This window comes from Bacillus cereus group sp. BfR-BA-01355, assembly GCF_022663675.1.
Taxonomy (GTDB): domain Bacteria; phylum Bacillota; class Bacilli; order Bacillales; family Bacillaceae_G; genus Bacillus_A; species Bacillus_A thuringiensis_S.
In genome coordinates this window covers 1-45625 of sequence record NZ_JAKUFY010000042.1, presented here as the reverse complement: position 1 = coordinate 45625, position 45625 = coordinate 1, and the positions used below count along the sequence as shown (strand labels likewise).

Here is a 45625-nt window from a genome sequence, read left to right as displayed (position 1 = left end):
AAAAGGAGCCGCTTTATTATGAGAGAACCATTTAAATATGTGGACGGTATACTGTATTTACAAGCGTGGAAAGAACTTGGAAACATTACTGCTGGATTTACGACAAAAGATGGTGGGATAAGTACGGGCTCCTTTCATGCGATGAATTTAGGATTACATGTGAATGATATCGTGGAGAACGTTCATGAAAACAGACGCATTTTAGCAAATAAGTTACAAAAACCATTAGAAAACTGGATTTGCTCTGAACAAGTTCATGCTCATCATGTTGAAAAAGTAGGGCAACAGGAAAAAGGAAGTGGCGTCTATTCATATGAGGACGGCATTTCAAAAACAGATGGCATTTATACGAGTAATGAAGATGTTCTGTTAACGTCTTGTTACGCGGATTGTGTTCCGCTCTATTTTTATGCACCATCACATGGTATGATAGGACTTGCGCATGCTGGATGGAAAGGCACTGTACAAGAGATTGCAAAGGAAATGATTCAAAAGTGGAATGCAGAAGGTATTTCAAGTGATGAAATTCATGTTGCAATTGGGCCGTCGATCGGATCTTGTTGTTATGTTGTGGATGATCGTGTATTAACAGCAGCACAGGAAGTAGTTAGCGGTGCTGTTCCTCATCAAAAAATTTCTGACGGGCAGTACGCAATTAATTTAAAAGAAATTAATCGTATATTATGTGTACAAGCAGGCATAAAAGAAGAGCATATTGTAATGTCATCTCTTTGTACAAGCTGTGAAGAGCAACTATTTTTCTCTCATCGTCGTGATCAAGGTAAGACAGGAAGAATGTTGAGTTTCATAGGTTTTAAGGAGGAAGGAAGCAAGTGACAGTACAAGAAAATTTAGTGATTGTAAACGAAGCTATTAAAGAATCTTGCGCTCGAGCTGGACGTTCGTTGCAAGATATTAAACTTGTTGCAGTGACAAAAACTGTAGGGATTGAAAAAACAAACGAAGTAATTGAAGCTGGAATTATCGATTTAGGTGAAAATAGAAATGAAGGTTTCTTACAGAAATACGAGCATTTCGGTTCAAAAGTTAATTGGCACTTTATTGGCTCATTACAAACGAGAAAAGTAAAAGAAATCATTAATGAAATTGATTATTTACATTCGTTAGATCGTCTTTCCCTGGCGAAAGAAATTCAGAAACGTGCTGATAAGAAAGTGAAATGCTTTATTCAAGTGAAAACCTCATCTGAAGAATCGAAGCAAGGATTGGCAATAGAAGAGGTTGTTTCTTTTATTCAAAGTTTGCAAGAATTCGATAAAATTGAAGTGGTTGGACTAATGACGATGGCTCCATTTACAGAAGAAGAGGAAGAAATCAGACGCTGTTTTAAGGAATTACGTATGCTACAAACAGAGGTGCAGGAGCTAGAGTTATTACATGCGCCATGTAAAGAATTATCAATGGGAATGTCCAACGATTACACGATTGCAATTGAAGAAGGGGCTACATATATTCGTTTGGGAACGATTTTAGTAGGAAAAGCGTAAAAGGAAGGAGAATCTTATTATGAGTTGGTCAAAAGTAAAATACTTCTTTTTTGATACACCGGAAGAAAAAGAAGCAGCTCAATATGGTTATGAAAAGGAGCAAACAGACATGAAAAAGCAGCAAGATCCACCAGAACAACAAGATGTTACGTTTCCGAAAGCGCAACCGAAGCAAAATGTTGTGAGTATTGAAACAGCAAAACAATCTTCAAAAGTTGTTTTATTAGAACCACGCACATATTCGGAAGCGCAAGGGATTGCGGACCACCTAAAAGGTAGACGAGCTGTTGTAATTAATTTGCAGAGAATGTCTACTGATCAAGCGGTACGTATCGTTGACTTTTTAAGTGGTACTGTATACGCTATAGGCGGGGACATTCAAAAAATAGGACCGAAAACATTTATGTGTACACCTGAAAATGTTGATATTGTTGGTGCAATTTCAGAGTTATTCGGTGAAGAAGAAGAAACAAATATAAAGAGGTGGTAATACGCCATGACAACAGTTTTAATGGTGTTAAGTTCTGCTATCGAGATTTACTCGTGGGCACTGATTATTTACATTCTCCTATCATGGTTTCCTGGTGCAAAGGAATCATCTTTTGGAGAGTTCTTGGCGCGAATTTGTGAACCGTATTTAGAACCATTCCGCAGATTTATTCCGCCGCTGGGTATGATTGATATTTCTCCACTCGTTGCGATTTTTGCGTTAAAACTTGCTAAAAGTGGTTTGTTCAGCTTGTTCGGCTATTTCTTATAGTAAGAGGTTAAATACATGAGCATTTACGAACATTTTAGGCCTGATGAAGAGGTCTTTGTAGATAAAGTGCTAGAGTGGAAGCGAACGGCGGAGTACCATCAAGTGAAATTAACAGATTTCCTTGATCCAAGACAGCAACAAATTGTTTCTATGGTAATTGGACAAGGAGATGTTGCTGTGCAATTTGGTGGTGCAACGCCTAATGCAGAGCGTAAAAGAGCACTCATTTATCCAGACTATCTAGAATTAAATGAAGAAGAATTTCAAGTAGAAGTATTAGAAATTGACTATCCTTCCAAGTTTTATACGCTAGAACATAGGCAAATATTAGGTACATTTATGTCTCTTGGTTTAACGAGAGAAAAATGTGGTGATATTTTGCTGCAAGAAAATCGTGCCCAAATTGTAGTTGCGAAAGAAATCGTATCGTACATTGAGATGAACTTACAAGCAATAGGAAAAGTAAAAGTCTCCTTATCAGCAGTACAAGGAGAACAAATTCTACAGATACATGAAACGTGGGGGGAGAAATCTGGAACGGTTTCTTCACTTCGTTTAGATGTTATGTTAGCTGAAATGTTACATTTATCTAGACAGAAAGTACAACCTTTCATTAAAAATGGTTTAGTAAAAGTTAATTGGAAAATAGTGGAACAAACTTCTTATGAATGTTATCCAGGAGACGTTTTCTCTGTTAGAGGATATGGCCGAAGTAAATTATTTTCTGTAGAAGGTAGAACAAAACGCGACAAATGGAGAATTTTGTATGGTATACTAAAATGATTGGTTTTTTAGAAGGAAATCCTCCTATTTTGTCGAAGAAAAGATATAATTGAAAGAGGAAATTTAGATAACTACTTGGAGGTGGCGTTGTGCCGTTAACACCATTAGATATTCATAACAAAGAATTTGGTCGCGGATTCCGTGGCTATGATGAAGATCAAGTAAATGAGTTTCTTGATCAAATTATCAAAGATTATGAATTGGTCATTCGTGAGAAAAAAGCTTTAGAAGAAAAAGTTGCGCAGTTAGAAGGGAAGTTAGATCATTTCTCTAATATTGAAGATACGTTAAACAAATCTATCGTTGTTGCGCAAGAAGCAGCGGAAGAAGTAAAACGTAATGCGCAAAAAGAAGCGAAATTAATTGTGCGTGAAGCTGAAAAGAATGCTGATCGTATTATTAACGAAGCATTAGTAAAATCAAGAAAAGTTGCTTTTGATATTGAAGAGTTAAAGAAACAAGCGAAAGTATTCCGAACTCGTTTCCGTATGTTATTAGAAACACAGCTTGAAATGTTAAACAACGATGATTGGGATAAACTAATTGAGTTAGAAGACGAAGTAGATGAACTGTTGAAAAAAGAAGAAACAGTGTAAGCTTGACGTTTTTCTCATTATTACATATAATTTTAAACAACATATTTATTAAGAAAAACGAAGATAGGGATAAGTACCTTTTCAAACCTTATATAGCGAACTGAGGACGGTGTAAGCTCAGGATAAGGAGATAGTGGGAATATCACCCTGGAGTTCCGCGCTGAACAAATAGAGTAAGCGTAGGCGTGTATTCGCGTTAAGAATATAAGAGGATTCTATACATATGTATATGATCTACTAGGGTGGTACCGCGGGAGACTTTCTCGTCCCTTTTTGGGATGAGAAAGTCTCTTTTTTATTCCGTTTTTTAAGTATTTCTTATATACATGTAAGGAGGAATTGAGCATGGAGTACAAAAATACATTACTGATGCCGAAAACAGAGTTCCCAATGCGTGGGAACTTACCAAAACGTGAGCCTGCAATGCAAGAAAAATGGGCTGAAATGAATATTTACGAAAAAGTACAAGAACATACAAAAGGTCGTCCTTTATTTGTATTGCATGATGGACCTCCATATGCGAATGGTGACATTCATATGGGACATGCATTAAATAAAGTATTAAAAGACTTTATTGTTCGTTATAAATCAATGACTGGTTTTAGTGCGCCATATGTTCCAGGATGGGATACGCACGGTTTACCAATTGAACAAGCTTTAACAAATAAAGGTGTAAAGCGTAAAGAAATGACAGTTGCTGAGTTCCGTAAGTTATGTGCAGAGTATGCATATGAACAAGTAGAACGTCAACGTGAACAATTTAAGCGTCTAGGTGTACGTGCAGATTGGGATAATCCATATATTACTTTAGAGCCCGCTTATGAAGCACAACAAATTAAAGTGTTTGGTGACATGGCGAAAAAAGGTTATATCTATAAAGGTCAAAAACCAGTTTACTGGTCTCCAACGAGTGAATCTGCTTTAGCAGAAGCTGAAATTGAATATCAAGATAAAAAATCAGCATCTATTTACGTAGCATTCCCTGTAAAAGATGGAAAGAACGTATTAGAAGGTGATGAAAAGTACATCATTTGGACAACAACACCTTGGACATTACCTGCAAACTTAGGTATTTCTGTTCACCCAGAGCTTGAATATAGCATTGTAAAAGTAAATGATGAGAAATATATCATTGCTTCTGAGCTGTTTGAGACAGTTGCAAAAACGTTAGAGTGGGAAAATGCTGAAGTTGTGAAAACAGTAAAAGGTAGCGAACTGGAGTACACAGTTGCAAAACATCCATTCTACGATCGTGATTCATTAGTAATGCTAGGAGATCACGTAACAACAGATGCAGGTACAGGTTGTGTTCATACAGCACCAGGACACGGGGAAGATGACTTCGTTGTTGGTAAAAAGTATGGATTAGAAGTACTTTGCCCAGTTGATGATAAAGGTGTATTAACAAATGAAGCACCTGGATTTGAAGGCTTATTCTATGATAAAGCTAACAAGCCAATTACAGAAAAATTAGAAGAAGTAGGCGCGTTACTGAAACTAACATTCATTACGCATTCATACCCACATGATTGGAGAACGAAAAAACCAATTATTTTCCGTGCGACAGCACAGTGGTTTGCATCTATTGAAGCATTCCGTAAAGAATTAATAGAAGCTGTAGCGGAAACAAAATGGGTACCAGCATGGGGAGAAACTCGTCTTCATAATATGGTTCGTGACCGTGGTGACTGGTGTATTTCTCGTCAGCGTGCATGGGGTGTGCCAATTCCGGTATTCTATGCTGAGAATGGCGATCCAATTATTACAGATGAAACAATTAACCATGTAGCAGATTTATTCCGTGAACACGGTTCTAACGTATGGTTTGAGCGTGAAGCGAAAGATCTATTACCAGAAGGATTTACACATCCAGGTAGCCCAAATGGCGAATTCCGTAAAGAAACAGACATCATGGATGTATGGTTCGATTCAGGTTCTTCTCACCAAGCTGTATTAGAAGAGCGCGAAGATTTACAGCGTCCAGCTGATTTATATTTAGAAGGATCTGACCAGTATCGTGGTTGGTTTAACTCTTCATTATCAACAGCAGTTGCTGTAACAGGTAAAGCTCCATATAAAGGCGTACTAAGCCACGGTTTCGTACTAGATGGTGAAGGACGTAAAATGAGTAAGTCGATTGGAAACATCGTCGTACCGAAGAAAATCATGGATCAATTAGGCGGAGACATCTTACGCTTATGGGTATCTTCTGTTGACTATCAATCTGACGTACGTATTTCAGATGATATTTTAAAACAAGTAGCAGAAGTGTATCGTAAAATCCGTAACACATTCCGTTTCTTATTAGGAAACTTAGACGACTTTAAGCCAAGTGAAAATGCAGTAGCTGTAGCTGAGCTTCGTGAAGTAGATCGTTACATGTTAGTGAAATTAAATGACTTAATTACAAAAGTTAAAGAAGCATATGAGACATACGATTTCGCTGCTGTGTATCATGCAATTCATAACTTCTGTACAATTGATTTAAGTTCATTCTACTTAGATTTTGCAAAAGATATTTTATACATTGAAGGTGCAAACCACGAAGATCGTCGTGCAATTCAAACTGTATTATATGATGTTCTTGTTGCGTTAACGAAACTTGTAACACCAATCTTACCGCATACAGCTGATGAAGTATGGCCATACATTCCAGGCGTAACAGAAGAAAGTGTACAATTAACTGATATGCCAGAAGCTGTACAATTAGATGACGCGGAAGCATTAAAAACAAAATGGGATGCATTTATGACATTACGTGATGACGTGTTAAAAGCACTAGAAGTAGCTCGTAATGAAAAAGTAATCGGTAAGTCATTAAATGCAAGCATTACGCTATATCCAACTGCAGAAATGAAAGCTATGTTAGAGTCTATTAGCGAAGACTTAAAGCAATTATTCATCGTTTCTGAGTATAAACTTGGTGGTATGATGGAAGAAGCGCCAGCAGATGCACCGAAGTATGAACATACAGCGGTTGTTGTTGCTCAAGCAACTGGTGAAACATGTGAACGTTGTTGGGTAGTTTCAGAAACAATTGGTAAAGATGCTGAACATGAAACATTATGTGAGCGTTGTGCAACAGTTGTGAAAGAAAACTATGTAAAATAATAAAAAACTGACTGCTATTTATGCAGTCAGTTTTTTATTTTGATGATATATCAAAATAACTTTCAGGCTCTTTCCTGTGAAGGAAAAATGTGTGTGAGGTAAGCAAATAAATTTCGGACACACTAACTGTACATTACAGCTAGGAGGAATGTACACGTGAATGAAATCTACATGGAAATAAAAGAAGAATTGCAATTGATGAGAAAAGAGTTGCAAGAGAGACTAGCTAAAGAAGTAATGCACAAATATGATGTCGAGTTCAGCCAAGAGCTTGGATATGAAATTAAGGAAGAGATAAAGAAAAAATTGCTATTACATGATATAAAAGAGGATTTAAAGGATGTAGAACGTGCATTATTTAAAATGGAAATAGACATGTACGGTATTTGTGAAGAGACCGGGAGATTAATTTCGACAAAGCAAATGAAAACAATGCCGACTGCCCGAACAATTCATGAATTTTTCTATGAAAAGGTAAATGTATGAATACGCACAACGATATTATATTACCTTTTTTTAATTTATTTTATTCTTCTATAAAGGTTCATTGTGAAAAGGTAGCAGCTATGCTAAAATTTTGAGGTACACTGTCTTTGTGGGGGAAATGAAAATGATATATTATGTAATAGCGTTATTTGTCATTGCTATCGATCAAATATCGAAGTGGTTAATTGTAAAGAACATGGAATTGGGTACGAGTATTCCAATTATCGACAATGTATTATACATAACATCACATCGAAATAGAGGCGCTGCCTGGGGTATTTTAGAAAATAAAATGTGGTTCTTCTACATTATTACAGTTGTTTTTGTAGTGTTTATCGTATTTTATATGAAAAAGTATGCGAAAACAGACAAGCTTCTAGGTATTTCGTTAGGCCTAATTTTAGGCGGGGCAATTGGTAACTTTATTGATCGTGTATTTAGACAAGAAGTAGTGGATTTCATTCACGTGTATATTTTCTCGTACAACTATCCAGTATTCAATATAGCTGATTCAGCGTTATGTATTGGTGTTGTATTAATTATTATTCAAACATTATTAGAAGGCAAGAAAGCGAAGGAGTAATTGAATGAGTGAAGTAGTACAAGTAACAGTTGTAGAAGAGCAAAAAAATGAGCGAATTGATAAATTCGTTGCAGGAATAAATAACGAATGGTCACGTTCACAAGTACAGCAATGGATTAAAGATGATGTTGTGACAGTAAACGGGAAAGCAGTAAAAGTGAATTATAAAGTAAAAGAAGAAGATGAAATTACAGTAACGATTCCTGATCCAGAAGCGTTAGATATTCAACCAGAAGATATGAATTTAGAAATTTATTATGAAGATGCAGATGTGCTTGTTGTAAATAAACCACGTGGTATGGTTGTACATCCAGCGCCAGGACATACAAGTGGTACGCTTGTAAACGGCCTTATGCACCATTGTACAGATTTATCAGGTATCAACGGTGTAATGCGTCCAGGTATTGTGCATCGTATTGATAAAGATACATCTGGATTATTAATGGTTGCTAAGAATGATATGGCGCATGAATCACTTGTAAATCAACTTGTAGCAAAAACAGTAACAAGACGTTACAAAGCAATTGTGCACGGTGTTATCCCGCATGATAAGGGGACTATCGATGCACCAATTGGTCGTGATAAGAAAGAGCGTCAAAGTATGACAGTTGATGAAAATGGTAAAAACGCTGTTACTCACTTCCAAGTGTTAGAACGCTTTAAAGACTTTACACTTGTAGAATGTCGCTTAGAAACGGGACGTACGCACCAAATTCGTGTTCATATGAAATATATTGGCTATCCACTTGCAGGAGATCCGAAGTATGGTCCCAAGAAAACGTTAGATATGAATGGACAAGCACTTCATGCAGGTATTTTAGGCTTTGATCATCCTCGTACTGGTGAATATATTCAGTTTGAGGCACCGATTCCAGAAGTATTTGAAGAAGCATTAAATATTTTACGGAAATAGTATTGACAAATCACAAGAAAACTGAGATACTGACAACAGTTAAATAATGATCCTTTAACACAGCCCCGTGAGGTTGAGAAGGTAACGGTTTGAAATACTGAGGGTATGCTGTACCCTTTTTTCAAAAGTCCTCTCGCACACGCTGAGAGGACTTTTTTTATACCATTACTCTCACGCAAGAAAAAAAGCTTGGAGGTGTAGAGCATGCAAGAGAAAGCTGTCGTTTTAGATGACCAAATGATTCGCCGTGCTTTAACACGAATTAGTCATGAAATCGTGGAACGAAATAAAGGTGTCGATAATTGTGTTCTTGTCGGAATTAAAACTCGTGGAATTTTTATTGCACAACGTTTGGCAGAACGAATTGGTCAAATTGAAGGAAAAGAAATGGAAGTTGGAGAGTTAGACATTACGTTATATCGTGATGATTTAACACTGCAATCCAAAAATAAAGAACCACTTGTAAAAGGTTCTGATATCCCTGTAGATATTACGAAGAAAAAAGTTATCCTTGTGGATGACGTGTTATATACAGGAAGAACAGTTCGAGCAGCAATGGATGCTCTTATGGATTTAGGTAGACCATCTCAAATCCAACTGGCGGTTCTTGTTGATAGAGGTCATCGTGAACTACCAATTCGCGCTGATTATGTAGGAAAGAACATCCCAACATCAAGTGAAGAGCGTATCGAAGTTGATTTGCAAGAGACAGATCAACAAGATCGAGTAAGCATATACGATAAGTAAAGCCCTTTTAAATGTAGTCCTGTGAGGCTGCCAAAGGGTCTTGGCTTTCATATGTCAAATTTGGCATACGAAAGTGTAGGACTCTTTGTGCACAGGCACAAAGAGTTTTTTTATTGCAAAGATTTAAACTGAAGGAGGATGTAACAATGGAACAAAAGCCAGTGTTAGACGTTAATGAAGTACCGAAACCGGGAAAATGGTTATTTTTGAGTATACAACATTTGTTCGCGATGTTTGGATCAACAGTGCTTGTTCCGTTTTTAACAGGATTGAATCCATCAGTAGCATTAATATCAAGTGGATTAGGAACGTTAGCGTTTCTTCTTATAACGAAAGGTCAAGTACCTGCCTATCTAGGATCATCATTCGCCTTTATCGCACCGATTATAACAGCGAAAACGGCAGGTGGACCGGGAGCAGCAATGCTTGGTGGTTTGCTAGCAGGGCTTGTGTACATCTTAATCTCACTCGGAATTAAGAAATCAGGATCAGAGTGGATTATGAAATTACTTCCGCCAATCGTAGTTGGACCGGTAGTAATGGTAATCGGTTTAGCGTTAGCACATACAGCAGTTAATATGGCGATGAACGGTGCGGATGGCAAATATAGCTTTATACACTTTTCAGTAGCATTAGTAACATTAGCAATTACAATTATATGCTCGATATTCGGAAGAGGATTTTTCAGTATCATACCAGTGTTACTTGGCATTATCGGCGGATATATCTTCGCTTACTTCCAAGGGCTAGTAGACTTAAAGCCGGTAGCTGAGGCAAAATGGTTTGTTGTACCAGATTTCACAGTACCATTTGTCACATACACACCAGAGTTTTCATGGAAGATTGTACTCTTGATGGTACCAGTTGCACTAGTAACAATATCAGAACATATCGGACATCAAATTGTACTTGGAAATGTTATTAAAAGAGATTTAATTGAAAAACCAGGTTTACACCGTTCGATCTTCGGTGACGGAGTAGCAACATTAATCGCATCACTAATCGGCGGGCCACCGAATACAACGTATGGTGAAAACATCGGTGTGCTAGCAATTACGAGAGCATACAGTGTATACTTATTCATCGGTTCAGCAGTATTCGCAATCATGTTCGGATTTATCGGTAAGATTTCTGCGCTGATTCATTCGATCCCAACACCAGTTATGGGTGGGGTATCAATCTTACTATTCGGTGTAATTGCATCAAGCGGATTACGCATGATGGTAGATGATAAAACAGATTTAAGTGACAAACGAAACTTAATGATTGCATCAGTAATACTAGTAATCGGTATTGGTGGAGCGGTACTTCACGTAGGAGAATCGTTCCAAGTAGAAGGAATGGCACTAGCAGCAATTGTAGGTGTACTGTTAAATCTACTACTACCGGAAACGAAACAAATAAAACAACCTAAGCAGATTGCTTCATAATAATAACCTTTTAATTCAGTCCTGTGAGACAGAAAAGGGTGGCTTCTTCCTTGCACCCTAGTCTTACATGACTAGGGTATTTTTATACAAATGTTGTTATAAAAATACAAAAGTGGTAACATAAAAATCAGAAAGATGAGGGATGACGATGAGCCATTTGTTAACGATGAGTGAATTATCGGAAGTAGAAATTTCAGAAATCCTAAAAGACGCAGAAGATTTCGCGAATGGAAAAGAGAGCAAAACGACAGAGCAAACTTTTGTTGCGAACTTGTTCTTTGAGAATAGTACGAGAACGAGATTTAGCTTTGAAGTTGCTGAGAAGAGATTAGGACTAGATGTTTTAAACTTTTCAGCGGATGCATCTAGCGTACAAAAAGGAGAAACTCTATACGATACGATAAGAACACTAGAATCAATCGGAACAAAAGCGGTGATCGTCCGCCATGAGCAAGATCGCTACTTCGATGAACTAAAAGATCAGGTAAATATCCCAATCTTAAACGCTGGAGATGGATGTGGAAACCACCCAACGCAGTGCCTACTCGATCTTCTTACAATTAAACAAGAGTTTGGAAGATTTGAAGGATTAAAGATTGCGATAGTAGGAGATGTTCGTCATAGCCGAGTAGCACGTTCTAATGCAGAAGCATTAACGAAACTGGGTGCAACAATTTACTTTGCAAGTCCAGAAGAGTGGAAAGATGAAGACAGCACATTTGGAACATACAAACCATTGGATGAACTTGTTCCAGAAGTGGATGTAATGATGTTACTTCGTGTACAACATGAGCGTCATGATCATTATGAAACAGACATTATGAAAGAGTATCATGAGAGACACGGATTAACAGTGGAAAGAGAAAAGCGTATGAAAGAAGGAAGCATTATTATGCATCCAGCTCCTGTAAACCGTGATGTTGAAGTTGCAAGTGAACTTGTTGAGTGTGAGCGTTCACGCATATTTAAACAAATGGAAAATGGAGTTTACGTAAGAATGGCTGTACTAAAACGCGCCTTACCAAATGTATTAGGAGGAATGAAACATGAATTACTTGTTTAAAAATGGTCGTTATATGAATGAAGAAGGAAAAATCGTAGCAACAGATCTTCTCGTACAAGACGGTAAAATCGCTAAGGTAGCAGAAAATATTACGGCAGATAATGCTGAAGTAATCGAAGTGAACGGAAATTTAATCGCACCTGGATTAGTAGATGTACACGTACATCTTCGTGAACCAGGTGGTGAACATAAAGAAACAATTGAAACAGGTACACTAGCAGCGGCAAAAGGTGGATTCACTACAATTTGCTCAATGCCAAATACACGCCCAGTACCAGATTGCAGAGAACATATGGAAGACCTGCAAAAACGTATTAAAGAAAAAGCGCATGTCAACGTACTACCATACGGAGCAATTACAGTACGTCAAGCTGGTTCTGAAATGACAGATTTCGAAACATTAAAAGAACTTGGAGCATTTGCTTTCACAGATGACGGCGTAGGCGTACAAGATGCTAGCATGATGTTAGCGGCTATGAAACGTGCAGCGAAATTAAATATGGCAGTAGTTGCGCACTGTGAAGAGAATACGCTTATTAATAAAGGTTGTGTACATGAAGGGAAGTTTTCTGAGAAACACGGATTAAACGGTATCCCATCAGTATGTGAATCTGTACATATTGCAAGGGATATACTGCTTGCTGAAGCAGCAGATTGTCACTATCACGTATGTCACGTAAGTACAAAAGGTTCTGTACGTGTAATCCGTGATGCGAAACGAGCTGGAATTAAAGTAACAGCAGAAGTAACACCACATCACCTAGTGTTATGTGAAGATGATATCCCATCAGTTGATCCTAACTTTAAAATGAACCCACCGCTTCGTGGAAAAGAAGACCATGCAGCATTAATTGAAGGATTACTAGATGGAACGATCGATATGATCGCAACTGACCATGCACCGCATACAGCGGAAGAGAAAGCACAAGGAATTGAAAGAGCGCCATTCGGAATTACTGGTTTTGAAACAGCATTCCCACTTCTATACACAAACCTTGTGAAAAAAGGAATTATTACATTAGAGCAGTTAATTCAATTCTTAACAGAAAAGCCAGCTGATACATTCGGCTTAGAAGCAGGTCGCCTGAAAGAAGGTAGAACAGCTGATATTACAATCATTGATTTAGAACAAGAAGAAGAGATTGACCCAACAACATTCTTATCAAAAGGAAAAAATACACCATTCGCAGGTTGGAAATGCCAAGGATGGCCGGTAATGACAATCGTTGGTGGTAAGATCGCATGGCAAAAGGAGAGTGCATTAGTATGAAAAGACAACTTATCTTAGAAGATGGAACAGTATTAATTGGAAAAGGTTTCGGAGGCGAAATTGAAAAGTCAGGTGAGGTTGTATTTACAACAGGAATGACTGGATATCAAGAAACATTATCTGATCCATCATATTGCGGTCAAATCGTAACATTCACGTACCCATTAATCGGAAACTACGGCATTAACCGTGACGATTTTGAATCGATTCACCCATCTGTAAATGGCTTAATCGTAAACGAAATTTGTGATCACCCATCAAACTTCCGTAATGAAATTTCGTTAAATGATTACTTAAAAGAAAGAAATATCCCAGGGTTAGCAGGAATTGATACAAGAAAATTAACGAGAAAAATTCGTCAATACGGTACATTACGTGGACGTCTATGTAACATGGATGCAGATGTAGAATACATCGTGAGCCAATTAAAAGCGACAGTATTTACAGATCACGTGAAACGCGTATCAACGAAAGATCCATACCCAAGCCCAGGCCGTGGACACCGAGTTGTACTTGTAGACTTCGGAATGAAACATGGTATTTTACGAGAATTAAACAAACGTGACTGTGATGTAATTGTAGTACCTTACAATACAACAGCAGAAGAAATTTTACGCCTTAGCCCAGATGGAATTATGTTAAGTAACGGACCTGGAGATCCGAAAGATGTACCAGAAGCAATTGAAATGTTAAAAGACATTATCGGTAAAGTTCCTTTATTCGGAATTTGCTTAGGACATCAACTATTCGCTCTAGCATCTGGTGCGAATACAAGTAAGTTAAAATTCGGTCACCGTGGTTTAAACCATCCAGTAAAACATCTTGCAACTGGAAAAGTAGCAATTACATCTCAAAATCATGGTTACGCAGTAGAAGAAGAATCAGTTAAAAATACAGAACTTGAAATTACACATGTCGCTTTAAATGATGGAACAGTAGAAGGTCTTCGTCATACGAAGTTCCCAGCATTTACAGTGCAATACCATCCAGAAGCTTCAGCAGGACCAGAAGATGCAAATGATTTATTCGAAGATTTCTTAGAAATGATTGAAAACTTCAAGAAAGAAGGGGAAGAGTTATGCCAAAACGCCTAGACATTAACACAATTTTAGTAATCGGATCAGGACCAATTGTAATTGGGCAAGCAGCAGAGTTTGACTACTCTGGTACACAAGCTTGTCAATCTCTTAGAGAAGAAGGTTACAAAGTAATCCTTGTTAACTCTAACCCAGCAACAATTATGACAGATACTGCAACAGCAGATAAAGTATATATAGAACCATTAACACTAGAATTCGTAAGCCGTATCATTCGTAAAGAACGTCCAGATGCAATCTTACCAACATTAGGTGGTCAAACAGGTTTAAACATGGCTGTTGAACTTGCGAAATCAGGCATACTTGAAGAGTGTGGAGTTGAAATTTTAGGAACGAAATTATCAGCAATTGAGCAAGCGGAGGATCGTGATTTATTCCGTACATTAATGCAGGAATTAAATGAACCAATTCCATCTAGTACCATCATTCATACGCTAGAAGAAGCACATGAATTTGTAAAAGAAATTGGATATCCAGTTATTGTTCGCCCAGCATTTACAATGGGGGGAACAGGTGGCGGAATCTGTAGTAATGAAGAAGAACTAATTGAAATCGTATCAGGTGGATTAAAACATAGTCCAGTAACACAATGTTTATTAGAAAAGAGCATTGCTGGTTGTAAGGAAATTGAATATGAAGTAATGCGTGATTCAAATGATAACGCGATTGTAGTATGTAATATGGAAAATATCGATCCAGTTGGAGTTCACACAGGTGATTCTATCGTAGTAGCACCGAGCCAAACATTAAGTGACCGTGAATATCAAATGTTACGAAACACTTCATTACGAATTATTCGTGCATTAGGAATTGAAGGTGGATGTAACGTTCAGCTTGCACTTGATCCACATAGCTTCCAATACTATGTAATCGAAGTAAACCCGCGTGTAAGTCGTTCATCTGCACTAGCATCTAAAGCAACTGGATATCCAATTGCGAAGCTAGCGGCAAAAATTGCAGTCGGTCTAACATTAGATGAAATTATAAATCCAGTAACACAAAAAACATACGCTTGCTTCGAGCCAGCATTAGACTATGTCGTTTCAAAAATTCCGCGCTGGCCATTTGATAAGTTTGAATCAGCAAACAGAACACTGGGTACACAAATGAAGGCAACTGGTGAAGTTATGTCAATCGGACGTAACTTAGAGCAATCATTATTAAAAGCGGTTCGTTCTTTAGAACTTGGCGTTTATCACTTAGAGTTAGAGCATTTAAAAGAACTTGATAAAGAAACAATGAAAAAACGCATTATAAAAGCTGATGATGAGCGACTGTTTATTGTAGCAGAAGCAATTCGTCAAGGTGTAACGAAAGAAGAAATCAACGAATGGTGTGAAATGGACTTCTTCTTCTTACAAAAAGTTGAAAACATCGTAAATATGGAACGTGAAGTAAAAGCGAATGTAGGAAATATGGAAGTACTACAAACTGCGAAAGAAATGGGCTTCAGCGATCACTACGTTGCAGCAGCTTGGAATAAAACAGAGCGTGAAATTTACGATATGCGTAAAGAAAGCAATATAACTCCTGTTTATAAAATGGTAGATACTTGTGCGGCAGAGTTTGAATCTGCAACACCATACTACTACAGCACATATGGTGACGAGAATGAATCGGTTAGAACAGATCGTAAGAGTGTAGTAGTTCTAGGATCTGGTCCAATCCGTATCGGTCAAGGTGTTGAGTTTGACTACGCAACTGTTCACTCTGTATGGGCAATTAAAGAAGCTGGATATGAGGCAATCATTGTTAATAACAATCCAGAAACAGTTTCAACAGACTTCAGTATTTCTGACAAATTATACTTTGAACCATTAACAATTGAAGATGTAATGCACATTATCGATTTAGAAAAGCCAGAAGGTGTTATCGTTCAGTTCGGTGGACAAACGGCAATTAACTTAGCGGCGAAATTAGAAGAACACGGTGTGAAAATTTTAGGAACATCACTTGAAGATTTAGACCGCGCAGAAGATCGTGATAAGTTTGAAGCAGCTCTAACACAGCTTGGTATCCCGCAACCAGTTGGTAAAACAGCAACAACTGTAGAACAAGCGGTAGCAATCGCTGAAGAAATTGGTTATCCAGTATTAGTAAGACCGTCTTACGTACTAGGTGGACGTGCGATGGAAATCGTATATCGGCAAGAAGAATTACTGCACTACATGAAAAATGCAGTTAAAGTTCATGCAGAGCATCCGGTATTAATTGACCGTTACATGGTTGGTAAAGAAATTGAAGTAGATGCAATTTCAGACGGTGAGAATGTATTCATTCCAGGTATTATGGAACATATTGAACGCGCTGGAGTTCACTCTGGTGACTCAATTGGAGTATACCCACCACAAAGCTTATCTGAAAAACTAAAAGAACAAATCATTGAACATACAATTGCACTTGGAAAAGGTTTAAACATTGTTGGATTACTAAATATCCAGTTCGTAGTATTCAAAGATCAAGTGTACGTAATTGAAGTAAACCCACGTGCGAGTCGTACAGTACCGTTCTTAAGTAAAATTACGGGCGTACCGATGGCGAATGTTGCAACGAAAGTTATTTTAGGTCAAGACTTAGTAGAGCAAGGATACGGAACTGGTTATCACCCAGAAGAGAAAGAAGTATATGTAAAAGCGCCGGTATTCTCGTTTGCGAAACTACGCTCAGTTGATACAACATTAGGACCTGAAATGAAGTCAACAGGGGAAGTAATGGGTAAAGACTTAACGCTTGAAAAAGCATTATACAAAGGATTAGTTGCTTCTGGAATTAACATCCCAACGCACGGATCAGTAATCATCACAGTAGCGGATAAAGATAAAGAAGAGGCAATGGAAATTGCAAAACGTTTCCACGAAATCGGTTATAACTTATTAGCAACAGCTGGAACAGCACAATCGTTAGCAGAGCAAAATATTCCAGTGCAAGTGGTAAACAAAATTGATTCTGAAGACTATAACTTACTTGATATTATCCGTCAAGGAAAAGCACAGTTTGTAATCAATACATTAACAAAAGGCAAACAACCAGCGCGTGATGGTTTCCGCATTCGCCGTGAATCAGTAGAAAATGGTGTGGCTTGCTTAACATCACTTGATACAACGAGAGCAATCTTACGAGTATTGGAATCTATGACATTCTCAGCTCATTCAATGAAAGAAATTACGCAAACAAAGCGTCACGAGGTGGTACATGCATGATGCAAAAGCAAAATATGATTGTCGTTAACCAAAAAGAAATCGCAAAAAACATTTACGAATTAGTGCTTCAAGGAACGTTAGTACAGCAAATGAACGAACCAGGGCAGTTTGTACACATTAAGGTAGCAGAGGGCATTGCGCCCCTTCTGCGCCGCCCAATTAGTATTTGTAATGTAGATCAAGAGAAGAACGAATTTACAATGCTATATCGTGCCGAAGGACAAGGGACAAAAACATTAGCAACTAGAAAACAAGGTGAAATGATAGATGTACTAGGACCATTAGGACACGGTTTTCCTGTAGAAGAAGCAGAAGCTGGTCAAACAGCTTTACTAGTAGGCGGGGGAATTGGTGTACCACCACTTTATGAATTATCACAGCGCCTCGTTGCAAAGGGTGTACGTGTGATTCACATCTTAGGTTTTCAAACGAAAGATGTTGTTTTCTATGAAGAAAAATTTGCAGAACTTGGTGATACGTACGTTGCGACAGTAGACGGTACACACGGTACAAAAGGATTTGTCACAGATGTAATTGATAATTACGGAATCGAATTTGACATTCTTTATTCATGTGGCCCGTTAGCGATGCTTCGTGCATTAGAAGGACGTTACAAAGAGAAAAAAGCATATATTTCATTAGAAGAGCGTATGGGCTGTGGTATTGGAGCTTGTTTCGCATGTGTATGCCACTTACAAGAAGATCCAAGTGGACATTCTTACAAGAAGGTGTGTAGCGACGGACCAGTATTTCCAATCGGGGAGGTTGTACTATGAACAGATTGCAAGTTGAATTACCAGGATTATCATTAAAAAATCCAATTATACCGGCATCTGGATGCTTTGGATTTGGTCGTGAATATGCACAGTTTTACGATTTAAGTGTACTAGGATCAATCATGATTAAAGCGACGACAGAACAACCACGTTATGGAAATCCAACGCCTCGTGTTGCTGAAACACCAGGCGGCATGTTAAATGCAATCGGACTTCAAAACCCGGGATTAGACAAAGTAATGAATTCGGAATTACCATGGTTAGAACAATTTGACCTTCCAATTATTGCGAACGTTGCAGGCTCACAGGCTGAGGATTACGTAGCGGTTGCGAAGGAAATTTCTAAAGCGCCTAATGTCCATGCACTAGAATTAAATATTTCTTGTCCAAACGTAAAAACAGGTGGTATCGCCTTTGGTACAAATCCTGAAATTGCTGCTGATTTAACGAAGCGAGTAAAAGAGGTTTCTGAAGTACCTGTATACGTGAAATTGTCACCGAACGTGGCAAACATAGTGGAAATTGCAAAAGCGATTGAAAATGCAGGTGCAGATGGTTTAACGATGATTAATACATTGCTTGGTATGCGTCTAGATTTAAAAACAGCTAAACCAATTTTAGCAAACCGTACAGGCGGATTATCAGGTCCTGCGATTAAGCCAGTAGCAATTCGCATGGTACATGAAGTAAGCCAAGCGGTTAACATTCCAATTATCGGAATGGGCGGTATTGAAACAGCGGAAGATGTAATTGAATTCTTCTACGCTGGCGCAAGCGCAGTTGCAGTAGGTACAGCGAACTTTATCGATCCGTTCGTATGTCCGACAATTATTGAAGAGTTACCAGCATTACTAGATGAATTAGGATTTGATCATATTTCGGAATGTCAAGGAAGGAGCTGGAAGCAAACATGTCACAGTCGTTAATCGTTGCACTAGATTTTCCAGGGAAACAAGAAGTAGAACAATTCTTACACCACTTTGAAGGGGAAGAGTTATTTGTCAAAGTAGGTATGGAGTTATTTTACAAAGAAGGCCCTGCAATTATTACGTACTTAAAAGAAAAAGGACATAAGATTTTCCTAGATTTAAAACTTCATGATATTCCGAATACAGTAAAAAGCGCTATGCGTAGCCTAGCTAGTCTAGATGTTGATATGGTAAATGTTCATGCTGCTGGGGGAAGTAGCATGATGAAAGCTGCGATTGAGGGATTAGAGGAAGGTAAGCAAGAAGGAAAAGAGAGACCGATTTGTATTGCAGTTACACAACTAACAAGCACTTCGGAAGCTATGATGAAAAAAGAGATTGGCATTGAGAAAACGTTAGAAGAAGCGGTTGCTCATTATGCAAAATTAACGAAAGACAGTGGACTTGATGGCGTTGTTTGTTCAACACTTGAAGTTCCAAAATTACGTGAAGTATGCGGAAATGAATTTGTAACAGTAACACCGGGGATTCGTCTTGCAAGTGATGATGTTAATGACCAAGTGCGCGTAGCAACACCGAAACGTGCAAGGGAACTTGGCTCAAGCTACATCGTAGTTGGACGCAGTATTACGAAAGCAGAAAATCCGCTTGAAGCGTATAAAACAGTAAAACAACAGTGGGAAGGTGTAACAGTATGAAAAAAGAAATCGCATCGCATTTATTAGAAATTGGAGCAGTATTTTTACAACCGAATGATCCATTCACTTGGTCTTCAGGTATGAAATCACCAATTTATTGTGATAACCGTTTAACTTTATCTTATCCAAAAGTACGTCAAGCGATTGCAGCTGGATTAGAAGAGTTAATTAAAGAGCACTTCTCAACTGTAGAAGTTATTGCAGGAACAGCAACTGCTGGTATTGCGCACGCTGCATGGGTAAGCGGTCGTATGGATTTACCAATGTGCTACGTACGTAGTAAAGCAAAAGGTCACGGTAAAGGGAACCAAATTGAAGGAAAAGCTGAAAAAGGTCAAAAAGTAGTAGTAGTAGAAGACTTAATTTCAACTGGTGGTAGTGCAATTACGTGTGTAGAAGCACTTCGCGAAGCTGGCTGTGAAGTATTAGGAATCGTATCAATCTTCACATACGAGCTAGAGTCAGGAAAAGAAAAATTAGAAGCAGCTAACGTAGCATCATATTCTTTAAGTGATTACAGTGCATTAACTGAAGTTGCAGCAGAAAAAGGTATGATCGGACAAGCTGAAACGAAAAAATTACAAGAGTGGCGTAAAAATCCAGCTGACGAAGCTTGGATCACAGCGTAACATAAAAAAAGACGACTGCGGGGGAACGCAGTCGTCTTTTTTATCATTGTTAAAAATTCAAGTAAAGTCCTATCGATATCAAAGAAAATTCATATTATAATCTTTCTACTAAAAACTACTTAGCGCTTTCTGCAAGCTCATATCCTCTTACAAACAATAGAGTCATATAAGAAACAATAAATGAGAAGATGCTGTACATGCCAACCCAAAAGAAGAATTTTGGAGTGAAGGCGATAACACCTATTATTAAAAAACTAGCAAACGTTACAATCGGCATTACGTAATACGTTTTCGTCTTGCGTGTTCCAATAACAGAAACGATAAAGATAAGTAATGGACAAATTAATAAGACGAAAATCAATTCATTCATAGTTATGTCCCCTTTTCTAATGGAAGTAATCTGTTCCTCGTAAACGTTTTTTAAATAAATATTCTCTTAATATAACTTCGCTAACATGTAGATAATCCCTTTAGAAAGTCACTGGATTTCATAATAAAAAGCGTAAGCAAGAGAAAACTTGCTTACGCTATAGAATAAACATCGCAACGATCGTGGTGACAATTAAGCCAATCACAACTGGTAAAAAGTTTCGGCGTGCGAGTTCAAATGGATCCACTTTACAAATGGCAGCGGCAGGAATAAGCGCCCAAGGAATTAAAGTCCCGCCTCCGGTCCATATGGCAGCAATTTGACCGAGTGCTGTTAATGTAGCTGTTCCATGCCCAAGTGCTGTTCCGAAAAGATTGGCAATTGAACCAGCAAGTGATATACCAGAAAAGCCAGATCCATCTAATCCTGTTATGACACCAACGATAGTTAATGTTCCCGCCGATACGTATTGATTTAAAGGAACAGTTTGAGATAAGGCAATCCCTAAGTCGTTAATGATTCCATGTGAACCTTTCGGTAAATAGTCTCCGATAATTTTCACAAAACCGCTATCTCCTAAATAAAAGAGTGCAGCAATTGGAATAACTGGACCAAAGATTTTAAATCCAAATTGGAGCCCTTCTATAAAATAATCGGTTGTTTTATTTAGTCCATTACCTTTGTAGGCGATGAGGGAAATGATGATAATCATAATAACAGTCGTTCCGCCGATAAGTGCTGTTGCATCGCTTCCTTGTAGTTTAAATTGAATCATGCAAAGGATATCGATGATATATACGATAGGGATACATATAGCGAGCCATTTCTTTATGCGAGGAGATAATAACATAGTAGTTTTAGATGGTTCCGTTGATGCAGGGGAGTCTTGCAACGATAATCCTGTATCAAATTCTTTTCGTAAGAAGAAAAAAGCGACAGAAGTTGTAACAACGCCCATCACGATAACGAGGGGAACACTGGCAGAAACGACGCTGGAAACAGGAAGACCAGCCGCGTCTGCAGTTAATTTCGGTGCACCTTGAATAACGAAGTCGCCAGATAAGGCGATGCCGTGTCCGAATAAGTTCATAGCAATGGCAACCCCAATTGGAGGAAGACCGACGCGTACAGCGACGGGGAATAAAATAGCTCCCATTAAGGCGACAGCTGGAGAAGGCCAAAAAAAGAAAGAAATTGTCATCATTAAAAGGCCGATGATCCAGTAGGCAAGTGCAGGGGTACGAATCATCTTTGTAAATGGTGAAATCATCGTATCATTTATGCCAGTATGAACGAGTAGATTGCTCATTGATACGATAATAGAGATAATTAATATAGTTGGTAATAGCTCAGTAATAGCGTAAATGAAACTTTGAAAAATACCGCTAACGGCAAGAGGGATAGAACTTGTAGCAGTTAATGCTAATAAAAAGATAAAAACGATACAAATAATCGTCGTATCTTTCCGGAGAATAAAAAAGGTAATAATAGTGAGTAAGCAAATAACATAGAGAGCGTGTAATAGCGTTAATTCAACTCCCATAACATTCACATCCTTAGGCATTCGTGTAGTTTATTGTATGAAAGCAGTGAAAGTATGTGAGTATAGGAAAAGAAAAAAAGTGAAATTTCATGTACTGTAATGGTAAGAATAAAAAATGGATGATGCAATACAATTAATCCTAAAAATGGAATTAGAGGAGGGCGTATGTGCAAAAAAATTGGTTTTTGGGGATTTATTATTTCTTGTAGTCTATTAATCATTTTAAATCTATTTACAAACAATGAATGGATAAGTATCACCCCTCTTTTTGAGTTTGTTTTTATACTGTTATACCGATGGGATGACATGAAACAACATAGTAAGAAAAGCATTGGAATTATGATAGGTATCATTGTTGTTTGCTCATTTTTCATAGGGTTTATTTTAATAGAAGGACAGAAACAGATGGAGAAAATGTCTATTTTTCAAGAATGGATGTTTTCTGCAAAAGGTCTTTATATTGTAATTGTAGTTGTTATTTTTCTTAGGTTCACGATAAGAATATGGAGTTACATATTAAAGAGAGGATAGAATGGAGGTAGTAAGAATGAGAGAAAAAATAGGATATTATGGTGTGCTCGTTTGTTTACTATTATCAGTTATTTCAGGGCAATTTTTAAAAAGTGAATGGGTACCAGTTATATTATGTATAGGAGTATTGATTTTTGCACCTATGTATCGCTGGAATGAATGGAAAGCATATAGTCGAAAAAAGAAAATGGTTTTCAGCATCGAATTTGTCATTATAATCAGCACAATTCCGTTTTTGTTATGGAAAGGAAATGAGATAATAGATGGAATTGTAATGTTTCAAGGGTGGTTGTTTATTGCGAAAATGCTATATTTAATATGCATTTTAATGTTGATAGTGGTAGTCACTAAAATAATAAACGAAAAGCTATTCGTTAATGAATAAAAGAAAATGCCACCTTATTCGGTGGCATTTCCTCATTTTACTGCATGAGCTTTTTGCATCTTTTTAATTAAACGAATTTGTCCACGATGATTGATTTCATCTTCAAAAACGTGAAACCACTTAAAATAGTTATTTGCTGGTTTGTCATACCAAAAGTCTGTCGTTTTAAATAACCATTCATCAGGTAACGATTGAAAAGTCTCGATTGTTTTGGAACGTACTTCTTGTAATGTATTTATGTAAAATTCTATAGCGTTTCCTTTTATTTTCTCACGTCCAAGATCGCCTAATTCAATGCCAGGTAACCAGCGTTCTAATTCAGCCTCCGTTGGTTCACGGTCTTCAAAAGTATGAATCTGGTAGTAAAATTCAATAGCAGCCATATGATACAATAACATGCCAATTGAATTTGCTTCCTTATCATATAAATAATCAAGTTCTTCAATTGTTAAACTTTCCACTGCTTGCATTGTTGTATAGCGAGCGTAATTCATCATGGAAACAAGCTTTGAAAATTCTACATGTAAACCCTCCAATTTATCAATTACAAAATTCAATTAAAATTCCCCCTCTTTAAATGAATACTCCAGAGAAGGAATTCTATGTGCAAAAAAAAGTTTTGTTTAAACCTTCATAATATTAACAAGGGATTACAATTAGTTCTCTATTTGATTTTGTAATAACGTCATAACCACCTTTGGTGATGACAATATCATCTTCAATTCTACAACCGCCCCAGTTCGGTATGTAAATGCCCGGCTCAACTGTAACAACCATACCTTCTTGTAAAGTTGTCTTGCTTTCTTAGGATAGGCGAAGTGGTTCATGTATTTCTAACCCAAGACCGTGCCCGGTAGAGTGTCCAAAGTATTGACCGTATCCATGTTCTGTAATGTAATTCCTCGTTATATCATCGATACTTTTCGCAGTTTCTCCAGGCTTAATTGCTTCAGTCCCACGCTTTAACGCTTCTCGTACAACATTGTATATTTTTTGGAATTCTTCCGATGGTTCCCCGATTGCTACGGTACGTGTTATATCGGAACAATATCCGTCGTAAAGTGCACCGAAGTCTAATGTAACGATATCGCCTCGTTCGATTATTTTATTTGATGCAACTCCACGGGGAAGTGAAGAACGAACGCCTGAGGCTACAATGATTTGGAATGAAGAAGATGTAGCCCCTTTTTTTCGCATGAAAAATTCTAACTCATCTCGAACGTCAGTCTCGCTTATTCCAGGCTTTAGAAATGTAACAATATGGTGAAATACTTCGTCAGCGATTGTAGCTGCGATTTTCATTGTTTCTATTTCAGATGTGTCTTTAATAAGTCGAATATCTTCAATGATCTCACACACTGGAACCATTTCTGTATGTATATATTTTTGTAGTTTCTTAAATTGTTGCAAAGTCATATTATTGTCTTCTATACCAAGTTTTTGAATGTTTAATTTTGATACTTGATTTGCAACTTCTTCTTCTAAATTTCCTTTATGCATAATAATTTCTGCTGCTTTTATTTCCGTTTTTGCTTGATCTACGTAACGGAAATCAGTAATGAAAATAGCTTTATGCGCAGCAATTAAGACAACGCCTGCGCTACCTGTAAAGTTTGTTGCGTATTGACGGTTTTCTTTTTTGTAATCAGTAATCCGTCAATTTCATAGTTTTGTAGTTGATTTTGGATTTTATTAATTTTTAAAGTCATGTTAATTCCCCCTATTCACAGTATTGAATAAAGCAAATAGCGTGCCAAAATGTATATTTGAAGAAAGGATAGTAGGGAAAACATATATTTTAGAGGAGATAAAAAAATAGCCCGCCATTTGCGGGAGACGGTTTATTCATAAAATCCAGATTGCTTCAATAAATAGCAGGGGGATGAAGAAATATTGATTGAAATTGCACTTGTACGTTATTTACATGCTGTAAAAAAATTTATACAAATGTGAAATGATACTGTCAATTTTTTTGACAATATGGAATGGATATAGCAACTAAATTGAAAATAAATAAAAAATGCGTTACTTATTAGCAACGCATTTTTGTATTTACGCTTTTAATTTCATTACAGTATCAGCGTCCGGTGTTACATATACGGTTTGCTGATTGTCGTACGTAACAAAACCAAGTTTTGCACCACTCGGTTTTTTGACATGGCGTATTTTGGTGAAATCAACAGGTACAGAGCTAGACTCTTTCGCTTTACTGTAATACGCAGCAATTTTGGCAGCTTCTAGTAAAGTTTCTTCAGCAGGCTCTAAAGAACGAATGACAACGTGAGAGCCAGGTATGTCTTTCGTATGTAACCAAATTTCATCACGGCGGGCAAACTTCGTTGTTAAATAATCATTTTGTTTATTGTTTTTACCAACGAAAATCTCTGTACCATCACTTGCTAAATATTTATCTAATACTGGTTTAGTAGGTTTTTTCTTTGTGTTTTTCGTTTTGCGATTGCGCACATAACCTTCTTCAGCTAATTCCTCACGAATTTCTTCAATATCTTTTGAAGAAGCAGCTTCCATTTGTTGAAGTAAGCTATCAAAATAAAGAATTTCTTCATTTGTTTTTTCGATTTGTTCTTCTACAATAACAACTGAATTTTTCGCTTTTTGGTACTTTTGGAAATAGCGTTGCGCATTGTCAGATGGTGTTTTTAAAGGATCTAATGTAATTTTTACAGTTCCGCTATTTTCGTCGTAATAGTTAACGACTTCAATATCTTTATCCCCTTTTTTCAAAGCGTACATATTGGCTGTAAGTAGTTCTCCAAATAGTTGATATTTATCTGCCTTTCCGGCATCTTGCAGTGTTTTTTCGAGTTTAATGAGTTTTTTCTCGTTTTTATTTTTTTCGTTTTGCATAAAGCGTTCTAAATCATGAGCTTGTTGTTTTACACGATCACGTTCTGCTTTGCCAAAGAAGAAACGATCTAACAATTCGCTCACTGATGAGAATGTTTTTTCTTCTCCTTGCAAGTGTGTAAGAGGGAAAAGATAAAAGAATTCTTTTCCATTTGCAGTAATCATTGCTGGTGTATATGCATGAGATAGTAATGGTGTTTGTATAGAGAAAAATGCTTCTGATAATGCTTTCTCGTTTACCATACCGGCTTTCTTTACTACTTCTTGTGCAAATAATGGGGATATTCCCATGAAAGCCCCGACGAGTTGTTTATCCATATTTCCAGATAGAAAGTCTAGCGGTCTAATAAAATCATCTGCGGTTTCAATTTGCAGAGGATTGATTTTATGTTGGGCTGGTGGCGCGACGTACTCAGCACCAGCATATACAGTTCGGTGACGGTTTACGGCTAATGAAACGTGTTTTAAGCTATCTAAAATCACGTTTGTTTTCGTATCTAATAAGATAATGTTGCTATGTCTTCCCATTATTTCAATTACTAATGTTTTTAATGATTCGTCTCCGATTTCATTACGACTGCGAACTGTAATTTGGATAATCCGTTCTAAGTCGATTTGTTCAATTTTTTCAATAAATCCACCTTCTAAATGTTTACGAAGAAGCATACAAAACATCGGCGGTATTGCTGGCGAATCGTAGTTTTGATTCGTTAAGTGCATACGCGCATATGTAGGATGAGATGAAAGAATTAGTTTTTGGTTCTTTCCATTCGCTCGAATATGTAATAAAATCTCGTATTTTGAAGGTTGGTATATTTTAGAAATCCTTCCCGTGTAAAGAGAATTTTCAATTTCATGTGTAATCGCTCTTGTAAATAATCCATCGAATGCCATTAATGAACACTCCTTTCTAACTAAAAGTTAATTATAGCATTTTTTTGGACGAGGCTGAATAAGCTTTCAATAGAGTATGTCTGGAATCAGGAGGTCGATGGCAGGATGAACTGGTATGGAATGCGAGCACATGAAGTGGAAGAAAGAACGAATACGAATGTAAAGGTTGGACTTACGGAGAAAGAAGTAGAAGGGCGAATTAAGAAATTTGGTACAAATGAATTAGAAGAAGCAAAAAGGCCTTCTGCACTAATGGTATTTTTAGCGCAATTTAAAGATTTCATGGTACTCGTTTTGTTTGGAGCAACAATTGTTTCTGCGTTTTTAGGTGAATACATTGATTCTATTGCTATTGTTGCCATTGTTATTATCAATGGTATTCTCGGCTTTTTTCAAGAAAGAAAAGCTGAAAAATCATTGGAAGCTTTAAAGGAACTAGCTGCTCCACAAGTTACTGTAATGCGGAATGGAAAGTGGGTAAAAGCACCATCTAAAGCACTTGTTTTAGGTGATATTATTAAGTTTTCCAGTGGTGATCGTATTGGGGCTGATGTGCGTCTTGTTGAGGCATCAAGTTTATATATTGAAGAGTCTGCTTTGACAGGGGAGTCCGTACCTGTGCAAAAGAAGGTAGAAGCATTGCAAGGGCAAGAGGTTGCAATTGGTGATCAAAAAAATATGGCTTTTATGGGGACAATGATTACGCGAGGATCTGGAACAGGTGTCGTTGTAGCAACTGGTATGAATACAGCGATGGGTCAAATTGCAAATATGTTACAAAATGCAGAGCAAATGGAAACACCACTGCAAAGAAGGTTAGAACAGCTCGGAAAAATATTAATTATTGTAGCTCTTATTTTGACAGCGCTCGTTGTATTGGCTGGTGTGTATCAAGGGAATGAAGTATATCATATGTTTTTAGCTGGCGTATCGCTAGCTGTTGCGGCTATTCCAGAAGGGTTGCCAGCAATTGTTACAGTAGCTTTATCACTTGGTGTACAGCGTATGATAAAAAAGAGAGCAATTGTACGAAAGTTACCAGCCGTAGAAACGTTAGGTTGTGCTTCCGTTATATGTTCTGATAAAACGGGGACAATGACGCAAAACAAAATGATGGTAACACATATGTGGTCAGGCGGAGAATTGTGGAAAGTGACAGGGCAAGGATATGAACCTAATGGCTCTTTTATGAAAGGTGAAATTGAAGTGAATCCAGCTAAGACAAAAGCACTTTATCAGCTACTTACATTTGGTTCACTATGTAACAATGCAAATATTATTCAAAAGAAAAAGGCGTACGTATTAGATGGAGATCCAACAGAGGGAGCGCTTGTAGCTGCAGCAATGAAAGCTGGGATTACACGTGAGGCATTGAAAGGGAAATTTGAAATTATTCGTGAATTTCCATTTGATTCAACTCGAAAAATGATGAGTGTTATTGTACGAGATCGAGAGGGGAAGAAGTTTATTGTTACGAAGGGAGCACCGGACGTTCTTTTGCAAATGAGTCAAACGATTTTATGGGGGGATAAGCAGCAGCCGTTAAGTGAGTTATATAGAAGAGAAGTACAGGCGGCTATTCATAGCTTAGGTAGTCAAGCGCTTCGAACAATTGCAGTTGCGTTTAAACCTTTAAAAGTCACGGATTCTATTGAACATGAAAGAGACGTTGAAAAAGATTTTATGTTGGTTGGGATACAAGGTATGATTGACCCGCCAAGGCCAGAAGTGGCGCAGGCGGTAAAAGAGTGTAAAGAAGCTGGTATTCGAACGGTAATGATTACAGGTGATCATAAAGTGACAGCAATGGCGATTGCTGAACAATTAGGAGTTTTGCCACCAGATGGACGCGTTGTTGAAGGCGTAGAACTCGCGAATATGGATGTGGAGGAATTAGAAAATGTTGTAGAAGATACGTATGTATTCGCTCGTGTATCACCTGAGCATAAATTAAAAATTGTTAAGGCACTGCAAAATCAAGGACATATAGTAGCCATGACAGGCGATGGAGTGAACGATGCTCCAGCTATAAAAACAGCGGATATTGGGATAGCAATGGGAATTACAGGGACAGATGTTGCGAAAGAGGCCTCTTCACTTGTTTTACTAGACGATAATTTTGCTACAATTAAATCAGCAATTAAAGAAGGAAGAAATATATACGAGAACATACGTAAGTTTATTCGCTACTTATTGGCGTCAAACGTTGGAGAAATTTTAGTCATGTTATTTGCGATGTTACTTGCATTACCACTGCCGATGGTTCCTATTCAAATTTTATGGGTGAACTTAGTTACTGATGGTTTACCAGCGATGGCATTAGGTTTGGATAAGGCTGAAGGAGATGTGATGAAGAGAACGCCGCGCCACCCGAAAGAAGGGGTATTCGCTAGAGGGCTTGCGTGGAAAATAATAAGTCGAGGGTTTTTAATTGGGGCAGTGACGTTAGTAGCGTTTATTATTGCGTATAACCAACATCCAAATGAACTGAAATATGCACAAACTGTAGCGTTCGCGACGTTGGTACTTGCTCAGCTTATTCATGTATTTGATTGTCGTAGTGAGCATTCTGTCTTTCACCGCAATCCATTTGGGAACGTGTATTTAGTAGGGGCGGTTATCATTTCGTTACTACTCATGCTAGTGGTTATATATTATCCACCGTTACAACCGATCTTTAGCACAATGCCGATACAAGCAAGAGATTGGTTATTAATTGGAGGTTTGTCATCAATTCCGACTTTCTTACTAGTAGGTTCTTTATTAACAGGGAAAAAGGCGAAAAAGAAAAAGCCAATGTTATATAAGAAGGGATTAAACTTGAAATAGTCAATGTTATGAAAATGTGATATAATTTACAGAAGGTAGTAGAGCCTTGTCTCTATTACCTTTTTCATTGAGTTATTTTATGGCTTGGATGTGATAAAAATGATTTCTAGTATGACAGGGTTTGGAAGATCGAAAGTAGAAAGTGATACTTTTCAAATTACAGTAGAAATGAAATCGGTGAACCACCGTTTTTTAGAGATGAGTATTCGACTTCCTAAGCAAATGATGGTATTTGAGGACAAAATTCGTAAAATAATTGCACAGCAAGTTCGACGTGGACGCATTGAGGTGTCTATTAGTATAGCAGGTGAAGGACTTGTTGAAAGAAAATTAAGTGTGAATTGGTCACTTCTTGAGCAGTACCAATCGATGATGGAAGATATAAAAGGAAAGTTTCAATTACAAGATTCTATTACACTCGAGCAATTAATGGCAATGCCAGAAGTAACAGCAATTGAAGAAATAGAAAATGTAAATGAACATTTTGAGAACAGTTTATATGAGGCTGTTCGTCAAGCTGCTCATATGTTGAAAACGATGAGAGATGGCGAAGGAGAACGATTACATAAAGATATAGCGTATCGTTTACAAGAGATTAGCAATTGTGTAAATGCAATTATTCCACATGCACCAATTGTTACACAAAAATATCGTGAACGATTAGAAAATCGCTTAAAAGAATTACATAATCAAGAGTTAGATGAACAAAGATTGCTAACAGAAGTCGCAATCTTTGCAGAGCGTTGTGATATTCATGAAGAGTTAGTTCGTTTGCAAAGTCATTTAGAGCAATTTCATGAAACATTGCAGATTGAAGAGCCTGTTGGAAGAAAAATGGATTTCATCGTGCAAGAGATGCATAGAGAAATTAATACGATTGGTTCTAAGGCAAATGACTTAACAATTTCAAAATATGTTGTAGAAATGAAAAATAACCTTGAAAAAATTCGTGAACAAGTACAAAATATTGAGTAGCTTTCAAAAAATATATAAAGTTATACGTGGTGGAGAAATCGGATAGACTTACTAGGAGGCGCAAACTATGGCCATGCGGTTTTTAAATATTGGATACGGAAATATTGTATCTGCTCATCGAATTATTGCTATTGTAAGTCCGGAGTCAGCTCCTATTAAACGAACAGTACAGGAAGCACGCGAACATAATGCTTTGCTTGATGCTACGTATGGGAGAAAAACAAGGGCGGTTATTGTTATGGATGATGGGCATGTTGTATTAAGTCCAATTCAACCAGAGACGATTGCACATCGTTTGAATAATAAAGAAGATTTAAGTGAGGAAGGGTAGGTTTTACATATTTATGAGAAGTAGAAGAGGATTGCTCATCGTTCTTTCAGGGCCTTCTGGGGTTGGAAAAGGAACGGTTCGTAAAGAGCTGTTTAGCCATGAGGATACACGTTTTCAGTACTCTATTTCAGTAACGACACGTAAGCCGCGTGAAGGTGAAGTAGATGGTGTGGATTATTTCTTTAAAGAAAGAGAAGAATTCGAGGAAATGATTCGTAATGAAAGATTACTTGAGTGGGCTGAGTTCGTAGGTAATTATTACGGAACACCGATTGACTATGTTGAAAAAACATTACAAGAAGGAAAAGATGTATTCTTAGAAATTGAAGTGCAAGGAGCAATTCAAGTTAAGAAAGCTTTCCCAGAAGGTGTATTTATTTTCTTAGCACCTCCAAGTTTATCTGAACTAAAGAGCCGTATTGTCGGCCGTGGTACAGAGACTGAAGATGTTATTGAAAATCGTTTAACTGTAGCGAAAGAAGAAATCGAGATGATGGACGCTTACGACTATGTAGTAGAAAACGATCAAGTTGAATTAGCTTGTGATAGAATTAAAGCAATTGTGGTTGGCGAACATTGCCGCCGCGAAAGGGTAGCAAAATATTATAAAGAAATGACGGAGGGTCTATAATTATGTTAAATCCATCAATTGACTCATTACTACAAAAAATCGATTCTAAATACACACTAGTAACAGTGGCTGCAAAGCGTGCACGTGAAATGCAACTTGCTAATAACTGTGTTGTAGAGCAACCGGTTTCTCATAAGTGTGTAGGTAAAGCATTAGAAGAAATCGATGCGGAAGTATTAAGCTACGTACCAAGTGAAGATAAAGTTGCTGAATAAGCCTTTGCCTTCGACAAAATAAAACATAGACTTTATAATTTTCTATGTAACGGTAACAACCTATTTACAAGTAGGTTGTTATTTTTTTACGAAAGGAATGAAATATTGGTACTGACGAGCTGGGAATTCTATTTCAGTATTATAAGTTTGAAAAAGAAAGAGGACGAGTCATATGCTAAAAGGGAAAAAGATACTTCTATGTGTAACAGGAGGCATTGCGGTTTTTAAAGCAGCTGCGTTAACGAGTAAATTGACACAATCTGGCGCGATTGTAAAAGTAATGATGAGTGAGTCGGCAATGAAGTTTGTTACGCCTCTTACATTCCAAGCACTTTCTCGCCATGATGTATATACGGATACATTTGATGAGAAAGACTCGGCTGTTATTGCTCATATTGATTTAGCAGATTGGGCGGATGTTGTACTTGTCGCACCTGCTACTGCCAATTGTATTGGAAAGTTAGCTGGTGGTATTGCAGATGATATGATTACAACTACTTTGTTAGCTACTGCAGCTCCGGTATGGATTGCGCCTGCTATGAATGTGCATATGTATGAAAATAAAATTGTTCAAAAAAATATGATGACATTGAAAACGCTAGGATATACGTTTATTGAGCCTGGGGAAGGCTTTTTAGCATGTGGATATGTAGCAAAGGGACGACTAGAAGAACCTGAAGCGATTATCGCACGGTTAGAGGAAGCTTTCTCAGAACACAAACCATTGCAGGGAAAAAGAATATTAATAACTGCTGGCCCAACACGTGAAAAGGTTGATCCAGTTCGTTTTATGACGAATTTTTCTTCTGGAAAAATGGGGTATGCGATTGCAGAAGTGGCGGCGAATTTAGGCGCTGATGTTATACTCGTTTCAGGACCGACAGCATTAAATCCACCGTTACATGTAACGACAGTGCAAGTGGAATCTGCACAAGATATGTTAGAAGCAGTTCTTCAACATTATCAAAACGTAGACGTTGTCATTAAAACAGCAGCAGTTGCAGATTATCGTCCGAAATATGTTCATGATAATAAAATGAAAAAGCAAAATGGTGATGCTGTCATTGAACTCGAAAGAACGGTGGATATTTTAAAAACGTTAGGTCAGAAAAAGGATAAACAGTTACTTATCGGTTTTGCTGCTGAAACGACAAATGTAGAGGAATATGCAACGAAAAAACTACGTGAGAAAAATGCAGATATGATTGTCGCGAATGATGTAAAAGCGCAAGGAGCTGGATTTGGCACGGATACGAATATTGTAACGATGTATAGAAAAGATGGAAAAGTTATTGAGTTGCCACTTTTAATGAAAAAAGAGGTAGCTCGTGAAATATTAAAGCAAATTGAAATGATGTTAGAAGATGATCGTTTATGAAATTTGCAAGTGTAATTGTTGATGTACCTGCCCGTCAGACAGATCGACCATTTGATTACATTATCCCTAAAAAATGGGAAGATATTGTACAGACAGGAATGCGGGTAGTAGTTCCGTTTGGGCCAAGAAAATTGCAAGGTTTTATTATTGCGATTAAAGATTCGGTGGATGTAGAAAGTAAGAAGTTAAAGACGATCCATGAAATATTAGATGTAACACCGGTTTTAAATGATGAATTATTAAAACTTGGATATTGGCTTACAAGTGAAACGTTATGCTACATGATTTCAGCTTTTCAAGTGATGCTTCCAACTGCGATAAAAGCAACGTATAAAAAACGTCTACAACTTTGTAAACAGGAAGAAATAGCACCTGAAATACTATATTTATTTCAGGATAAAGAAGCAATTGATTTTGAAGTAATCGAGCAACAGCCACATTTATACCGGACTATTCAACAAGAAATTAAAAATGGTACGGTTGAAGTCGTTTATCAAGTGAAAGATAAAGTACAAAAGAAGAAGCAAAGAGTTGTTCAGCCGGAGTTGCCAGAAGATAAATTAGAATTAGCGGCATTTGAACTGAAAAGTAAAAAACAACAAGATGTACTCTATTATTTTGTGGAAAATTATAAAAGTGTACCGTTGAAAGTAATTACAGAAGAGTTACAAATAACAGATGCTCCAATAAAAGCACTTGTTAAAAAGGGATTCATTTCAGAAAAGTATGTGGAAGTATACCGAAATCCGTATGACGATGATGGTTTTGAACAAACGAAACCATTGCCACTTACGGAGGAACAAAAACAAGTTATTACACCGATTTTATCATCAATTACAAATGAAACTTATAATCCATTTTTACTATATGGTGTTACAGGAAGTGGAAAGACAGAAGTATATTTACAATCTATAGCAGCAGTGCTCGAGAAAGGAAAAGAAGCTATCGTTCTTGTTCCTGAAATTGCACTAACACCCCAAATGGTGGATCGTTTTAAAGGTAGGTTTGGCTCGCAAGTTGCAGTTCTTCATAGTGCGTTGTCTGTTGGAGAAAAGTATGACGAGTGGCGTAAGATTTTAAGAAAAGAAGTGAAAGTTGTAGTTGGTGCGCGTTCAGCCGTTTTTGCGCCTTTTGAGAATTTAGGGATTATTATTATTGATGAAGAGCATGAATCAAGTTACAAACAAGAAGATAATCCAAGGTATCATGCAAGAGATGTGGCTGTCTGGAGAGGGCAATACCATAAATGTCCTATCGTTCTTGGTAGTGCGACACCAACACTTGAATCGTTTGCAAGGGCGAAAAAAGGTGTTTATGAACTACTAACAATGGAAAAACGTATGAATGAACAAGCTTTACCAACGGTAGAGATTGTTGACATGCGAGAAGAACTTCGTGACGGGAATCGATCAATGTTTTCTAAGGCGCTGCATGAAAAAATAGCAGATCGATTAGAAAAGAAAGAACAGATGGTACTCTTCTTAAATAGAAGAGGTCATTCTACATTTGTTATGTGCCGTGATTGTGGGTATGTTGTACAATGTCCGCATTGTGATATTTCATTGACATATCATAAAATGAATCATCGTTTAAAATGTCATTATTGTAGTTACGAAGAAAATATGCCAACTGAGTGTCCAGCTTGTCAAAGTACATACATTCGTTTCTTTGGTACAGGTACACAAAAGGTAGAAGAAGAAATTACAAAACTATTTCCAGAGGCGCGAGTCATTCGAATGGATGTAGATACGACAAGTCGAAAAGGAATGCATGAAAAATTATTAAAGGCGTTTGGGGAAGAAAAAGCAGATATATTACTTGGAACACAAATGATTGCTAAAGGATTAGATTTTCCGAAAGTAACGCTTGTTGGGGTTTTAACTGCAGATACGATGCTTCACTTACCTGATTTTCGTGCAAGTGAAAAGACATATCAGTTATTGACGCAAGTAAGTGGACGAGCGGGTAGACATGAATTGCCAGGGGAAGTTGTGATTCAAACGTATACGCCAGAACATTACAGTATAGAGTTAGCGAAGAACCAACAATATGATGTGTTTTTTGACCAAGAAATGCAAATGAGACGAACAAGACAATATCCTCCATATTACTATGTTGTACTCGTAACCGTATCTCATCCTGAATTATTAAAAGCGGTACAAGTGACGGAAAAAATTGCCTCGTATTTACGAACGCATTGCTCGCAGCAAACAATGGTGTTAGGACCAGTTGCTTCAGCAATTCCAAGGATAAAAGATAGATATCGTTATCAATGCATGATAAAATACAAACGGGAACCAAACTTAAAGAACGTGCTCAAAATGGTAAATGAACATTATCAAGCAGAAATGCAAAAAGAGCTACAAATCTCAATTGATTTTAATCCAACAATGTTAATGTAGCGGAGGGAAATATGGCAGTTTTAGAAATAGTAAAGCATCCAAATGAAGTGTTAGAAACACCATGCGAAAGAGTAATTAACTTTGATAAAAAGTTAGTGAAATTGTTGAAAGATATGCATGAAACAATGTTAATTGCGGACGGAGTCGGTTTAGCTGCGCCTCAAGTAGGTGTAAGCTTGCAAGTAGCGGTTGTTGATGTCGATGATGATACTGGGAAAATCGAGTTAATCAATCCATCAATATTAGAAAAACGTGGTGAACAAGTAGGTCCCGAAGGATGTTTAAGCTTCCCGGGACTTTATGGTGAAGTAGAACGTGCGGATTATATTAAAGTAAGAGCACAAAATCGCCGTGGGAAAGTATTTTTATTAGAAGCGGAAGGATTTTTAGCGCGTGCAATTCAACATGAAATCGATCATTTACACGGTGTTTTATTTACATCGAAAGTGACAAGATATTATGAAGAAAACGAACTAGAATAGGTGTTAAAAGGAGCGGTTTTTAAATGATAAAAGTAGTGTTTATGGGAACACCGGACTTTTCAGTGCCGGTGCTTCGTCGTCTTATTGAAGATGGCTATGAGGTAGTAGGTGTTGTGACGCAACCTGATCGTCCAGTAGGTAGAAAAAAAGTATTAACACCTACACCTGTTAAAGTTGAAGCGGAAAAACATGGTATCCCTGTGTTACAGCCGTTAAAAATTCGTGAAAAAGATGAATATGAAAAAGTATTGGCATTAGAGCCAGATTTAATTGTAACAGCTGCATTTGGTCAGATTGTACCAAATGAAATTTTAGAAGCACCGAAGTATGGATGTATTAATGTCCACGCTTCTTTACTTCCTGAACTTCGTGGTGGTGCACCAATTCATTATGCAATTATGGAAGGTAAAGAAAAAACAGGTATTACAATTATGTATATGGTAGAAAAATTGGATGCTGGTGATATCTTAACGCAAGTGGAAGTGGAAATTGAAGAGCGTGAAACGACAGGCTCATTATTTGATAAATTAAGTGAAGCAGGAGCACATCTTCTATCTAAAACAGTACCTTTATTAATTCAAGGTAAGTTAGAACCGATTAAACAAAACGAAGAAGAAGTAACGTTTGCGTACAATATAAAACGTGAGCAAGAGAAAATTGATTGGACAAAAACAGGTGAAGAAGTATACAATCACATTCGCGGATTGAATCCATGGCCAGTTGCTTATACAACTTTAGCAGGACAAGTTGTTAAAGTATGGTGGGGAGAAAAAGTGCCTGTAACTGAACCGGCTGAAGCAGGTACGATTGTTGCGATCGAAGAAGATGGTTTTGTAGTAGCAACTAGTAATGAAACAGGTGTTAAAATTACTGAATTGCAACCTTCTGGTAAAAAGCGTATGAGTTGTTCACAATTTTTACGTGGAACAAAACCTGAAATTGGAACGAAGTTAGGAGAAAATGCATGAGACAAAATGTTCGTGAATTAGCTCTTGATGGTTTAATTCAAGTGGAAAAAAGTGGTGCATATAGCAACTTACTTTTAAATAATTTAATTGAAAAAAGTGCAATTGATAGAAAAGATATTGGTTTATTAACTGAAATTGTATATGGAACGATTCAACGTCGTGACACATTAGATTATTATTTACAGCCTTTTTTAAAAAAGAAGGTTGAGGCGTGGGTAAGAGTATTGCTTCGCTTATCTTTATATCAAATGATTTATTTAGACCGAGTGCCAGAAAGAGCGGCTATTCATGAAGCGGTTGAGATTGCAAAGCGTCGCGGGCATAAAGGAATTGCTGGTATGGTGAACGGTGTATTACGTTCGATTCAGAGAGAAGGTGTACCTTCTGTAGATGAAATCAAGGATCCAGTAGAACGGCTTGCAATTGCGATGAGTCATCCAGTTTGGCTTGTACAAGAGTGGACTTCTGCATATGGCTTAGAAACTGCAGAGAAAATGTGCGAAGTAAATATGTTACCTCCTGTACCTACAGCGCGTGTGAATGTTGATAAGGTAACGGTAGAAGAAGCGATTGAGTTGTTGGCAAGTGAAGGTATAGAAGCAAAACGTGGTGACTTGTCAGATGATGCAATTCAGATTGAAAGAGGAAATGTAGCGCATACAGAAGCGTTTAAAAAAGGATTTCTTTCTATTCAAGATGAAAGTTCTATGCTTGTAGCACGCGCTTTAGAACCAAATGAGGGAGAGACAGTTCTTGATAGTTGTGCGGCTCCTGGTGGTAAAACTACGCATATAGCTGAGCGTTTAAAGGGAACTGGTAAAGTAATGTCTCTTGATTTACATGCACACAAAGTACGTTTAATTAAACAGCAAGCAGAGCGACTTGGGTTAGAAAATGTCGAAACAAAAGCGCTAGATGCTAGAAAAGTGCAAGAGCACTTTTCAAATGAAACGTTTGATAAAATATTGGTAGATGCACCGTGTTCTGGATTTGGTGTAATTAGACGTAAGCCTGATATTAAGTTAGGAAAAGATAAAGGCGATAGTGAAAGATTATCGACGATTCAACTTGCGATACTAGAAAAAATAGCACCGTTATTAAAACAAGGCGGTCGTCTTGTTTATAGTACGTGCACAATTGAGAAAATAGAAAATGAACAAGTAATAGATAAATTTTTAAAAGAACATCCTGAATTTGAATGGGATACTACGATAAAAGAACGTATGCCAGAAAAATTAAGTCCGTATATTAATGAAGGTCAAGTACAAATTTTACCGCATTATTTTGCAACGGATGGCTTTTATATTGCTTGTTTAAGGAAGAAGGTGTAGCATCATGGAAACGACTGTAAGAAAACAAAAGAAAAATGTAGAAACGAAGAAACCATCAATTTACTCTTTACAAATTCATGAAATGCAAGATTGGTTAAAGGAACAAGGAGAACCGAAGTTCCGCGCTGGACAAATTTTTGACTGGCTATATAAAAAACGTGTAAAAAATTATGAGGATATGTCAAACCTTTCTAAAGGATTGCGTGATAAATTGTCGAATTCCTTTGATATTACTACTTTAAACACGTTAGTAAAACAAACGTCTTCGGATGGAACGATTAAATTCTTATTCCAATTATATGACGGGTATTCTATTGAAACGGTATTAATGCGACATGAATATGGAAATTCCATTTGTGTAACAACGCAAGTTGGTTGTCGTATTGGATGTACGTTCTGTGCTTCGACGCTTGGTGGACTAAAACGAAACCTAGAAGCTGGAGAAATCGTAGCGCAAGTAGTAGAAGTTCAGCGTGCGCTTGATGAAACAGAAGAACGTGTAAGTTCTCTTGTTGTTATGGGAATTGGAGAACCATTTGATAATTACGATAATTTAATGGGATTCTTACGCATCACTAACCATGAAAAAGGACTTCATATTGGTGCTAGACATATGACTGTTTCGACGAGTGGAATTATCCCGAAAATTTATAAGTTTGCTGAAGAAGAACTACAAATTAATTTTGCGATTTCATTGCATGCTCCAAACTCAGAATTACGTTCAAAATTAATGCCGATTAACCGTGCTTATAAATTACCGGATTTAATGGAAGCTATTAAATACTATGTAAATAGAACAGGGCGCCGTATTACTTTTGAATATGGATTATTTGGAGGAGAAAATGACCAAGTTGAGCACGCTGAAGAGCTTGCTGCGCTCTTAAAAGGTGTAAAATGTCATGTAAACTTAATCCCGGTAAACTACGTACCTGAACGTGATTATGTACGTACACCACGTGAGCAAATTTTCTTGTTCGAGAAAACGTTAAAAGATCGTGGAGTGAATGTAACGATTCGCCGTGAACAAGGTCATGATATTGACGCAGCCTGCGGTCAGTTGCGTGCGAAGGAGCGCAAAGAAGAGACGAGGTGACGAGATGAAAGCCGTATTTCTATCGGATAAAGGAAAAGTTCGTCAACATAATGAAGATAGTGCAGGAGTTTTTCACAATTTAGATGGAAATGTTTTAGCGGTAGTAGCAGATGGAATGGGAGGTCATCGAGCTGGTGATGTAGCTAGCTCGATGGCCATTCAATTATTCCATGATTATTGGAAGCAAACGCATAATATGAATGAACCGAAAAAAGTAGAACAATGGTTACATACTAGTGTTGGGATTATTAATGAGCGCATATATGAATACGCTCAGCAAAATGTAGAATGTAATGGTATGGGAACAACGCTTATAATAGCTGTTTGTACACCAAGTTTTGTGACGATAGGGCATATAGGAGATAGTCGTTGCTATATGGTATCAGAAGGAGAAATGACGCTTGTAACGGAAGATCATTCGCTTGTAAATGAGCTTGTGAGACATGGTGAAATTTCAAAGGAAGATGCAGAGTATCATCCGAAAAAGAATGTGTTATTAAGAGCGCTAGGAACAGAAGAAAAAGTTGGGTTAGATGTTAAAACGTTGGTGCTTGAGGAAGATGATCAATTACTTCTTTGCTCTGATGGGTTATCAAACAAAGTTTCTATTGATGATATGCAACAAATTTTACAGTTAAATGAACAGCTTGAAGGTAAAGGGCAGCGTCTCATTCAATTGGCGAATGATCGCGGTGGAGAAGATAATATCACACTTGTTCTTATTGATTATGCGGGTTCGACAAACGAAAGTAGGTGAAGTGCAACGTGCTGATTGGAAAACGCTTAAATGACCGTTATAAGCTGCTGAAAATGATTGGTGGTGGCGGAATGGCCAATGTATATTTAGCTCATGATGATATACTTGGCCGAGATGTAGCGGTAAAAATATTAAGACTCGACTACTCAAATAACGAAGAGTTTATTAAACGTTTCCATCGAGAAGCGCAGTCTGTTACAACGTTGTCGCATCCAAATATTGTGAATATGTATGATGTCGGAGAAGAAGATGGTATATATTATCTTGTCATGGAATATGTACCCGGGCAAACATTGAAGCAATACATAATTGAGCGAGGTATGTTACCTATAGGAGAAGCTCTTGATATTATGGAGCAGTTAACATCCGCCATGGCACACGCCCATCATTTTGAAATTGTGCATCGTGATATAAAGCCGCACAATATTTTAATTCGAGCTGATGGAATAATAAAAGTAACAGATTTTGGAATTGCGACAGCTACAAGTGCAACAACAATTACACATACAAATTCAGTACTGGGTTCAGTCCATTATTTATCACCAGAACAGGCACGTGGCGGGATAGCAAATAAACAATCGGATATTTATTCTCTTGGAATAGTTATGTTTGAATTGTTAACAGGAAGACAACCGTTTTCTGGCGAATCTGCTGTTGCTATAGCTTTAAAACATTTACAAAGTGAAATCCCATCACCAAAAAGATGGAATGAAAATATTCCGCAAAGTGTTGAAAATATTATATTAAAGGCAACTGCAAAAGATCCTTTCCATCGATATCAATCTGCCAATGCGATGAAGCGAGATATTGAAACTGCGCTATATCCAGAGAGGATAAATGAGCAACCATTTTACATACCAGAAGATATGGAAGCGACGAAAGCGATTCCGATTATTCAACAAGAACAATTATTTGAAAATGTAAGTGATGAAACGATTGTTTTAAAAGGGAGTAAGGTGGAAGAACCGATAAGAGCAGAAGCAGCTGAGTTAGATAAGAAGAAAAAACGGAGTAACAAGTGGCTTAAAGTTTTAATTTCAACATTTTTATTTTTAGCAATAGGAATAACATTAGCGCTTACGGTTATTCCAGGATTATTTATTCCGAAAGATGTGAAAGTTCCTGATGTGGCTGGTATGAAATACACGACAGCTGTAAATACGTTAGTAGAAAAGGGCTTTGAGGTGACGGAGCCTAATATTGTATATACAGATGATGTTGAAGTTGGGGATGTAATAAAAACGGAACCTGTAGCAGGAAGAGTCGTAAAAGAAAACGCTAAAATTACTATCTATCAATCAGGTGGAAAAAAGAAAAGTAAGATGGCGAATTTCACAGGGCAAAACTTTGAGAGTGTAAAAGCTGAGTTAGAAGAAAAATATAAACAAGTTACAGTAAATTATATTGAAAATGATAAGCCGAAAGGTGAAATTGTAGAGCAAATTCCGACGCCTGATCAAATGGTTATAGAAGCGGAGCAAGAACTGAAAATCTGGGTAAGTAAAGGTCCTTATCAAATTAGACCAGGTGACTTTTCGGGGTGGACTGAAAATAGTGTAACTGGTTATTTGAATGAGAGAAAACTAACGTCAGATATAAAACGAGAGTACTCAGATTCAGTCGAAAAAGGACTTGTAATTTCGCAATTTCCAAAACCAGGTACACCATTAAAAGAGGGAGATAAAGTAACTATTATTATCTCTGATGGTCAAAAGCCTAAAGTGACTAAAACGGTAAAAGTGGACAATATCTCTATCCCATATGAGCCTGCTGTAACAGGTGAAAAAAAGCCGCAAACAATAGAAATTTATAGAGAAGACATGCAGCAAAAAATGGATAGACCGGTTGAAACGAGAACAATTACTGAATCAGCGACTATTTCTTTAGAATTTGTAATTCAAGAAGGTTCAAAGGGACACTATAAAATTGTACGAGATGGAGTAACGATTATTGATAAAGAAGTACCATATCCAACTCAATAATAGTGAAAGTCTACTTATTATTATTGCCTGTTATGCTGTCTACAAAGTGGACGGTATAGCAGGCAAAAATATATGATTCAAAAAGCTAGTAAAGTGATGCAGCTGTAAATATTTTTTTGCATTTAATGGAAGATTTAATGTATATTAGCGAAAGTATATATGGTAGGTTTTGGAATCGTTATTTGGAAAATTTAAATCCATTCATTTTTAAATTCAGCATCACCTTATACAAAAAAAGGAGAATTCTATGCCAGAAGGAAAAATTATAAAAGCTTTAAGTGGGTTTTATTACGTGCAGCATGAAGAAGGGGTTACGCAATGTCGTGGGCGAGGTGTATTTAGAAAAAATAAAATTACACCACTTGTAGGAGACCAAGTTGTTTTTCAGGCAGATAATCCAACTGAAGGTTATGTGCTTGAAGTGTTTGATCGAAAAAATGAACTTGTTAGACCTCCTATTGCTAATGTCGATCAAGCGATCCTCGTGTTCTCTGCAGTAGAACCAGATTTTAATCCTGGACTGTTAGATCGATTTTTAGTGCTGATTGAATATCATAACATTAAGCCAATTATTTGTATTAGCAAGATGGATTTAGTAGATGAAAAGATGAAAGCAACTGTTGAAGCTTATGCGAATGATTATCGTGAGATGGGTTATGATGTTTTATTTACTTCTATTAATACGTCAGAAAGTATTGATATATTAAAACCATACTTAGAAAATTGTGTTTCTGTTGTTGCGGGTCAATCTGGTGTTGGGAAATCTTCAATGCTTAATGTGCTACGTCCAGAATTAGAGCTGAAAACAAATGATATTTCCTCCCATTTAGGACGCGGGAAGCATACGACAAGACACGTAGAATTAATTGCAATTGGGAGTGGACTAGTAGCAGATACACCGGGTTTTAGTTCACTAGATTTCATTGATATAGAAGTAGAAGATCTTACATATTGTTTTCCAGAGTTGAAAGAAGCGAGCCAATACTGTAAATTTAGAGGGTGTACACATCTTTCTGAACCGAAATGTGCTGTGAAAGCTGCGGTTGAAGAAGGGAAGATTACAGAATATCGCTATAAGAACTATAAACAATTCGTAGAAGAAATTAGAGAGAGAAAGCCGAGGTATTAGTTATGATTAAAATTGCACCATCGATTTTATCAGCAGATTTTTCAAAATTAGGGGAAGAGATTAAAGATGTAGAAAAGGGCGGAGCGGATTACATTCACGTTGACGTAATGGATGGACATTTCGTACCAAATATTACGATTGGACCATTAATTGTAGAAGCTATCCGTCCAATTACATCATTACCATTAGATGTACATTTAATGATTGAAAATCCTGATAACTATATCCCGACTTTCGCACAAGCGGGAGCGGATATTATTACTGTTCACGCAGAGGCGTGTCCACATCTGCATCGTACAATTCAGTTAATTAAATCTCACGGTATTAAAGCGGGCGTTGTATTAAATCCACATACGCCAGTTTCAGTGATTGAGCATGTATTAGAAGATATAGATATGGTATTACTTATGACAGTAAACCCTGGATTTGGTGGACAGAAGTTTATCCATTCTGTATTACCGAAAATTAAACAAGTTGCAGACATGGTGAAAGAGCGCAATCTAGAAGTAGAAATTGAAGTTGATGGTGGTGTAAATGCTGAAACAGCAAGACTTTGTGTGGAAGCAGGAGCAAATGTACTTGTAGCTGGATCAGCAGTATACAATCAAAAAGACCGCGGTGAAGCAATTCGCGTAATTCGTGGGTAGTGATGAACTTTTATCCTAGTAAGGTATTCATAGGATAGGGTAAAAATATGTAAAAAGGCAATCTACCGAATGGCAGATTGCCTTTTTACAATGGAAGGGGAAGAAAAAATGATTATTCATATTTTGGCAGGAGGACCTTCGGAATATTGCGCAGATTTTGCTCGATATGAGAATGAGGAAGTAGTGTGGGCTGCGGTTGATAGGGGAGTATACCGTCTATTAAAGAAAGGGATTACCCCGGCTGTTGCGTTTGGAGATTACGATTCAGTTACTGAAGAAGAATTAGTATGGATGGGACAGCAAACGAACGAATTACATATTGTTCCGCGGGAAAAAGATCAAACGGATTTAGAAATTGCAATCAACTGGGCATTAGGACAGAAGCCGGCACTAATTCGTATTTTTGGTGCTACCGGTGGAAGACTTGATCACGGTTTGGCAAATATACAAATGCTTTTAAAAGGGTTAGAAGTAGAGATAGAAATGTGTATTGTGGACAATAAAAATGAAATAACAGTTAAAAAAGTGGGTACACATATAATTGAAGAAAATAAAAATTTTCCTTATGTATCTTTTGTACCAGTTACTGAAATAGTGGAAGGGATTACATTGTTTGGTTTTAAGTACCCTCTTACTAATAAAACAATAGAGTGGGGATCAACACTTTGTATTAGTAACGAACTCGTTGAGGAAAAAGGTACTTTTTCATTTACTTCTGGCATATTAATGTTGATAAGAAGCACTGATTGAAGAAACAATTTTGCTCCTTACATCATATAGTGACCAAGTGGAGTAATGGGGATTAGGAGGGAAACCATGAGATTTTATACAATTAAGTTACCTAAATTTCTTGGTGGAATTGTTCGTGCAATGTTAAATACCTTCAAAAAAGATTAAAAAAGCACCTATCACCGGTGCTTTTTCCATTGTTATAGTAAAAAAAGAGCCTATCGGCTCTTTTTTTTATTATTAAACACGTTCGATTTTGCCAGATTTTAATGCTCTAGCAGAAACGTAAACACGTTGAACTTTTCCGTCGATGCGTACGCGAACTTTTTGAAGGTTAGCGCCCCACTTACGTTTTGTAGCGTTCATTGCGTGAGAACGAGAGTTACCAGAACGAGCTTTTCTTCCAGTAATAGCACAAACACGAGCCATTTATATTTCCCTCCCTTGATACCTTACCATACGTAATTTTTCAATGTTAGTCTTTTATGCGATGCTAAAAACACTACTATAATTTAACACAACTAAAAAGAGAATGCAACACCGTAGAAAAAAGAAATCAAGAAAATTTACTTGACA

44 protein-coding genes, 1 pseudogene and 1 other annotated feature are annotated in these 45625 nt (G+C 37.3%); of the genes and pseudogenes, 39 read left to right on the top strand and 6 right to left on the bottom strand.

Features of this window, described 5'->3' with window-relative positions; translation table 11 throughout:
• Positions 1 to 18: 18 nt before the first annotated feature.
• From pgeF to pyrE, 20 genes are all read left to right on the top strand, one after another.
• Positions 19 to 837: a peptidoglycan editing factor PgeF gene (pgeF, locus tag MR167_RS16035; RefSeq protein ID WP_001209008.1), complete on the top strand. Its 819-nt coding sequence runs from the start codon at positions 19 to 21 to the stop codon at positions 835 to 837.
• On the top strand, positions 834 to 1508 hold the full coding sequence (locus MR167_RS16030) for a YggS family pyridoxal phosphate-dependent enzyme (protein WP_000218005.1): 675 nt from the start codon (positions 834 to 836) through the stop codon (positions 1506 to 1508). Before pgeF ends, MR167_RS16030 begins: the two co-directional genes overlap by 4 nt.
• A 19-nt stretch (positions 1509 to 1527) precedes the next feature.
• Positions 1528 to 1998 (top strand): cell division protein SepF, encoded by a 471-nt coding sequence (locus MR167_RS16025; protein ID WP_000119129.1) that lies wholly within the window; start codon positions 1528 to 1530, stop codon positions 1996 to 1998.
• Between the two features lie 6 nt (positions 1999 to 2004).
• The gene (locus MR167_RS16020) at positions 2005 to 2268 is read left to right on the top strand and encodes a YggT family protein (protein WP_000214323.1); all 264 of its coding nucleotides are present in this window, start codon (positions 2005 to 2007) and stop codon (positions 2266 to 2268) included.
• A gap of 15 nt (positions 2269 to 2283) precedes the next feature.
• The gene (locus MR167_RS16015) at positions 2284 to 3051 is read left to right on the top strand and encodes a YlmH family RNA-binding protein (RefSeq protein WP_000029712.1); all 768 of its coding nucleotides are present in this window, start codon (positions 2284 to 2286) and stop codon (positions 3049 to 3051) included.
• Positions 3052 to 3140: 89 nt separating this feature from the next.
• On the top strand, positions 3141 to 3647 hold the full coding sequence (gene divIVA / locus MR167_RS16010) for a septum site-determining protein DivIVA (RefSeq protein WP_001131611.1): 507 nt from the start codon (positions 3141 to 3143) through the stop codon (positions 3645 to 3647).
• Between the two features lie 51 nt (positions 3648 to 3698).
• Positions 3699 to 3921 (top strand) — a binding site (T-box leader).
• A 71-nt stretch (positions 3922 to 3992) separates the two neighbouring features.
• Positions 3993 to 6758, top strand: a complete 2766-nt coding sequence (ileS2, locus tag MR167_RS16005) for an isoleucine--tRNA ligase (RefSeq protein ID WP_000455953.1) — start codon at positions 3993 to 3995, stop codon at positions 6756 to 6758.
• A gap of 156 nt (positions 6759 to 6914) precedes the next feature.
• Positions 6915 to 7244, top strand: coding sequence for a TraR/DksA C4-type zinc finger protein (locus MR167_RS16000; RefSeq protein WP_001002956.1), 330 nt, complete (start codon positions 6915 to 6917; stop codon positions 7242 to 7244).
• 124 nt (positions 7245 to 7368) lie between these two features.
• On the top strand, positions 7369 to 7827 hold the full coding sequence (gene lspA / locus MR167_RS15995) for a lipoprotein signal peptidase LspA (protein ID WP_000642180.1): 459 nt from the start codon (positions 7369 to 7371) through the stop codon (positions 7825 to 7827).
• Positions 7828 to 7831: 4 nt separating this feature from the next.
• Entirely contained in the window at positions 7832 to 8740 is a 909-nt protein-coding gene (locus tag MR167_RS15990) for an RluA family pseudouridine synthase (RefSeq protein ID WP_000005854.1), read from the top strand.
• A 204-nt stretch (positions 8741 to 8944) separates the two neighbouring features.
• A complete protein-coding gene (gene pyrR, locus MR167_RS15985; RefSeq protein ID WP_001156491.1) occupies positions 8945 to 9487 on the top strand; it encodes a bifunctional pyrimidine operon transcriptional regulator/uracil phosphoribosyltransferase in 543 nt (180 codons plus the stop codon).
• Positions 9488 to 9633: 146 nt separating this feature from the next.
• The gene (gene uraA / locus MR167_RS15980; protein WP_000435925.1) at positions 9634 to 10917 is read left to right on the top strand and encodes a uracil permease; all 1284 of its coding nucleotides are present in this window, start codon (positions 9634 to 9636) and stop codon (positions 10915 to 10917) included.
• Positions 10918 to 11065: 148 nt separating this feature from the next.
• Positions 11066 to 11980: an aspartate carbamoyltransferase gene (gene pyrB, locus MR167_RS15975; protein ID WP_000018846.1), complete on the top strand. Its 915-nt coding sequence runs from the start codon at positions 11066 to 11068 to the stop codon at positions 11978 to 11980.
• A complete protein-coding gene (gene pyrC, locus MR167_RS15970; protein ID WP_001108387.1) occupies positions 11964 to 13250 on the top strand; it encodes a dihydroorotase in 1287 nt (428 codons plus the stop codon). Before pyrB ends, pyrC begins: the two co-directional genes overlap by 17 nt.
• Complete coding sequence (locus MR167_RS15965; RefSeq protein WP_000828669.1) at positions 13247 to 14344, top strand: carbamoyl phosphate synthase small subunit; 1098 nt, start codon at positions 13247 to 13249, stop codon at positions 14342 to 14344. The genes pyrC and MR167_RS15965 overlap by 4 nt, the downstream gene beginning before the upstream one ends.
• Positions 14329 to 17547, top strand: a complete 3219-nt coding sequence (gene carB / locus MR167_RS15960; RefSeq protein ID WP_001126139.1) for a carbamoyl-phosphate synthase large subunit — start codon at positions 14329 to 14331, stop codon at positions 17545 to 17547. Before MR167_RS15965 ends, carB begins: the two co-directional genes overlap by 16 nt.
• Positions 17544 to 18323 (top strand): dihydroorotate oxidase B electron transfer subunit, encoded by a 780-nt coding sequence (gene pyrK / locus MR167_RS15955; RefSeq protein WP_000983355.1) that lies wholly within the window; start codon positions 17544 to 17546, stop codon positions 18321 to 18323. The genes carB and pyrK overlap by 4 nt, the downstream gene beginning before the upstream one ends.
• Positions 18320 to 19249, top strand: a complete 930-nt coding sequence (gene pyrD, locus MR167_RS15950; protein WP_001081049.1) for a dihydroorotate oxidase B catalytic subunit — start codon at positions 18320 to 18322, stop codon at positions 19247 to 19249. Before pyrK ends, pyrD begins: the two co-directional genes overlap by 4 nt.
• Positions 19234 to 19950, top strand: coding sequence for an orotidine-5'-phosphate decarboxylase (pyrF, locus tag MR167_RS15945; RefSeq protein ID WP_000083509.1), 717 nt, complete (start codon positions 19234 to 19236; stop codon positions 19948 to 19950). The genes pyrD and pyrF overlap by 16 nt, the downstream gene beginning before the upstream one ends.
• Entirely contained in the window at positions 19947 to 20579 is a 633-nt protein-coding gene (gene pyrE, locus MR167_RS15940; RefSeq protein WP_242314978.1) for an orotate phosphoribosyltransferase, read from the top strand. Before pyrF ends, pyrE begins: the two co-directional genes overlap by 4 nt.
• A 115-nt stretch (positions 20580 to 20694) precedes the next feature.
• Here the strand turns inward: pyrE and MR167_RS15935 are convergent, their stop codons facing one another.
• On the bottom strand, positions 20695 to 20949 hold the full coding sequence (locus tag MR167_RS15935) for a YbeF family protein (RefSeq protein WP_001003933.1): 255 nt from the start codon (positions 20947 to 20949) through the stop codon (positions 20695 to 20697).
• A 157-nt stretch (positions 20950 to 21106) separates the two neighbouring features.
• Positions 21107 to 22492: a hypothetical protein gene (locus MR167_RS15930; RefSeq protein ID WP_086402771.1), complete on the bottom strand. Its 1386-nt coding sequence runs from the start codon at positions 22490 to 22492 to the stop codon at positions 21107 to 21109.
• A gap of 132 nt (positions 22493 to 22624) precedes the next feature.
• Between MR167_RS15930 and MR167_RS15925 the strand changes: the two genes are divergently transcribed.
• A complete protein-coding gene (locus MR167_RS15925) occupies positions 22625 to 23023 on the top strand; it encodes a YoqO family protein (RefSeq protein ID WP_374058730.1) in 399 nt (132 codons plus the stop codon).
• Between the two features lie 16 nt (positions 23024 to 23039).
• Positions 23040 to 23408 carry a YoqO family protein gene (locus tag MR167_RS15920; RefSeq protein ID WP_086402779.1) on the top strand — a complete coding sequence of 123 codons (369 nt, stop codon included), beginning with the start codon at positions 23040 to 23042 and terminating at the stop codon, positions 23406 to 23408.
• Between the two features lie 32 nt (positions 23409 to 23440).
• On the opposite strand, the gene MR167_RS15915 is transcribed toward MR167_RS15920, so the two are convergent.
• The 3 genes and pseudogenes from MR167_RS15915 to MR167_RS15905 form a co-directional block, all read right to left on the bottom strand.
• Entirely contained in the window at positions 23441 to 23965 is a 525-nt protein-coding gene (locus MR167_RS15915) for a DinB family protein (RefSeq protein WP_001012056.1), read from the bottom strand.
• An 82-nt stretch (positions 23966 to 24047) separates the two neighbouring features.
• Positions 24048 to 25117 (bottom strand): annotated as a pseudogene (locus MR167_RS15910) (M24 family metallopeptidase).
• A 343-nt stretch (positions 25118 to 25460) separates the two neighbouring features.
• Positions 25461 to 27170 (bottom strand): Rqc2 family fibronectin-binding protein, encoded by a 1710-nt coding sequence (locus MR167_RS15905; RefSeq protein ID WP_242314977.1) that lies wholly within the window; start codon positions 27168 to 27170, stop codon positions 25461 to 25463.
• Positions 27171 to 27275: 105 nt separating this feature from the next.
• Here MR167_RS15905 and MR167_RS15900 point away from each other — a divergent pair, with 105 nt between their 5' ends.
• The 17 genes from MR167_RS15900 (at position 27276) to spoVM (ending at position 45217) form a co-directional block, all read left to right on the top strand.
• A complete protein-coding gene (locus tag MR167_RS15900; RefSeq protein ID WP_242314975.1) occupies positions 27276 to 29999 on the top strand; it encodes a calcium-translocating P-type ATPase, SERCA-type in 2724 nt (907 codons plus the stop codon).
• Between the two features lie 99 nt (positions 30000 to 30098).
• Positions 30099 to 30974 carry a YicC/YloC family endoribonuclease gene (locus MR167_RS15895; protein ID WP_000625867.1) on the top strand — a complete coding sequence of 292 codons (876 nt, stop codon included), beginning with the start codon at positions 30099 to 30101 and terminating at the stop codon, positions 30972 to 30974.
• A 67-nt stretch (positions 30975 to 31041) separates the two neighbouring features.
• Complete coding sequence (gene remA, locus MR167_RS15890) at positions 31042 to 31305, top strand: extracellular matrix/biofilm regulator RemA (RefSeq protein ID WP_001251456.1); 264 nt, start codon at positions 31042 to 31044, stop codon at positions 31303 to 31305.
• Positions 31306 to 31318: 13 nt separating this feature from the next.
• The gene (gmk, locus tag MR167_RS15885; protein ID WP_001257742.1) at positions 31319 to 31936 is read left to right on the top strand and encodes a guanylate kinase; all 618 of its coding nucleotides are present in this window, start codon (positions 31319 to 31321) and stop codon (positions 31934 to 31936) included.
• Between the two features lie 2 nt (positions 31937 to 31938).
• Positions 31939 to 32151, top strand: a complete 213-nt coding sequence (gene rpoZ / locus MR167_RS15880) for a DNA-directed RNA polymerase subunit omega (RefSeq protein ID WP_000933962.1) — start codon at positions 31939 to 31941, stop codon at positions 32149 to 32151.
• 172 nt (positions 32152 to 32323) lie between these two features.
• Positions 32324 to 33529 carry a bifunctional phosphopantothenoylcysteine decarboxylase/phosphopantothenate--cysteine ligase CoaBC gene (coaBC, locus tag MR167_RS15875; protein WP_000911744.1) on the top strand — a complete coding sequence of 402 codons (1206 nt, stop codon included), beginning with the start codon at positions 32324 to 32326 and terminating at the stop codon, positions 33527 to 33529.
• On the top strand, positions 33526 to 35931 hold the full coding sequence (gene priA / locus MR167_RS15870; RefSeq protein WP_242314973.1) for a primosomal protein N': 2406 nt from the start codon (positions 33526 to 33528) through the stop codon (positions 35929 to 35931). The genes coaBC and priA overlap by 4 nt, the downstream gene beginning before the upstream one ends.
• Positions 35932 to 35942: 11 nt before the next feature.
• The gene (gene def / locus MR167_RS15865; protein WP_000279470.1) at positions 35943 to 36413 is read left to right on the top strand and encodes a peptide deformylase; all 471 of its coding nucleotides are present in this window, start codon (positions 35943 to 35945) and stop codon (positions 36411 to 36413) included.
• Between the two features lie 23 nt (positions 36414 to 36436).
• On the top strand, positions 36437 to 37381 hold the full coding sequence (gene fmt, locus MR167_RS15860; RefSeq protein WP_000598805.1) for a methionyl-tRNA formyltransferase: 945 nt from the start codon (positions 36437 to 36439) through the stop codon (positions 37379 to 37381).
• Positions 37378 to 38712: a 16S rRNA (cytosine(967)-C(5))-methyltransferase RsmB gene (gene rsmB / locus MR167_RS15855; protein ID WP_001249661.1), complete on the top strand. Its 1335-nt coding sequence runs from the start codon at positions 37378 to 37380 to the stop codon at positions 38710 to 38712. The genes fmt and rsmB overlap by 4 nt, the downstream gene beginning before the upstream one ends.
• Positions 38713 to 38716: 4 nt before the next feature.
• Entirely contained in the window at positions 38717 to 39805 is a 1089-nt protein-coding gene (gene rlmN, locus MR167_RS15850; RefSeq protein WP_000450548.1) for a dual-specificity RNA methyltransferase RlmN, read from the top strand.
• 4 nt (positions 39806 to 39809) lie between these two features.
• Positions 39810 to 40562 carry a Stp1/IreP family PP2C-type Ser/Thr phosphatase gene (locus MR167_RS15845; protein WP_000648708.1) on the top strand — a complete coding sequence of 251 codons (753 nt, stop codon included), beginning with the start codon at positions 39810 to 39812 and terminating at the stop codon, positions 40560 to 40562.
• An 8-nt stretch (positions 40563 to 40570) separates the two neighbouring features.
• A complete protein-coding gene (pknB, locus tag MR167_RS15840) occupies positions 40571 to 42544 on the top strand; it encodes a Stk1 family PASTA domain-containing Ser/Thr kinase (RefSeq protein WP_044782950.1) in 1974 nt (657 codons plus the stop codon).
• 247 nt (positions 42545 to 42791) lie between these two features.
• On the top strand, positions 42792 to 43673 hold the full coding sequence (rsgA, locus tag MR167_RS15835) for a ribosome small subunit-dependent GTPase A (protein WP_001113932.1): 882 nt from the start codon (positions 42792 to 42794) through the stop codon (positions 43671 to 43673).
• Positions 43674 to 43675: 2 nt separating this feature from the next.
• On the top strand, positions 43676 to 44320 hold the full coding sequence (gene rpe, locus MR167_RS15830; protein WP_000589970.1) for a ribulose-phosphate 3-epimerase: 645 nt from the start codon (positions 43676 to 43678) through the stop codon (positions 44318 to 44320).
• A 69-nt stretch (positions 44321 to 44389) separates the two neighbouring features.
• Complete coding sequence (locus MR167_RS15825) at positions 44390 to 45070, top strand: thiamine diphosphokinase (RefSeq protein WP_000752665.1); 681 nt, start codon at positions 44390 to 44392, stop codon at positions 45068 to 45070.
• A gap of 66 nt (positions 45071 to 45136) precedes the next feature.
• A complete protein-coding gene (gene spoVM, locus MR167_RS15820; protein ID WP_001213599.1) occupies positions 45137 to 45217 on the top strand; it encodes a stage V sporulation protein SpoVM in 81 nt (26 codons plus the stop codon).
• A 72-nt stretch (positions 45218 to 45289) separates the two neighbouring features.
• Here the strand turns inward: spoVM and rpmB are convergent, their stop codons facing one another.
• A complete protein-coding gene (gene rpmB / locus MR167_RS15815) occupies positions 45290 to 45478 on the bottom strand; it encodes a 50S ribosomal protein L28 (protein WP_000124776.1) in 189 nt (62 codons plus the stop codon).
• Between the last annotated feature and the right edge of the window lie 147 nt (positions 45479 to 45625).

Excerpts from the sequence above, each read along its gene's own strand:
- rpe (WP_000589970.1), top strand. The coding sequence starts at position 43,676 with ATGATTAAAATTGCACCATCGATTTTATCAGCAGATTTTTCAAAATTA.
- pyrF (WP_000083509.1), top strand. The coding sequence starts at position 19,234 with ATGTCACAGTCGTTAATCGTTGCACTAGATTTTCCAGGGAAACAAGAA.
- MR167_RS15825 (WP_000752665.1), top strand. The coding sequence starts at position 44,390 with ATGGCAGATTGCCTTTTTACAATGGAAGGGGAAGAAAAAATGATTATT.
- pyrB (WP_000018846.1), top strand. The coding sequence starts at position 11,066 with ATGAGCCATTTGTTAACGATGAGTGAATTATCGGAAGTAGAAATTTCA.
- pyrC (WP_001108387.1), top strand. The coding sequence starts at position 11,964 with ATGAATTACTTGTTTAAAAATGGTCGTTATATGAATGAAGAAGGAAAA.
- lspA (WP_000642180.1), top strand. The coding sequence starts at position 7,369 with ATGATATATTATGTAATAGCGTTATTTGTCATTGCTATCGATCAAATA.
- MR167_RS16015 (WP_000029712.1), top strand. The coding sequence starts at position 2,284 with ATGAGCATTTACGAACATTTTAGGCCTGATGAAGAGGTCTTTGTAGAT.
- gmk (WP_001257742.1), top strand. The coding sequence starts at position 31,319 with ATGAGAAGTAGAAGAGGATTGCTCATCGTTCTTTCAGGGCCTTCTGGG.
- MR167_RS15845 (WP_000648708.1), top strand. The coding sequence starts at position 39,810 with ATGAAAGCCGTATTTCTATCGGATAAAGGAAAAGTTCGTCAACATAAT.
- carB (WP_001126139.1), top strand. The coding sequence starts at position 14,329 with ATGCCAAAACGCCTAGACATTAACACAATTTTAGTAATCGGATCAGGA.
- MR167_RS15930 (WP_086402771.1), bottom strand. The coding sequence starts at position 22,492 with ATGGGAGTTGAATTAACGCTATTACACGCTCTCTATGTTATTTGCTTA.
- MR167_RS16025 (WP_000119129.1), top strand. The coding sequence starts at position 1,528 with ATGAGTTGGTCAAAAGTAAAATACTTCTTTTTTGATACACCGGAAGAA.
- MR167_RS15965 (WP_000828669.1), top strand. The coding sequence starts at position 13,247 with ATGAAAAGACAACTTATCTTAGAAGATGGAACAGTATTAATTGGAAAA.
- pyrR (WP_001156491.1), top strand. The coding sequence starts at position 8,945 with ATGCAAGAGAAAGCTGTCGTTTTAGATGACCAAATGATTCGCCGTGCT.
- uraA (WP_000435925.1), top strand. The coding sequence starts at position 9,634 with ATGGAACAAAAGCCAGTGTTAGACGTTAATGAAGTACCGAAACCGGGA.
- pgeF (WP_001209008.1), top strand. The coding sequence starts at position 19 with ATGAGAGAACCATTTAAATATGTGGACGGTATACTGTATTTACAAGCG.
- MR167_RS15900 (WP_242314975.1), top strand. The coding sequence starts at position 27,276 with ATGAACTGGTATGGAATGCGAGCACATGAAGTGGAAGAAAGAACGAAT.
- MR167_RS15920 (WP_086402779.1), top strand. The coding sequence starts at position 23,040 with ATGAGAGAAAAAATAGGATATTATGGTGTGCTCGTTTGTTTACTATTA.
- rlmN (WP_000450548.1), top strand. The coding sequence starts at position 38,717 with ATGGAAACGACTGTAAGAAAACAAAAGAAAAATGTAGAAACGAAGAAA.
- MR167_RS15935 (WP_001003933.1), bottom strand. The coding sequence starts at position 20,949 with ATGAATGAATTGATTTTCGTCTTATTAATTTGTCCATTACTTATCTTT.
- rsmB (WP_001249661.1), top strand. The coding sequence starts at position 37,378 with ATGAGACAAAATGTTCGTGAATTAGCTCTTGATGGTTTAATTCAAGTG.
- pyrK (WP_000983355.1), top strand. The coding sequence starts at position 17,544 with ATGATGCAAAAGCAAAATATGATTGTCGTTAACCAAAAAGAAATCGCA.
- MR167_RS15990 (WP_000005854.1), top strand. The coding sequence starts at position 7,832 with ATGAGTGAAGTAGTACAAGTAACAGTTGTAGAAGAGCAAAAAAATGAG.
- MR167_RS16020 (WP_000214323.1), top strand. The coding sequence starts at position 2,005 with ATGACAACAGTTTTAATGGTGTTAAGTTCTGCTATCGAGATTTACTCG.
- pyrE (WP_242314978.1), top strand. The coding sequence starts at position 19,947 with ATGAAAAAAGAAATCGCATCGCATTTATTAGAAATTGGAGCAGTATTT.
- ileS2 (WP_000455953.1), top strand. The coding sequence starts at position 3,993 with ATGGAGTACAAAAATACATTACTGATGCCGAAAACAGAGTTCCCAATG.
- MR167_RS15895 (WP_000625867.1), top strand. The coding sequence starts at position 30,099 with ATGATTTCTAGTATGACAGGGTTTGGAAGATCGAAAGTAGAAAGTGAT.
- coaBC (WP_000911744.1), top strand. The coding sequence starts at position 32,324 with ATGCTAAAAGGGAAAAAGATACTTCTATGTGTAACAGGAGGCATTGCG.
- def (WP_000279470.1), top strand. The coding sequence starts at position 35,943 with ATGGCAGTTTTAGAAATAGTAAAGCATCCAAATGAAGTGTTAGAAACA.
- rpmB (WP_000124776.1), bottom strand. The coding sequence starts at position 45,478 with ATGGCTCGTGTTTGTGCTATTACTGGAAGAAAAGCTCGTTCTGGTAAC.
- remA (WP_001251456.1), top strand. The coding sequence starts at position 31,042 with ATGGCCATGCGGTTTTTAAATATTGGATACGGAAATATTGTATCTGCT.
- MR167_RS15905 (WP_242314977.1), bottom strand. The coding sequence starts at position 27,170 with ATGGCATTCGATGGATTATTTACAAGAGCGATTACACATGAAATTGAA.
- spoVM (WP_001213599.1), top strand. The coding sequence starts at position 45,137 with ATGAGATTTTATACAATTAAGTTACCTAAATTTCTTGGTGGAATTGTT.
- priA (WP_242314973.1), top strand. The coding sequence starts at position 33,526 with ATGAAATTTGCAAGTGTAATTGTTGATGTACCTGCCCGTCAGACAGAT.
- rpoZ (WP_000933962.1), top strand. The coding sequence starts at position 31,939 with ATGTTAAATCCATCAATTGACTCATTACTACAAAAAATCGATTCTAAA.
- rsgA (WP_001113932.1), top strand. The coding sequence starts at position 42,792 with ATGCCAGAAGGAAAAATTATAAAAGCTTTAAGTGGGTTTTATTACGTG.
- pyrD (WP_001081049.1), top strand. The coding sequence starts at position 18,320 with ATGAACAGATTGCAAGTTGAATTACCAGGATTATCATTAAAAAATCCA.
- fmt (WP_000598805.1), top strand. The coding sequence starts at position 36,437 with ATGATAAAAGTAGTGTTTATGGGAACACCGGACTTTTCAGTGCCGGTG.